Annotated in this window: 53 protein-coding genes (1 of these 53 cut by a window edge); 23 read left to right on the top strand and 30 right to left on the bottom strand. The window is 63.4% G+C overall.

Going from position 1 to position 55,561, the window contains the following annotated elements:
* On the bottom strand, positions 1-603 hold the 5' portion of the coding sequence (locus ABS45_RS10425; RefSeq protein ID WP_291555471.1) for a PDR/VanB family oxidoreductase. 357 nt of this gene lie to the left of the window's left edge; only the first 603 of its 960 coding nucleotides appear in the window; its start codon is at positions 601-603; the stop codon falls past the left edge of the window.
* Positions 604-1,159: 556 nt separating this feature from the next.
* Between ABS45_RS10425 and ABS45_RS10420 the strand changes: the two genes are divergently transcribed.
* From ABS45_RS10420 to ABS45_RS10390, 7 genes are all read left to right on the top strand, one after another.
* A complete protein-coding gene (locus ABS45_RS10420; protein WP_291555470.1) occupies positions 1,160-1,903 on the top strand; it encodes an SDR family oxidoreductase in 744 nt (247 codons plus the stop codon).
* A gap of 28 nt (positions 1,904-1,931) precedes the next feature.
* Positions 1,932-3,008, top strand: coding sequence for an aromatic ring-hydroxylating dioxygenase subunit alpha (locus tag ABS45_RS10415; RefSeq protein ID WP_291555469.1), 1,077 nt, complete (start codon positions 1,932-1,934; stop codon positions 3,006-3,008).
* A complete protein-coding gene (locus tag ABS45_RS10410; RefSeq protein ID WP_291555468.1) occupies positions 2,998-3,834 on the top strand; it encodes an alpha/beta hydrolase in 837 nt (278 codons plus the stop codon). Before ABS45_RS10415 ends, ABS45_RS10410 begins: the two co-directional genes overlap by 11 nt.
* A gap of 337 nt (positions 3,835-4,171) precedes the next feature.
* Complete coding sequence (locus ABS45_RS10405) at positions 4,172-5,554, top strand: amidohydrolase family protein (RefSeq protein WP_291555467.1); 1,383 nt, start codon at positions 4,172-4,174, stop codon at positions 5,552-5,554.
* Positions 5,555-5,689: 135 nt separating this feature from the next.
* Positions 5,690-6,757 carry a xylose isomerase gene (locus ABS45_RS10400; RefSeq protein ID WP_291555466.1) on the top strand — a complete coding sequence of 356 codons (1,068 nt, stop codon included), beginning with the start codon at positions 5,690-5,692 and terminating at the stop codon, positions 6,755-6,757.
* 48 nt (positions 6,758-6,805) lie between these two features.
* Positions 6,806-8,182 carry a nucleobase:cation symporter-2 family protein gene (locus ABS45_RS10395; protein WP_291555465.1) on the top strand — a complete coding sequence of 459 codons (1,377 nt, stop codon included), beginning with the start codon at positions 6,806-6,808 and terminating at the stop codon, positions 8,180-8,182.
* A gap of 153 nt (positions 8,183-8,335) precedes the next feature.
* On the top strand, positions 8,336-9,679 hold the full coding sequence (locus tag ABS45_RS10390; protein ID WP_291555464.1) for a nucleobase:cation symporter-2 family protein: 1,344 nt from the start codon (positions 8,336-8,338) through the stop codon (positions 9,677-9,679).
* A gap of 30 nt (positions 9,680-9,709) precedes the next feature.
* Here the strand turns inward: ABS45_RS10390 and ABS45_RS10385 are convergent, their stop codons facing one another.
* On the bottom strand, positions 9,710-10,441 hold the full coding sequence (locus ABS45_RS10385; RefSeq protein WP_291555463.1) for a GntR family transcriptional regulator: 732 nt from the start codon (positions 10,439-10,441) through the stop codon (positions 9,710-9,712).
* Positions 10,442-10,446: 5 nt separating this feature from the next.
* Positions 10,447-10,614 carry a hypothetical protein gene (locus ABS45_RS10380; RefSeq protein ID WP_291555462.1) on the bottom strand — a complete coding sequence of 56 codons (168 nt, stop codon included), beginning with the start codon at positions 10,612-10,614 and terminating at the stop codon, positions 10,447-10,449.
* An 18-nt stretch (positions 10,615-10,632) separates the two neighbouring features.
* Between ABS45_RS10380 and ABS45_RS10375 the strand changes: the two genes are divergently transcribed.
* From ABS45_RS10375 to ABS45_RS10345, 7 genes are all read left to right on the top strand, one after another.
* Positions 10,633-11,955 (top strand): aromatic ring-hydroxylating dioxygenase subunit alpha, encoded by a 1,323-nt coding sequence (locus ABS45_RS10375; RefSeq protein ID WP_291555461.1) that lies wholly within the window; start codon positions 10,633-10,635, stop codon positions 11,953-11,955.
* A gap of 14 nt (positions 11,956-11,969) precedes the next feature.
* Positions 11,970-13,412: a glutamine synthetase family protein gene (locus ABS45_RS10370; protein WP_291555460.1), complete on the top strand. Its 1,443-nt coding sequence runs from the start codon at positions 11,970-11,972 to the stop codon at positions 13,410-13,412.
* 212 nt (positions 13,413-13,624) lie between these two features.
* On the top strand, positions 13,625-13,897 hold the full coding sequence (locus ABS45_RS10365) for a hypothetical protein (protein ID WP_291555459.1): 273 nt from the start codon (positions 13,625-13,627) through the stop codon (positions 13,895-13,897).
* Positions 13,898-13,935: 38 nt separating this feature from the next.
* The gene (locus tag ABS45_RS10360) at positions 13,936-14,340 is read left to right on the top strand and encodes a Rid family hydrolase (RefSeq protein ID WP_291555457.1); all 405 of its coding nucleotides are present in this window, start codon (positions 13,936-13,938) and stop codon (positions 14,338-14,340) included.
* Positions 14,341-14,352: 12 nt separating this feature from the next.
* Positions 14,353-14,877, top strand: a complete 525-nt coding sequence (locus ABS45_RS10355) for a 3-hydroxybutyryl-CoA dehydratase (RefSeq protein WP_291555455.1) — start codon at positions 14,353-14,355, stop codon at positions 14,875-14,877.
* 60 nt (positions 14,878-14,937) lie between these two features.
* A complete protein-coding gene (locus ABS45_RS10350; RefSeq protein ID WP_291555454.1) occupies positions 14,938-16,116 on the top strand; it encodes an ABC transporter substrate-binding protein in 1,179 nt (392 codons plus the stop codon).
* 20 nt (positions 16,117-16,136) lie between these two features.
* On the top strand, positions 16,137-16,859 hold the full coding sequence (locus ABS45_RS10345) for a type 1 glutamine amidotransferase (protein WP_291555452.1): 723 nt from the start codon (positions 16,137-16,139) through the stop codon (positions 16,857-16,859).
* Between the two features lies 1 nt (position 16,860).
* Here ABS45_RS10345 and ABS45_RS10340 read toward each other — a convergent pair whose 3' ends face one another.
* Positions 16,861-18,519 carry an isovaleryl-CoA dehydrogenase gene (locus ABS45_RS10340; protein WP_291555450.1) on the bottom strand — a complete coding sequence of 553 codons (1,659 nt, stop codon included), beginning with the start codon at positions 18,517-18,519 and terminating at the stop codon, positions 16,861-16,863.
* On the bottom strand, positions 18,516-19,493 hold the full coding sequence (locus ABS45_RS10335; RefSeq protein WP_291555449.1) for a bile acid:sodium symporter family protein: 978 nt from the start codon (positions 19,491-19,493) through the stop codon (positions 18,516-18,518). The genes ABS45_RS10340 and ABS45_RS10335 overlap by 4 nt, the downstream gene beginning before the upstream one ends.
* A gap of 88 nt (positions 19,494-19,581) precedes the next feature.
* Between ABS45_RS10335 and ABS45_RS10330 the strand changes: the two genes are divergently transcribed.
* Entirely contained in the window at positions 19,582-20,751 is a 1,170-nt protein-coding gene (locus tag ABS45_RS10330) for a GGDEF domain-containing protein (protein WP_291555447.1), read from the top strand.
* Here ABS45_RS10330 and nadE read toward each other — a convergent pair.
* Positions 20,726-21,565: an ammonia-dependent NAD(+) synthetase gene (nadE, locus tag ABS45_RS10325; RefSeq protein WP_291555445.1), complete on the bottom strand. Its 840-nt coding sequence runs from the start codon at positions 21,563-21,565 to the stop codon at positions 20,726-20,728. The genes ABS45_RS10330 and nadE overlap by 26 nt on opposite strands.
* 16 nt (positions 21,566-21,581) lie before the next feature.
* Positions 21,582-22,850, bottom strand: a complete 1,269-nt coding sequence (locus tag ABS45_RS10320) for a diaminopimelate decarboxylase (RefSeq protein ID WP_291555444.1) — start codon at positions 22,848-22,850, stop codon at positions 21,582-21,584.
* A 132-nt stretch (positions 22,851-22,982) separates the two neighbouring features.
* Between ABS45_RS10320 and ABS45_RS10315 the strand changes: the two genes are divergently transcribed.
* Complete coding sequence (locus ABS45_RS10315) at positions 22,983-24,191, top strand: GGDEF domain-containing protein (RefSeq protein WP_291555443.1); 1,209 nt, start codon at positions 22,983-22,985, stop codon at positions 24,189-24,191.
* Between the two features lie 34 nt (positions 24,192-24,225).
* Entirely contained in the window at positions 24,226-25,668 is a 1,443-nt protein-coding gene (locus ABS45_RS10310; protein ID WP_291555442.1) for a M20 family metallopeptidase, read from the top strand.
* Positions 25,669-25,797: 129 nt separating this feature from the next.
* Here ABS45_RS10310 and ABS45_RS10305 read toward each other — a convergent pair whose 3' ends face one another.
* The 7 genes from ABS45_RS10305 to ABS45_RS10275 all read right to left on the bottom strand — a co-directional run bounded on the left by ABS45_RS10305 (position 25,798) and on the right by ABS45_RS10275 (position 30,508).
* Positions 25,798-26,622, bottom strand: a complete 825-nt coding sequence (locus ABS45_RS10305; protein WP_291555441.1) for a restriction endonuclease — start codon at positions 26,620-26,622, stop codon at positions 25,798-25,800.
* A complete protein-coding gene (locus tag ABS45_RS10300) occupies positions 26,573-27,397 on the bottom strand; it encodes an SDR family oxidoreductase (RefSeq protein ID WP_291555440.1) in 825 nt (274 codons plus the stop codon). Before ABS45_RS10300 ends, ABS45_RS10305 begins: the two co-directional genes overlap by 50 nt.
* A 45-nt stretch (positions 27,398-27,442) precedes the next feature.
* The gene (locus ABS45_RS10295; protein WP_291555439.1) at positions 27,443-27,787 is read right to left on the bottom strand and encodes a HepT-like ribonuclease domain-containing protein; all 345 of its coding nucleotides are present in this window, start codon (positions 27,785-27,787) and stop codon (positions 27,443-27,445) included.
* Complete coding sequence (locus tag ABS45_RS10290; RefSeq protein ID WP_291555438.1) at positions 27,777-28,085, bottom strand: nucleotidyltransferase domain-containing protein; 309 nt, start codon at positions 28,083-28,085, stop codon at positions 27,777-27,779. The genes ABS45_RS10295 and ABS45_RS10290 overlap by 11 nt, the downstream gene beginning before the upstream one ends.
* Positions 28,086-28,146: 61 nt before the next feature.
* Complete coding sequence (locus ABS45_RS10285) at positions 28,147-29,514, bottom strand: sensor histidine kinase (RefSeq protein ID WP_291555437.1); 1,368 nt, start codon at positions 29,512-29,514, stop codon at positions 28,147-28,149.
* Positions 29,511-30,182 carry a response regulator transcription factor gene (locus tag ABS45_RS10280; protein WP_291555436.1) on the bottom strand — a complete coding sequence of 224 codons (672 nt, stop codon included), beginning with the start codon at positions 30,180-30,182 and terminating at the stop codon, positions 29,511-29,513. The genes ABS45_RS10285 and ABS45_RS10280 overlap by 4 nt, the downstream gene beginning before the upstream one ends.
* A complete protein-coding gene (locus ABS45_RS10275; protein WP_291555435.1) occupies positions 30,182-30,508 on the bottom strand; it encodes a PepSY domain-containing protein in 327 nt (108 codons plus the stop codon). Before ABS45_RS10275 ends, ABS45_RS10280 begins: the two co-directional genes overlap by 1 nt.
* 138 nt (positions 30,509-30,646) lie before the next feature.
* Here ABS45_RS10275 and ABS45_RS10270 point away from each other — a divergent pair, with 138 nt between their 5' ends.
* Positions 30,647-30,979, top strand: a complete 333-nt coding sequence (locus tag ABS45_RS10270; RefSeq protein WP_291555434.1) for a PepSY domain-containing protein — start codon at positions 30,647-30,649, stop codon at positions 30,977-30,979.
* 20 nt (positions 30,980-30,999) lie between these two features.
* Positions 31,000-31,599 (top strand): cytochrome b, encoded by a 600-nt coding sequence (locus tag ABS45_RS10265; protein ID WP_291555433.1) that lies wholly within the window; start codon positions 31,000-31,002, stop codon positions 31,597-31,599.
* On the opposite strand, the gene ABS45_RS10260 is transcribed toward ABS45_RS10265, so the two are convergent.
* The 13 genes from ABS45_RS10260 to ABS45_RS10200 form a co-directional block, all read right to left on the bottom strand.
* A complete protein-coding gene (locus tag ABS45_RS10260) occupies positions 31,559-33,238 on the bottom strand; it encodes an NAD(P)-binding protein (RefSeq protein ID WP_291555432.1) in 1,680 nt (559 codons plus the stop codon). The genes ABS45_RS10265 and ABS45_RS10260 overlap by 41 nt on opposite strands.
* Positions 33,239-33,251: 13 nt before the next feature.
* Positions 33,252-34,244, bottom strand: a complete 993-nt coding sequence (locus tag ABS45_RS10255; RefSeq protein ID WP_291555431.1) for an HD domain-containing phosphohydrolase — start codon at positions 34,242-34,244, stop codon at positions 33,252-33,254.
* Positions 34,241-37,873 (bottom strand): PAS domain S-box protein, encoded by a 3,633-nt coding sequence (locus tag ABS45_RS10250; RefSeq protein WP_291555430.1) that lies wholly within the window; start codon positions 37,871-37,873, stop codon positions 34,241-34,243. Before ABS45_RS10250 ends, ABS45_RS10255 begins: the two co-directional genes overlap by 4 nt.
* A gap of 210 nt (positions 37,874-38,083) precedes the next feature.
* The gene (locus ABS45_RS10245; protein WP_291555429.1) at positions 38,084-39,286 is read right to left on the bottom strand and encodes a threonine ammonia-lyase; all 1,203 of its coding nucleotides are present in this window, start codon (positions 39,284-39,286) and stop codon (positions 38,084-38,086) included.
* A gap of 35 nt (positions 39,287-39,321) precedes the next feature.
* Positions 39,322-40,872 carry a polyamine aminopropyltransferase gene (locus tag ABS45_RS10240; protein ID WP_291555428.1) on the bottom strand — a complete coding sequence of 517 codons (1,551 nt, stop codon included), beginning with the start codon at positions 40,870-40,872 and terminating at the stop codon, positions 39,322-39,324.
* Positions 40,869-43,571 carry a DEAD/DEAH box helicase family protein gene (locus ABS45_RS10235; RefSeq protein ID WP_291555427.1) on the bottom strand — a complete coding sequence of 901 codons (2,703 nt, stop codon included), beginning with the start codon at positions 43,569-43,571 and terminating at the stop codon, positions 40,869-40,871. Before ABS45_RS10235 ends, ABS45_RS10240 begins: the two co-directional genes overlap by 4 nt.
* Positions 43,572-43,698: 127 nt before the next feature.
* Positions 43,699-45,390 (bottom strand): ATP-binding protein, encoded by a 1,692-nt coding sequence (locus ABS45_RS10230; RefSeq protein WP_291555426.1) that lies wholly within the window; start codon positions 45,388-45,390, stop codon positions 43,699-43,701.
* 5 nt (positions 45,391-45,395) lie between these two features.
* Positions 45,396-47,141 (bottom strand): site-specific DNA-methyltransferase, encoded by a 1,746-nt coding sequence (locus tag ABS45_RS10225; protein ID WP_291555425.1) that lies wholly within the window; start codon positions 47,139-47,141, stop codon positions 45,396-45,398.
* Between the two features lie 33 nt (positions 47,142-47,174).
* Positions 47,175-47,423 carry a hypothetical protein gene (locus ABS45_RS10220; protein ID WP_291555424.1) on the bottom strand — a complete coding sequence of 83 codons (249 nt, stop codon included), beginning with the start codon at positions 47,421-47,423 and terminating at the stop codon, positions 47,175-47,177.
* A gap of 53 nt (positions 47,424-47,476) precedes the next feature.
* Positions 47,477-48,289, bottom strand: a complete 813-nt coding sequence (locus ABS45_RS10215) for a UPF0149 family protein (RefSeq protein WP_291555423.1) — start codon at positions 48,287-48,289, stop codon at positions 47,477-47,479.
* 103 nt (positions 48,290-48,392) lie between these two features.
* Positions 48,393-48,605, bottom strand: a complete 213-nt coding sequence (locus tag ABS45_RS10210) for a DUF350 domain-containing protein (RefSeq protein ID WP_291555422.1) — start codon at positions 48,603-48,605, stop codon at positions 48,393-48,395.
* A gap of 20 nt (positions 48,606-48,625) precedes the next feature.
* Positions 48,626-50,131 (bottom strand): DUF4178 domain-containing protein, encoded by a 1,506-nt coding sequence (locus ABS45_RS10205; protein ID WP_291555420.1) that lies wholly within the window; start codon positions 50,129-50,131, stop codon positions 48,626-48,628.
* A 68-nt stretch (positions 50,132-50,199) separates the two neighbouring features.
* A complete protein-coding gene (locus ABS45_RS10200; RefSeq protein ID WP_291555418.1) occupies positions 50,200-51,255 on the bottom strand; it encodes an SPFH domain-containing protein in 1,056 nt (351 codons plus the stop codon).
* 136 nt (positions 51,256-51,391) lie between these two features.
* On the opposite strand from ABS45_RS10200, the gene ABS45_RS10195 reads away from it, so the two are divergent.
* Positions 51,392-51,652: a DUF2061 domain-containing protein gene (locus ABS45_RS10195; protein ID WP_291555416.1), complete on the top strand. Its 261-nt coding sequence runs from the start codon at positions 51,392-51,394 to the stop codon at positions 51,650-51,652.
* On the opposite strand, the gene ABS45_RS10190 is transcribed toward ABS45_RS10195, so the two are convergent.
* Positions 51,613-51,915 carry a flagellar basal body protein gene (locus tag ABS45_RS10190; RefSeq protein ID WP_291555415.1) on the bottom strand — a complete coding sequence of 101 codons (303 nt, stop codon included), beginning with the start codon at positions 51,913-51,915 and terminating at the stop codon, positions 51,613-51,615. The two genes, ABS45_RS10195 and ABS45_RS10190, sit on opposite strands and share 40 nt — an antisense overlap.
* Positions 51,916-52,007: 92 nt before the next feature.
* Here ABS45_RS10190 and ABS45_RS10185 point away from each other — a divergent pair, with 92 nt between their 5' ends.
* The 3 genes from ABS45_RS10185 (at position 52,008) to ABS45_RS10175 (ending at position 54,234) form a co-directional block, all read left to right on the top strand.
* The gene (locus ABS45_RS10185; RefSeq protein ID WP_291555413.1) at positions 52,008-53,360 is read left to right on the top strand and encodes a hypothetical protein; all 1,353 of its coding nucleotides are present in this window, start codon (positions 52,008-52,010) and stop codon (positions 53,358-53,360) included.
* Position 53,361: 1 nt separating this feature from the next.
* Positions 53,362-53,955, top strand: coding sequence for a YigZ family protein (locus ABS45_RS10180; RefSeq protein ID WP_291555411.1), 594 nt, complete (start codon positions 53,362-53,364; stop codon positions 53,953-53,955).
* Between the two features lie 63 nt (positions 53,956-54,018).
* Positions 54,019-54,234: a YjfB family protein gene (locus tag ABS45_RS10175; RefSeq protein ID WP_291555409.1), complete on the top strand. Its 216-nt coding sequence runs from the start codon at positions 54,019-54,021 to the stop codon at positions 54,232-54,234.
* A gap of 140 nt (positions 54,235-54,374) precedes the next feature.
* Here ABS45_RS10175 and ABS45_RS10170 read toward each other — a convergent pair whose 3' ends face one another.
* Positions 54,375-54,680, bottom strand: a complete 306-nt coding sequence (locus ABS45_RS10170; RefSeq protein ID WP_291555406.1) for a hypothetical protein — start codon at positions 54,678-54,680, stop codon at positions 54,375-54,377.
* A 291-nt stretch (positions 54,681-54,971) separates the two neighbouring features.
* The coding region (locus ABS45_RS10165) for an IS30 family transposase (protein ID WP_291555405.1) at positions 54,972-55,561 on the bottom strand (590 nt) is incomplete at its 5' end.

Raw genomic sequence — 55,561 nt, 5'->3', positions numbered from 1 at the left:
CACGTCGAGCATGGGTGCGGGTCCACAGGCGTAGTAGTGCGTGTTGGCGTCGGGGCTGCGCCGCGCCAGCAGGGCTCGCAGATCGGGCGGACCACCGGCTTCCTTGTCAAAGTGCAGATGCAGTGGCATGCCCAGGGCCTGCAGCTCGGCCAGAAAGGCGGCGCTTTTGCGCTCGCGCGCGAAGTACAGCATCTCGAACGATCGCCCCAGGCTTTTCAGGCGTCGCGCCATGCACAGCAGCGGCGTGATGCCAATGCCGCCCGCTACCAGCACGCTGTGCGCGGCGTCTTCCACCAGCGCGAAGTTGTTGCGCGGCGCGGCAATCGTGATGGGCATGCCGACCTTGAGGCTCTCGTGCACGCAGCGCGAACCGCCGCGACTGGCGCGGTCCAGCAGCACGGCGACCACATAGCGCTGGCGCTCCTCGCTGCTGTTGCACAGCGAGTAGTTGCGCACCAGGCCGTTGGGCAGGTTGAGGTCGATGTGCGAGCCCGGCGTGAACGCAGGGAAGTCACCGCCGCGCTGGGGGCGCAGCTCGACGCTGATGGTTTCCAGCGCCTCGTAGGTCAGGGCGTGGACATAGGCTTGCAAGGTGGTGGTCATGGTGGCATCAGTCTCCGGAAGTCAGTGTTGTGGTAGAGCTGCTTTTGCGAAAACGACAGGCTTGGGCCCGTGCTCCCATATCAGCTAAATTGCGAAAATCCAGCGAGTCGTTGCGGCCCATCGAGGCGTCCGCAACTCACTCGATCATCGCCAAGCCGTTGTTGCAATGACTTTACCTCCAAACGAGGGGCTCCAGTACGCACCGACCACGCGGCGCACCTTGCGCCGGATCGCAATCCACCGTTGCCCACAGGTGAGGCGGGGGCGCAAGACCGACGCTAACCACTTGGTAGAGAGCAAATCAACCCGAGGCGTTCTCATCGATTCCCTCTGGCAAACATCACCTCCAAACCATAACCCGAAATCACTCGGCAGATCGCTTATCACCAAGCACCATAAATGTCAATGGTGTTTCACCCAAGACCCCGCCACCCATAACCTGTATACAGTTTCTGTATGGACGTTGCGTGCACATCTTGGCAAGTCGACGCCGCGCGTCCGAGAGTCGGGGCCTTGGTCGCCACGACAGCAATATCAGCTTGAAGCAGGAGTAAAGATGTTGAAAGACAGAGTTGTGATCATCACAGGATCCGGTGGAAATATTGGCAGAGCATATTGCGACGGGTTTCTGGATCTTGGCGCAAAAATTATTGCTGCCGACATAGGCGACCAAGCAGAATTGCGCTCTCGCCACAAAGGTAATCCGAACATTGCATTCGCAATGGTCGATATCTCGAACCAAAAAGCAACGGATAGCATGGCCGAGCTTGCATTGGAAAAATATGGAAAAATCGACGGCTTGATCAACAACGCAGGATTTTTCAAAGGCGCCACCTTCGGCAGCTTCATGGACATTCCACCAGAGGAGTGGGATCTCTGTTATCGAATCAACGTACGAGGATTATGGCAATGTTGCAAATCCGTCTTTCCTGCAATGAAAAAACAAGGAAACGGTAGCATAGTAAATATTTCCTCAAACACTCCGTACAAAGGCATTCCAAATTTCTTGCACTATACATCCTCGAAAATGGCGATTGTTGGCTTATCCAGATCTCTCGCCCGTGAAGTGGGAAAATACGGAATTACCGTGAATACCTTATGCCCGGATCTGATTCCAGATCAAGATATTATCAACCAACAGGGCGAAGGCCCGAACCAAAGAACCGTATCCGAACGATGCATTGCGCGCACGCAATTGCCGGAAGACATGGTCGGAGCCGCTGCTTTCTTGCTTAGCAAGCATTCTTCTTTCATTACTGGACAAAGCCTACTTGTAAACGGTGGCGCACTGTTCAACTGACATTGAGATATCATTCAGGAGGTCAATCATGTCCGCATCCGAATCCACACATTCGAGTTACTCTCTGCAATCTGAAGATCCAGAGAAAAATCCTACGTATCTAGCGTTGAAAAATTTTTGGCACCCGGTTTGCTATGCTAATGAGCTTCGCGATGAGCCAAAGCAGATTACATTGTTCAACCAGAATATATGCGTTTCGAGAATTGGGGCGGAAGTCGTCGCATTTGAAGACAGATGTTGTCACAAAGGTGCCGCGCTATCACTCGGCACGATAACCGACGCACAGACGATTCAATGTCATTATCACGGCTGGGAATATGATGTTAGTGGCAAAATTGTTAAGATTCCAGCCCGTGAAGAATTTGTGGCATCGATCAAGCGCACGCTTAAAAAGTATCATGCAAAAGAATCGACTGGGTTGATCTGGGTTTGCATAGCAGAGAATCCGAAATATCCGGTGCCAGATTTTCCAGAATTTTCTGATCCAGATTACAAAGTGCTTCAAGGCGAGGCATATGACTGGGCCACAAGTACGCCGCGCAGACTGGAAAATTTCGTTGATTTCGCTCATTTCGCCTTTGTACACCCGGACTCTATTGGCACGCCAGATCATGCACGAGTGGAGGCCGTGAAAATTTGGAGAGAAGGTGGCGTTCTTCGTTTTGATCGAAGCGGGATTCCTGAGCCCAGTACCCCAGCAAAAAAGAAGTTGATGGGGATCGAAGATATGGAATTGATTGAGGCTGTGAACACATACCATGTGACCATGCCGCATACTGTTCATCTGAAGCGGGATTTCCCGCGCGGTGCTAGGTATGTTTTGCTTATGTCGGTTTCCCCCATATCTGCAACTCAAGCACGATCCTTCTGGTTTCAAGCAAGAGATTTTGGTATGGATGAAATTCATGACAAATTTTTCATGGATTATGAAAAACATGTCTTGGCGCAGGACAAGCCAATCATCGAATCACAGCGACCAATTCAAATTTATTTCTCAGGTGAACTCGCAAGACAGGAGCTCCCATTGGCTCACGCTGACGCCGTAACCATCGAATACCGTCGTTGGCTGCATGAATTGACGCGAGAATTTGAAAATGATCACTGACAGCCGCAACGGAACGTCGATATTCATTCCAGGAACAGCTGGAGAGCTACATGTACGTCGCTGGGGCACGCAAGGACCAGCACTCCTTGCATTGCATGGAGTAACTGGATGCACTGCACTTTGGTATGGTGTGGCCAGGAACCTACATATCGATCACCGTGTGATCGCGTTTGACTACCGAGGACACGGCAGAAGTGCGTGGAGTACTGCACACGAATATGACACCGAGTTCTATGTGGCTGATCTGCTTTCTGTGTGCAACTCCTTGAGCGTTGACGAACGGCGCAACCTCACCCTTGTGGGATCATCCTGGGGTGCACTTGCAGCCGTTCGGGCTTTGGCTGCTGGCCTTGAAATGATCAAAGGCCTTGTTATCGTGGACGTTGAACCATCATTCGAAATCGGTGAATTCGACGTCCACCCACGGCCTTATACATTCCAATCGATTGATGACGTTGAGACTTGGGAGCGAAAGGCAAATCCTGATGCACCGCATGAAGATTTGACACTTTTTTCGCAAGAGACGGTCGCCCAAGCCATGGATGGCACATATCACCGCAGGCATGATCCGTTTTTTCTTAAATGTTGGCCCTTCAGGAAGGACGACGTCTGGGCACAGCTTGGTAAGATCAATCAACCAACCATCATACTCAATGGTGATCGGAGTTTTGTACGCGAAAACGTATGCCGCCGAATGTCGGAAAGACTACAGCATTCCAAGTACGTAAAAATAAAAAACAGTGGTCATCTTGTACCTCTCGAGCAACCGGAATCCACATCAGATGAAATAAGACGATTCATCCACGAATCTCAGACTCGCCTGTGAGTTTCGAGATGCTCTATAGATTAAATCCATTCGCCATGCGCAATCCACAAACAACGCGGCGATAGGGCTTATTATATAAATATTCGCAATCGACAACTAATCCGATGGCACTACCCTGACTCACGTTGTTTGAGTGATAATTAGAACGAGATTTATAAGAAAAAACAGACATTGCATATATTAATGCATATTAAATTGATTATCAATAGCGTGCAAATATGAGAGGCATCATCTTATATGCAGATACTCCTTCGTGTTAATAATATTTGAAGCTGATTGGGCCGATCTACCAAAACAATTTTCAAACATTTGTTTTCATAATTACGCCAAGGCAATCATGAATTCGGAATATAAATTATTCACCGGTTTTTCGACGATTCTCGACCCTTTCCGAACTACCCCCGAGGGTAAGGGGGCATTGTTAGTTAAAAACAATATTATTCACGATCTTGGCTCTGTCAAAGAGATGGAAGAGCGTTATCCCAATGTGAATGTAGCACTTGATTGCTCTGGTTGCGCAGTAGCGCCGGGACTGGTCGATGCGCATACGCATTTGTTCCAAACCATAGGGCGAACCCTCGGAGATGGCCTTACCCTTCTTCCGTGGCTGGAGCGTTTCATGTTGCCTCTGGCAGCACAGATGACACGCGCAGACGCCGTCGCAATTGCGAAGTATGCCGCACTTCATAGCATGAAGTGCGGCACCACAGCACTGATCGACAACCATTACGCCCCGACAGATTTCGAAACAATCCAAGCGGTCTGTGATGCTGTCGAAAGTGTCGGGATGCGCGGCGTGATCGCCCGGGGAGTGTTTGGCCAAATGGTGGAAGGCGGACGGGCAATGGGGTGCGACCCACGCTTGTTCTTCAGATCGAAGAGAGACGAAATCGACGAAACAGCAGCCTGCATCAATGCTCGGGCTAAGCATTCTAGAGTTCAGGTTTGGCCGATGCCGGAAAATATCGTCTACGTCGATCCCGAGCTTATCGCCGCATGTCATGACCTGTCGGTCCGTTACGACGTTGGGTGGCAGGCACATTGCAGCGAATCAAAATTTGAAGTTGATATTTTTCAACGTCTCCATGGACTGAGGCCAGTGAATTGGTTGTATAAAAATGGCATGCTTTCTGATCGGACTTCATTAGCACACGGCATATGGCTCGATGATGAAGAAATTGGAAATATTGGGGAGAGCGGTGCATCGATAGTGCACTGCCCTGTGAGCAATCAATATCTCGGCTCCGGAATCGTAAAACTCCAGCCACTTCGTGGCGCTGGAGTTAATATTGCACTCGGCACCGACGGCACAGCCGTCGGCGGAAAAAGCATTTTCGAAGCGATGAAAAATGCACTCTTGATGCAGCGACTTAGAGAGCTAGATCCATCGTGCACAAATTCGCTTCTGGTATTCGAGATGGGAACCATATCGGGCTCGAAAACCTTACGCCAAAATATTGGTAAATTGGAAATTGGCTCACAGGCTGATTTTTTGGTAATTGATTTAAATAAATACCACCATCATCCCACACAAAATATAATTACGGATGTCGTAATGTTTACAGAATCAAATGATATCAGAGATGTAATCATCGATGGCGAGGTAGTCATAAAAAATGGCCGCTCGACCAAGGTTGATGAAACACAAATCATGCAGGATGCAATCAATGCTTCCAAGGCTATGGTTAGGAGGGCAGACCTGCAAGGTCTGTTAATGTAACGGATTTGTTGATTCAAAAAGCGCGAAAGTATTAAACATATTTTAACGAAAAAATAAGATATTATACTCCTAAGAACTCTCTTGTTGCGCACTTGAGATAATTATGAATTAGCACACATAATTTTGTGAAAATATATGAAACATAAACCAATCCTTCTTGGGTGTGCTGGCCGCGGGGTGCAAAATTCAAGCATCCAATCACCAGTTTCTTTGAACGAACTGTCAGTTGATCTTCAGTTTCATATGGTTGTTGAGTCTGGGGTATTTGATTTTTTCGACCGACTACCGCTCACAGAGAGACTAGAAGAATATATTGAAGCAGTCCAAAAATATTCTTTTCCGGTTTTGGGGTCCGCCTGGACATACAAAATTGGTGCCGATCCATTGGGTGTACTACAAGGTCACCTGAAAAATTGTGCCTCCGCCGGTGTGCGATACCACAATATGATGATTCTTGCCCATCACTTAGATGGACATGTAGTCACCGACCAAGAGTTGGTGGATTTATATCTCCGCTCTTATGAGCTTGGACAAAAGTACGGCGTGGGGATCGGGTTCGAAGTTCATATTTTGATGTGGTCGGAAGATTTCCGTCGAGTCTCCCCTGTGGCGCGTCGAATACGTGATCAGGGAGTTCCATTCAACTTCGTAATGGACTACAGCCACTGCATATTTAAGATCGGCAATCCTAAAGAGCAAAAAATTTTTGATATCGATGAGGATGTACGTAACGGTGCATTGGTTCTGGATCCATTCGAAAAAGGGAACTTGGCTGATGAGTGGTTAGGCATGAATATGGTTTGGTGGCAGCAGAACCGCCCGGCGGTACCCAATGGTCCTTGCAACCAGTGGGCATTCAACGACGATGGTACACCGGGGCGCGGTGTTCAATATCCATTTTTGCGGCCGCGGCCGGGTGAGTGGTACGACGAATGGCACGAATACCTCCTCGAGCCGACTAAGGAAGTTGTACGCAAGACCTTGCGCCACCACCTTTCCACCGAAGACAGTCCACTCGAATTGATGACTGTTGATTACATAAATTTGCCTGATTATGGCCTTGGTGTTCAGTACAACACATTTGAGTCAAGTGTGGCAGTCGCGAAATTTATTCGGACAACATACGCACAGATCTGCAATCAACTTGATGCAAAGGAGTACAGAGATATTGAACATCTTGACCGACAATCGCGAATGAAATAGTCATTTTTTCATATTTATTAGTTGAAATTTAATTATTCGGGAGACACGATGAGTACAATAGTTGGCACTCCAAATTCGCGTTCGACCGCTCGCGAACCGGTTGACGAGATTTTGCCACCAGTGCGCCTCTTCGCTTTTGGATTGCAGCATGTGTTAGTGATGTATGCTGGGGCGATTGCCGTTCCCATTTTGATCGGCGGGGCGGCAAAGCTGACTACCGAACAAATTGCACTGTTGATCAGTGCTGACTTGTTTGTATGTGGCCTGGCATCACTGATTCAATCCGCAGGATTGTGGAAATTCGGGATCAGGTTGCCCATGATGATGGGCGTCACCTTTGCCGCCGTTCCGCCGATGATGGTCATGGTGACATCCCCGCATGTCGGCCTTACAGGAATGTTTGGTGCGATCATTGCAGCTGGGCTAGTTGCAATTGCTGCCGCGCCATTGGTCGGAAAGATGGTGCACTTCTTCCCTCCGGTGGTGACAGGCACCGTAATCGCGGTGACTGGAATTAATTTGATCCCAGTGGGTGTGGGCTGGGTTGCGGGGCGCGGCGATACAGCTGGAGATCCGATAAATCTTTTGATCAGCCTTGTGGTGTTGCTCAGCATCATGGTAATAACGAAGCATGCCCGTGGAATGATTCGAAATATTGCTGTATTGCTCGGCATAATAATTGGATTCGTCTTAGCGGTTATTCTCGGAAAAGTAAATTTTGGCGCAGTGAGAAATATGCCATGGTTCGAACTGGTTGAGCCGTTCCATTTTGGGATGCCAACCTTCGATTTAGGCTCGATCATCGCGTTATCGATCATCATGATGGTTGTTATGGTCGAAACAACTGGAATGATGTTGGCCGTCGCCGAAATGGTCGGGAAGAAGATTGGCGAAAAGGATATTACGCGAGGAGTCCGAGTCGATGGGCTCGCTACGGTGATCGGCGGAATATTCAATACATTCCCATATGTGAGTTACTCACAGAATGTAGGCCTCGTTGGCGTCACTGGGATTAAGAGCCGATGGGTTTGTGCGGTTGCTGGCTGCATTATGATGGTGCTTGCGCTTTTCCCCAAACTATCAACGATTTTCGCTCTGATTCCTCAATCCGTACTGGGTGGCGCAGGAATCGTCATGTTCGGCATGGTTGTGGCGGCCGGCATCAAAGTACTTTCGAACGTGAGTTATCAGGATTCAGATGATGCCTCGCGCAACAATTTAATCATTGTTGCTGTGAGCGTGGTTGTCGGCATGATGCCACTGGTGAATAAACAATTGTTCAGTCAGATGCCGGAGTGGATGTCGCCATTCACGCACAGTGGCATCGTTTTAGCGGCAGTCACTTCGTTGCTATTGAATTTGTACCTCAATGGCTTGCCCAAGGCGCAAAGCAAAGAATTGCACGAGACTGCCGCGCGCGCGTGAAATTAATCGTGCTGAATATATATTGGCACGAGTGCGAACAGCTATTTTGACAAGCGCCATATGATAGATTTGGCCTGACCTTTGGGATAAGTAGACCACCGAACGCAACACACTGGTATGGAGCCGCCTTACCTAGTACAAAAGGAGACGAATATGAAATCAGAAACCATGCATAGTCAAGACCCGGTCGATGAAAAATTTGGACTGGGAAAAATGAGTATTCTCGGCTTCCAACATGTGATGGTCATGTATGCGGGAGCCATTACTATTCCGCTGATCGTTGGAGGGGCACTTGGACTTTCGAGAGAAGATATGGCGCTGCTGATCAATGCAGATTTGCTGTGTTGTGGCATCGTTTCTATTATTCAGTGCCTGGGCATTGGGAATTTTATCGGTATAAAATTGCCGATCATGATGGGTGTGGCGTTTGCTGGGGTCGCTCCGATGATCGCCATTGGCCATGACTATGGATTGCAGGGTTTGTATGGTGCTGTAATTGGTGGGGGATTAATTTGTTTTATTGCGATGCCGTGGATTGTTAAATTGTTGGTCCTGTTTCCTCCGATTGTAACCGGGACAACACTATTGAGCCTCGGAGCAGGCTTGCTCGGCATACCAACGATATGGATGGGGGGCGGATTCGGCGCACAGGAGTTCGGTTCGCTGACTTACTTGGGCATCAGCGCTGCGGTAATTTTGAGTATTATTATATTTATGAGATATGGGAGAGGATTTTTCTCTCATATTTCTGTTCTTCTAGGTCTGATTGTGGGTTACGCCATTGCCTTCGGACTGGGGCTAGTCGACTTTTCCGGTGTGGCTGAAGCGCCCTACTTTGGTGTCGTCAAGCCTTTCCATTTTGGCGCACCCACATTTCAGCTTGTTCCTGTTTTAACGATGACAATGATTGTCATCGTTACATTGACCGAATCCATAGGTTTATTTTTTTCCATGGCTGAGATCTTGAATCGCAATCTCACTCGAGATGAATTTTTGCGAGGACTGCGCGCAGATGCGGCCGGAGCGGTAATTGGTGGCGTATTCAATACATTCGCGTATACTTCGTTCGCACAAAATATCGGCTTGGTTGGATTGACCGGCGTGCGAAGCCGCTTTGTCACAGCTATTGCGGGGGTAATTCTTATCGTTCTTGCGTTCATTCCCAAGATCGCAGCAGTGGTAGCGACGATTCCTCAATTCGTACTGGGCGGGGCGACACTAGTAATGTTTGGACTGATCGCTCTCTCTGGGGTGAGCATTCTTAGTCGCGTGCCATGGCTCGAAAAACCTCATAATGCATTTATTGCTGCAGTCGCACTTGGTGTGGGGATGATGCCAGCAATGTCCGATAAAATTTGGTCTCATATGCCGCCAGCAATTGGTCCAATTTTGAATAGTGGTGTTCTTTTGAGTGCTACAGTTGCCATTGTTTTGAACCTTATTTTCAACGGGCTTGAGGTTAAGGACTGGCGGGCTGCGGCAGTCAAAGGAGACTAGCATTGGTTCTTTAGAGACTTGGTGGCCACGCTAGCCTGCCGAGCCAGTCACCAGCCGCATGCTTGGCAGCAGCCGGGCCGCCAGTTCCGGCCTCTCCATCGCGTATTCCAGGTTCATGCGGGCGATTTCAACATGCTCCTCGCCCAGCGCCTGCGCACGCGCCCCCTGCCCGCGCTCAATCGCCTGCAGGGTTGTATGGTGCTGGCGCTGCGCCAATTGCATCCACTGCTGACCCTCCTGCATCGACGATTGCATGGGCAGCATGGCGCTGGGTGAGGCAAACGGTTGGCTGTTGAGAAAATCCAGCGTGCGCCGGATCGCGGTGTTGCCGCCACCCTGAACGATGAGCACGTGAAAACGGTTGTTCATCTCGACATAGGCCGCGTAATCGTCCAGCCCCATGCTGGGGCGGTTGACGATCTGGTCGCCTTCTTCCAGGCAGTCGCGCAGTTTGCGCAGCAGCGGCCGTGGCGCACCTTCCTCGGCCAGCAGGCGGGCGGCGCACCCCTCGATCACGCCGCGCAGGCGGATGGCATCATCGATCTCGCGCGAGGTAAAGCGCCGCATCTGGTAGCCGCCCGCGGGCGAAGGCTCTATCAACCCCTCGTGCTCCAGCGTCATCAGTGCCAGTCGCACCGGCGTACGTGACGCACCCAGCCGTTCCGCCAGCGGGATTTCGGCCAGGCGCTCGCCGGGCTCGAAGTCGCCCTTGAGGATCATGTCGCGCAATTGCACGACAACGCGGGATTGCTGGGAAGTCATGGGCTCTATTGCATGCAATAACCATCGATCACGCCGATGCGGCATCCGATTCTCGCATAACCCAGCCACAGCCGCACGCCCAATTTCTTAGGGAAAATACCCACATCGCAAGAATTGACAAAAAACCGCCAAGCCTGAAAATAGCCGTCATTGCATGCAATGGTATGCAGCATTTTTTGGAACGGAAACCCATGGCCAGCGCTGAACACAACGAATTGATGACCCGCACCAACCCCGGCACCGCTGCCGGCAGCCTGCTGCGCCAGTACTGGCAACCGGTGGCACTGGCCGAGGAACTCGACGGGCCGCGTCCGCTGAAGCCGGTCGAGATCATGGGGCAGCACCTGGTGCTGTTTCGGGATGAACAGGGGCGGCTGGGCCTGCTGGACCGCGACTGCCCGCATCGCGGCGCCGACCTGGCCTATGGCCGCATCGAGGATGGCGGCCTGCGCTGCCTGCTGCATGGCTGGCTGTTTGACGTGAACGGCTGCTGCATGCAAACCCCGGCCGAGCCCGAAGGCAGCAAGCTGTGCTCGCGCATCCACCAGGGCGCCTACCCGGTGGTGGAGAAGAGCGGCATCATCTTTGCCTATCTGGGCCAGGGCGAACCGCCGGCGTTCGCCGATTTCGATTGCTTCGTCGCGCCAGGCAGCCACACCTTCGCGTTCAAGGGCCTGTGGGAATGCAACTGGCTGCAGGCGCTGGAGGTCGGCATGGACCCGGCGCATGCCTCGTTCTTGCATCGATTCTTCGAAGATGAAGACGTGTCGGAGAGCTTTGGCAAACAGTTTCGCGGCGCCTCCCTGGGCACCGACCTGCCGATCGCCAAGGTGCTGCGCGAATACGAGCGCCCGGAGATCAACGTCGATGCCACCGACTACGGCCTGCGCCTGACGACGCTGCGCCAGCTCTCGCCCGAGCAGACCCATGTGCGCATCACCAACGTCGCCTTTCCCAATGCCTTCGTGATCCCGATGGGGCCGGAGATGACCATCACCCAGTGGCATGTGCCGGTGGACGACCACCACAGCTACTGGTACTCGATCTTCACCAGCTTCTCACAGCCCGTGGACAAGGAGCAGATGCGCGAGCAGCGCCTCAAGACCATAGAGTTGCCGCTGTACAACTCGCGCAAGAACAAGCGCAACCACTACGGCTACGACATCGACGAGCAGCGCGATCAAACGTACACCGGCATGGGCATGGACATCAACGTGCACGACCAATGGGCCTGCGAGTCCATGGGCAGCATCCAGGACCGCACACGCGAGCACCTGGGCACCACCGACAAGGCGATCGCCGCCTACCGGCGCATGCTGATTGATGCCATCGACACCGTGCAGACCGGCCAGCCGCTGCCGGCACGGCCCGCCGCCGGCCAGGGCGGCCGCTTGAGCGGTCCGCCGGCGGTCGATGGCGTGACCACGGCCGATGCCGCGATGCAGTTCTGCCACAGCGCCGACCGCGCACGCCGCCAGCAGTGCGACTGGGCAGCGGCCCGGCTGGGCGATTGAGGCGCGCAGCGGTGATGGACGATTTCGTCACGCGCCACGGCTTGTGGAACGACACGCAGCAGGCACAGGCGCAGGATTTCATCGCCCGCCTGGAAGCCGGCGAATGGGATGTGGTGCGCTTTTCCTGGGCCGACCAGCATGGCGTGCTGCGCGGCAAGACCCTGGTGGCCGACGCCGGGCGTTCGGCGCTGCGCCGCGGGGTGAACCTCACCACCACCCTGCTGGCCAAGGACACCTCGCACCGGTCGGTGTTTCCGGTGTTTGCCACCGGCGGCGGGTTCTCGGTGCCGGGGCTGCAAGGCGGGGCGGATTTCGTCATCGTCGCCGACCCCGGCACCTTGCGTACCCTGCCCTGGGCGCAGCGCACTGCCTGGGTGCTGTGCGACGCGTACATGAAAGATGGCCAGCCCTGTCCGTTCGACACCCGGCGCATTCTGCGGCGCGCAGTGGCCGAGCTGGCCACGCAGCAGCTGTCCTTCGTTGCCGGGCTGGAAGTGGAGTTCCATGCCTTCAAGCTGGATGAGGCCGCCATGCAGCTGGGCGATTCCGGCCAGCCCGGCGTGCCGCCCAGGGTATCGCTGCTCACGCATGGCCATCAGTACCTGACGGAGTTGCGCTACGACAGCGTCGAAGCGCTGATGGAATTGCTGCGCCGCGAGTTGCTGGCGCTGGGGCTGCCGCTGCAATCGCTGGAAATCGAGTTCGGCCCGAGCCAGTTCGAGCTGGTGTTCGGCCCGACCGCGGGGCTTGCGCCGGCCGACACCATGGTGCTGCTGCGCAGCGCGATCAAGCAGATCTGCCGCCGCCACGGCTACCACGCCACCTTCATGTGCCGACCGCGCATCCCCAACGTCATGTCCAGTGGCTGGCATTTGCACCAGTCACTGTGCCGGATGGCGGACGGTGCCAATGCCTTCATACCGACACAGGAAGGGGGAGCTCCCCTGAGCCCGATGGGCATGCACTACCTTGCCGGCCTGCAGGCGCATGCCTGCGGCTCGGCCGCGCTGGCCAGCCCGACGCTCAACGGCTACCGCCGCTACCGCCCGCTGTCGCTGGCACCGGACCGCGCCATCTGGGCCGAGGACAACCGCGGCGCCATGCTGCGCGTGCTCGGTGCGCCGGGCGACGCAGCCTCACGCATTGAAAACCGCATCGGCGAACCGACGGCCAACCCCTATCTGTACCTGGCATCCCAGCTGTTTGCCGGCCTGCACGGCATAGCCGGGCAGATGGACCCGGGTCCTTCGGCGGATGCGCCCTACGAAACCCCGGCGCCGCGCCTGCCGCGCACGCTGGAGCAGGCCTTGGCTGCGCTGCGTCAGGATACCTGGCTGTGCGAAAAGCTCGGCCAGGGCTTTGTCGACTACTACTGCCACATCAAGGAAGCCGAGATTGCGCGCTTCAACCTCGAAGTGTCGGAGTGGGAGCAACGCGAATATTTCGACATGTTCTGATGCCCTGCCTCCACCCGGGCCCAGCGACCCGACTCCGCATGAAAGCGTTCCGCCCATGATTCCCGCCCGAATCCACACCGAATCCGTACGCCAGCGCATCGGCGAATACGCCGACCCGCTGCACAGCGCCGAAGAACGCGGGCGCATCTACGAAGAATTGCTGGGCTTCGTGCCGCCGCGCATCGAGGCGCGCCTGGCCGTCACCGGCGGGCATGTACCCCAAGAGCTTCGACGTGAAAACGGCGCAGCTCATGCTGTTCGGCATGCTGCTGATGGATGGCAGCGACGCCGCCATCCTGCACGCCATCGCAGCGCGGCGCGCCGGAGCGAGCTGGCACGAATTGCAGGACACGATCAATTTGTGTTTTCTGTTTCGCGGCCTGTCGGCGGCCAACCGCGGCGCGGAAATCCTGGCCCATATCGCGCACCGCGAACAAACGGCGGCAGACAAGTCTGCGGGCAGCGGCCCGGACAGCGCTGCGTGATGCGCAAGCCCGGCGCATCATTTTTTGAAAGACCTCCCATGCCCAAAATTCTTGTGCACAGCAGCCAGGCACCGGTCACCGGTTTTACCGACCACAGCAAGCCCTCCCCGCTGGCGCAGGCGATCCGCGCCGGCGACATGCTCTACGTGTCGGGGCAAGGGCCGCTCGATCCGGCGACGCGCGAGGTGATTGAGGGCGGCATCGCCGAGCAGACGCGCCAGACCTTGAGCAACCTCCGGGCCATCCTCGAAGCCGGTGGCGCCAGCCTGGCACAGGTGGTCAACATGCGGGTCTGTTTGCGCGATACCGCCGATTTCCCGGCTTTCAACGAAGCGTTCCGGGACTTCATGGACGGCGAAAAAGTCACCCGCACCTGCACCGGCGGCACGCCGCACCGCAAGGGCGTGCGGGTGGAAATCGATTGCGTGGCCTATCTGGGCTGAAGGAGCCGCACCATGTACCAAATGCCGATCGTGCGCATGCAAGAACGCATGCAGATGCTGGAAAAAACCGGCGCCTACGTCAGCGTGCTGTGGCAACAGCCCGAATCACTGGTGTTCGTGGCACGCGGCAGACCCTACCGCAGCGAGTTCCACATCAACCCGAGCGACGAGATGATGATCATGCTCAAGGGCGAGATGCGGTTGCATTACCGCACGCCCGAGGGCAAGGAAGAGGTAGCGGTGATTCCCGAAGGGGCGGCCATCCACACCCCGGCGGGCATCCCGCATTCACCGCGTTTTGCGCCTGATGCTTATGCGCTGATTCAAGAGCGTGCCCGCCGCCCCGGCGAGGACGACCAGTTTCAGTGGTACTGCCCGCGGTGCGACCATCTGCTGCACACCGAGGTCTTCAATGTGTCGGACTACGGCAAAGACCCGGTCAGCCAGGCCTATCGCAACTTTTTTGATAGTGAAGAGCACCGTACCTGCAAGGGTTGCGGCCATGTCATGCCCAATGCATTGGCGCAGGGGCAATGAGCGCAGCCAGGCACCCGGACATCCCCTTTCCCAACCTGCACATTCCAACAAGGAGACACCATGCAGCATTTCACGAGACGCGCCGCCACTGCCCTGCTGATTGCCGGGGCAGCGAGCCTGGCCAGCGCGCAGACCAAGGACCTGACGATAGGCGTGATCCTGCCGATGTCGGGCTCGTTCGCCGCACACGGCAAGCAGATCAAGCATGGCATCGATCTGTACATGGCGTCGCACGGCGACACGGTCGCCGGACGCAAGATCAAGCTGATCGTCAAGGACGATACCGGCATCGCGCCGCCGGTGGCCAAGCGCCACGCGCAGGAACTGCTGGTCAATGACAAGGTCGACATCCTCGCCGGCTTTTCGCTGACGCCCAATGCCTTTGCCGCCGCGCCGGTGGCGACGCAGGGCAACGTGCCCATGGTGGTGCTGAACGCGGCCACCTCATCGATCACCGAAAAATCGCCCAACATCGTCCGCGTGTCGATGACGCTGCCGCAAAACGCCATGCCGATGGCGCGCTGGGCCTGGGACAACGGCATCAAGTCGGCCTACACCATGGTGACGGACTACGGCCCGGGGCACGACGCCGAGAAGCAGTTCCAGAAGACCTTCCAGGAACTGGGCGGCAAGATCGTCGGCAGCGTGCGCACCCCCGTCAACACGCCCGACTACTCGCCGTTCCTGCAGCGCGTGCTCGACGCCAAGCCGGATGCGGCCTTCTTCTTCGTTCCCAACGGCGAGGACAACGTGGCACTGGCCAAGGGCATCAAGGAGCGCGGACTGGAGCAGGCCGGCGTCAAGGCGATTGCCACCGGCGACGTGACCGACGAAGAGGAACTGGCCGCGATGGGCGATGCCGCCCTGGGCATGATCACCTCCTACCACTATTCACAGGCCCACGACTCGCCCGAGAACAAGGCCTTCGTCGCCGCCTACACCAAGGCCTATCCCAAGGACAGGCCCAACTTCATGGCGGTGGCGGGTTACGACGGCGTGCAGATGATTTACCAGGCGCTGGAGAAGACCAAGGGCGATGCCTCGGCCCCCGCCTTCATGGCAGCGGTCAAGGGCATGAAGTGGATGAGCCCGCGCGGCCCGGTGCAGATCGATCCCGAGACGCGCGACATCGTCCAGAACGTCTACATCCGCAAGGTCGAGAAGGTTGGCGGTGTGCTGCAGAACGTCGAATTCGCGCGCTATGAGGCGGTGAAGGACCCGGGCAAATCCGCCAAATGAGTGGGGAGGGCCTTGCCACGATGAAGCCGATCGCGGTTTTCCAGCACACCGTCGTCGGCGCGCCCGGCGCCGTGGTGCCCATACTGCAGGCGCTGGGCCGCCCGGTGCAGCTGGTGCGCATCGTGGCGGGCGAGGCCGTGCCCACCGATCCCGGCGCCTTCGGCGCGCTGGTGTTCATGGGCGGTTACATGAGCGTGCACGACGACTACCCGTGGATCCCCCAGGAGCTGGCGCTCATTCGCGCGGCCGATGCGCAGGGCATTCCCGTCGCCGGTCATTGCCTGGGCAGCCAGCTGGTGGCGCTGGCGCTGGGCGGCAGCGTGGCAAGCCATGTTCGGCCGGAGATCGGCTGGCAAGCACTGCAGACCGCGGATAGCGCGGTGGCGCGCGACTGGTGGGGCGCCTGGGCCGGGCAGACGCTGGAGACCTTCCAGTGGCATGGCGATACCTTCACGCCGCCCCCCGGGGCGTTGCAGATTGCCCGCAGCAGCCACTGCGAGCACCAGGCTTTCGTCCTGCACGAACGCCACCTGCTGCTGCAATCGCACCTGGAAATGACACCCGAGCTGGTGGAACTCTCGCTGCAACACAACGGCCAGCAGCTGGAGCGTCAGTTCGCACTGGGCAACCCGGCGGTCTGCGACCCGGCCGACGCCCGGCGCGATCTGCCCGAGCGGACGGCGCGCATGCACACCCTGCTGACGCAGCTGTATTCCCGATGGCTGCGGGGCATTCCCACGTGATTCAGCGCGGCAGCGCACGCTCGAGAATGGCCGGCACGTCCAGGCCGCGCACGTCGATCGCGCCGGCGACCCGCCCGCCCTGGCCCGCAGCTCCCAGCCGAGTCGCAATGAAGGCATCGGCCACGCACGCCGGCGCATGCTGGCGCAGCAGGCAGCCTTGAGCCAGCAGCACCATCTGCTGCACGAAGATGCGGCCCAGCGCTTCCAGTGCTTCGGGCGCCGTGGTCACCATCGCGGTGAGCGATTGCAGCAATGCCTTGAGCAGCGGCTCGCGCAGCGCGACGGGCGCGAGCTCGGCCAGCAGCGCCTGCGCCGCCTCGGGTTCGCGCGCCAGCGCGCGCAGCACGTCCAGACACATCACGTTGCCCGAGCCTTCCCAGATCGAGTTGACCGGCGCCTCCAGGAACAAGCGCCCGACGATGCCGTCCAGGATGTAGCCGTTGCCGCCCAGCACCTCCATGGTCTCGCCGGTCAGCTCCACGGCGCGCTTGCAGACCCAGAACTTGGCAGCGGGCGTCATCATGCGTTTCCAGGCGCGCTCGGCGGGGGTGTCGTCGCGCTCGTAGGCGCGGGCCAGGCGCATCAGCAGCACCAGCGCGGCTTCGCTCTCCAGCGCCATGTCGGCCAGCACCGCGCGCATCAGCGGCTGCTCGGCCAATGCCTTGCCGAAGGCGTGGCGTTCTCGCGCATAGGCGATGGCCTGCACCAGCGCCTGGCGCAGGATGGCACTGCTGCCCACCACGCAGTTCAGCCGCGTGAAGGTCGCCATCTCGATGATGGTGCGTATGCCGTGGCCTTCCTCACCCATGAGCACGCCCCAGGCATCATGGAATTCCACCTCGCTGCTGGAATTGCTGCGGTTGCCGACCTTGTCTTTCAGGCGCTGGATGTTGACCGCGTTCTTGCTGCCGTCGGGGCGCCAGCGCGGCACGTAAAAGCAGGCAAACGGCCCGCCCTCGCCGACGCGCGCGACCACCAGGTGCGCGTCGCACATCGGCGCCGAGAAGAACCACTTGTGGCCGCGCAGCAGGTATTCCTGGCCGCGCCCGCCACCGGCGACGGGCGTGGCCACGGTGGTGTTGGCGCGCACGTCCGAGCCGCCCTGCTTCTCGGTCATGCCCATGCCGATCCAGATGCTGTCTTTCTGCGCCACTGGCAGGTCGCGCGGATCGTAGGCGTCGCTGTAGAGCTTGCTGCCCAGCAGGGCCCACAGCGGGGGTTCACGCTGCAGCAGCGGGATGCAGGCCTGCGTCATCGTCGCCGGGCACAAGGTGCCCTGCTCGATCTGGCCATGCAGATAGAAACCAGTCGCCCACGCAGTCCAGCGGCCCGCCTTGCGCTCCTTGAATGGGAGCGAAATCAACCCCTCGCCGCGGTACATCGCCATCAGCTGGTGCCATGCGGGGTGGAACTCCACCTGGTCGATGCGCCGCCCGCGCATGTCAAAACCGTGCAGCTCGGGCGTATGGCGGTTGGCCATCGCGGCGAGTTCATAGGTCTCTGACTGGCCCATGAGCCGTGCGTAGTGCGAGAGTTGCGGCACGGCCCATTCGGCGCCATCGCGGCGGATCGCCTCCGACAGCGCCGGGTCGGTCGCCAGCAAGTCATAGTCACGCAGTTCGCTGACCTGATTGAATACGTCGTGGGTAGTCCAGTTCATGGGGAAGCTCCAATGGAACGCGCCTGAAAACGCCGCGCTAGCGCCGCGCAAGTCATCAGCTGCAACTGGTGGTAAATCATCAGCGGGAGCAGCAAGGCCCCCATGCTGCCACCAGTGAACAGCACCTGTGCAATAGGCACACCGGTGGCCAGGCTTTTCTGCGAGCCGCCAAACAGGGCGGTGATGCGGTCTTCCATGGCAAAACCCAGCCGCCCCGTGGCCCAGTGGCAGCCCGCCAGCGCCAGCGCCAGCACGGCAAGACAGCACAGCACCAGCAGCAGCAGACGGCTCACGGGCAACTGCTGCCAGATGCCGTCGACCACTGCCTTGCTGAACGCGGTGTAGATGACGAGGTAGATGGAGGACTGGTCCACCTGCCTGAGCACCGCCTTGTGGCGCGCCACCCAGGCGCCTATCCAGCGGCGCGCCACCTGACCGAGCGCAAACGGCAGCAACAACTGCACCACAACGCGTACCAGCGCCTGGCCAAAATCAATGCCCTCGACCGCCGAGCCCAGCAACAGCAGCACCAGCGCGGGCGTGAGAAAGACCCCCAGCAGGCTGGAAACGGCCGCCGCGCAGACCGCGGCCGACACATTGCCCTGCGCCATCGAAGTGAGCGCAATCGCCGACTGCACCGTCGACGGCAGCACGCAAAAATAGAGCACGCCGCGCGCCAGCTCCGGCCCCAGCAGCGGCACCAGCATCGGTTGCGCGGCCCAGCCCAGCAGCGGAAACGCGATGAAGGTGACGCCCAGCACGAAGCCATGCAGCCGCCAGTGCGACAGCCCCTGCACCACGGCCGCAAACGAGAGCTTGGCGCCATGCAGAAAGAACAGCAGCGCGATCGCCGCATTGGTCAGCCAGGCCGCCCCATGGGCCGCCGCCCCGTGTACCGGCGCCACGCTGGCGAGCACGATCAGCGCCACCAGCGTCAGCACGAAGTTGTCGGGGAGCCAGGAAGGGCGTTGCATGCAAGTCAAAGATGAACGAAGCAAGGCGTGCCAGCGGCGGCCGGTTGCTACACTTGTGCAAGCATATACCCGCGGATCAAGGACGCCCATGGCACCGACACCGTTGCTGCATGTGCCAACGATGCTGCTCATGGACATCGTGGCCAGCACCCTCATGGCCGCTGCCATCGTCGCCGTGCAGCCACGCCGGCGCGAAGGCATGGGCCTGTGGGCATCGGCCATGGCGCTGCACGCGCTGGTGTTCACGCTGTTCGTGCTGCGCGGGCAGATATCGGACTGGATCAGCATCGTGCTGGCCAATGTCTTGCTCTCCGCGGTGCTGGCACTGCTGCTGGGCGCCGTGGCGCAGTTTCATCATCGCCCGCTGCCGCGCTGGCAGATGGCGCTGCCGGTCGCGGCCGTGGCGCTGCTGTTGTCACTGTTGCTTGGCAACTACCACGCCCGCGTGCTGGTGGTCAGCTACGTCCTGAGCCTGCAGCTGGTGCTGATCGTCTGGGCGCTGTGGCGGCCCACGGCGCCCGAACACCGGCGCAGCGCCGTATTGCTCAGCGTGCCGCTGGTGCTGCAGGGCGTGCTGCTGCTCGGGCGCGGGCTGTGGTTCACGTGGCAGGGCGCGGGGCAGCGCGGCCTGTTGGCCGATGGGCCCGAACAGATTCTGACCTTTCTGTCGGCCTTCATCTTCGTCGTGCTGGCTTCGCTCGCGTTCATCTTGCTGGTCAAGGAGCGCGCCGACGCCATCAATCAGCGCCTCGCCCGCTTTGACCCGCTCACCGGTCTGGCCAACCGCCGTCTGCTGGAAAAAGGGCTGGTGCGCGACACCGCGCGCGCGATTCGCACGCACGAGGCCTATGCGGTGCTGATGATCGACATCGACCACTTCAAGGCGGTGAATGACCAGCATGGACATCTGGCGGGCGATGCGGTGCTGCGCCACGTCGCGCATCTGCTGACCCAGCGCCTGCGCGCGCCCGACATCGCGGGCCGCTGGGGTGGCGAGGAATTCATGGTGTTGCTGCCGGTCACGCCGGAAGCCGGGGCGCTGCGCGTGGCGCAAGCGCTGCGCCAGAGCGTGGAGCAAACGCCCTGCCTCTACCGAGGCCGTTCGATTGCCGTCACCATCAGCATCGGCGCCTGCGCGGAATTCTTGCTGGCGGGCGATACCCCCGAGCAATTGGTGGACGGCGCGGACCAGGCCTTGTATGCAGCCAAGGAAAGCGGGCGCAACCGGGTCGTCAGCCGGCGCCTCCACCGGGCGTGAGCGGCAGGCGGCGCTTGTGGCCGCTGCCGTCGTACAACGCGATGATGCGCGCCGCTGCCGCGTCGCTCACGGCCTGGCCGTGCAAAAAGGCGTCGATTTCGGCGTAGGTCACGCCATAGGCAACTTCGTCGGGCTTGCCCGGCGTCAGGTTCTCCAGATCGGCGGTCGGTGTCTTGTCCACCAGATGCGCCGGTGCGCCCAAATGCCTGGCGATGGCGCGAATCTGCCCTTTCACCAGGCCGGTCAGGGGCGCCAGATCGCAGGCCCCGTCGCCAAACTTGGTAAAGAAACCCATCACCGCCTCGGCCGCATGGTCGGTGCCGATCACCAGCCCCTGGTGCGCATTGGCAATCGCGTACTGCACCACCATGCGGCAGCGCGCCTTGATGTTGCCGAGCACGAAGTCGCGCCGCGCGGCGGGCAAGGCGTGCAGCGCCGCGATCGGCCGCGCCAGCGCATCCACGCCCGCGGCGATCGGCACCGTGAGCGTTTCATCGGCGCGAATGAACGCCAGCGCCGCCTGCGCGTCCGACTCATCGAACTGCTGCGCATACGGCAGGCGCACGGCAATGAAGCGCCAGGCGGCCTCGCCGGTGGCGGCGCGCAGCTGCTGCACCGCGAGCTGCGCCAGGCGCCCGGCCAAGGTGGAATCGATGCCGCCGCTGATGCCCAGCACCAGCGCGCGCAGGCCGCTGGCGCGCAGTGTTTCGGCAATGAAGGCGATGCGCCGCTCGCACTCGGCCACCAGCGCAGCCTGGTCGGCAAACGGCGGCACCACCTGCAGGGCGGCGGCGATCTCACTCTGACGGCTCATGCGTGCTTCTCCTGGATCAGTGAGCGCCACTGTGCCAGACCTTGGGCTCGAACTGCAGCGTGGCAAAGTGATCCTGCAGCGTCTCGGCACGGCGGATCAACTCCACCTGGCCATCGGCGCGCAGCAGCAGCTCCTGCGGGCGCAGACGCCCGTTGTAGTTGAAACCCATCGCATGGCCGTGCGCGCCGGTGTCTTCGATCACCAGCAGATCGCCATCGGCGATCGGCGGCAGCGGCCGCTCGATGGCAAATTTGTCGTTGTTCTCGCACAGCGAGCCCACCACATCCACCGCCACATCGTCGGCGCCCGGCGCCTTGCCTACCACCTCGATGTGGTGGTAGGCACCGTACATGCCGGGGCGCATCAGCGCCGACATGCAGGCATCCACGCCGATGAAGCGCCGGTAGGTGTCCTTGTGGTTGATCGCGCGCGTCACCAGCACGCCATGCGGGCCGGTCATGTAGCGGCCGCTTTCCATGAACACCGCGGGCGCATAGCCCTGCGCCTGCTCGAAGTCCTGCACCAGCGCCTGCGTTTCGCGCCCCAGCCGGGCCACATCGAATGCGCTGTCTTCGGGCTGGTAGGGAATGCCCAGACCGCCGCCCATGTTGATGAACTCGAAGCGGATGGAAAGCTCCCGGCTCACCCAGGCGATCACATCCAGCAGCATGCGCACCGTCTCGACCACGTAGCGGCAATCGCGCTCGTTGGAGGCCAACATGGTGTGCAGGCCAAAGCGCCTGGCGCCGCGCTCGCGCGCCTGACGGAAGGCATCCAGCAGCTGCTCGTGCGCCACGCCGTACTTGGCCTCCACCGGGTTGCCGATGATGCTGTTGCCGCTGCGCGCCGGGCCGGGGTTGTAGCGAAAGCAGATGAGTTCGGGCATCTGCGGCACCTTGGCGATGAGGCTGATGTCGTCCAGGTTCAGCAGGCAGCCGCCATCCTGCGCCGCGGCGACGAACTCCTCGGGCGAGGTGTTGTTGGAGGTGAACATGATGTCATCGCCCCGCGCACCGGCCGCGCGCGCGAGCTGCAGCTCGGCCACCGAGCTGCAGTCAAAGCCGAAACCCATCTCGTGCATCAGCGCCAGAATGCGCGGATTGGGCAAGGCCTTGACCGCGTAGTACTCGCGAAACCGCCCCACCCCGGCAAAGGCCTGCTTGAGCTGCGCACCGGTCGTGCGGATGCCGGCTTCGTCGTAGATGTGAAACGGCGTGCCAAAGCAGGTGGCAAGCTCGGGCAGCAGCGGAAACAGCCGCTGGCGATAGGCGCTGGAGAGAGGCATGGTCAGGTATTCCAACAAGGGTTGAGCGCCGCAAATGGCGGGCGGCGATTGTGCACCTGTCCGGCCGCCCTGTCTGCCTGCGCCCGCACCCGCGGCGATAGACTTGCGCCAACGCTCGCACTTTGGCATCCCATGGCCCTCCTGCCCCCGCTTGACACCCCCACCATGATGGTCATGGTGGCCGCCGGAACGCTCAGCATGGCGATTGCCATGAGCGTGGTACGGCCACGGCGCCGCGAAGGCCTGGGCCTGTGGGCCCTGGCGCTGGTGGCGCATGCGGTTACCTACCTGCTGTTTCTGCTGCGCGGGCAGGTCACGGACTGGATCAGCGTGGTACTGGCCAATACGCTGCTGGCGCTGGTGTTCGCGCTGCTGCTGGGCGCCGTGGCCGAATTCCACGGCCGGACGATGCCACGCCTGCAGATGGCGCTGCCGGTGGTCGCCACCGCGGCGCTGATGACGCTGTTTCTGCAGAGCTACCAAGGGCGCCTGCTGTCCAGCAGCTTTCTGCTGGCACTGCAGATCGCGCTGATTCTCCGGGCCCTTTGGCGCCCCGATGCGCCGGCGCAACTGCGCGGCGCCCTGCTGGTCAGCGTGGCGCTGGGCGCGCAGGGGCTGCTCCTGCTCGGGCGCGGGCTGTGGTACGCCATCAAGGGCGCGCCGCAAGCCAGCTTCGTTGGCAATGGCACGGGGCAAAGCATCACCTTGCTCTCTGCCTTCGTCGTCGTGCTGCTGGCCTCGCTGGGCTTCATCCTCATGGCCAAGGACCGGGCGGATGCCGCCAACCGCCACCTGGCACGCCACGACGAGCTGACCGGCCTGGCCAACCGCCGCATGCTGCTGCAGACCCTGGCCCGCGACGTGGCGCGCGCCATCCGTGCGCGTCAGCCCTACGCGCTGCTGCTGCTGGATGTCGACCACTTCAAGGCCATCAACGACACCCACGGCCACGCCGCAGGCGATGCCGTGCTGCAGCATCTGGCCGGGCTGCTCAGGCAGCGGCTGCGCGCGCAGGATCTGGCAGGCCGCTGGGGCGGGGAGGAATTCCTGCTGCTGCTGCCCGGCACAGACCCTGGCGGAGGGCAGATTGCGGCAGAGAAATTGCGCCACATGGTGGCGCAGAGCCCCTGCACCTTCCAGGGCAAAAGCATTGCGTTCACCATCAGCATCGGCCGCTGCACCGAATCGCTGGAGCCGGGCGACCAACCAGAGCACCTGATTGCCGCCGCCGACGAGGCGCTGTATGCCGCCAAGCGCGAAGGACGCAACCGCGTGGAAAGCGCGCCCTTGTCGCGCATGCACGCGCTGATCGGTGCCAGGCCGGCGCCCGCGCGGGCGTGATGCACGGCCGCCCCAACTCCACCCCTTTCGCACCATGACCACTTTTGACAGCCAACTGGCCGCCCGGCGCCTGACCCAGGCCTGGGACGAAGACATCACGCGTCAGATCCAGGACTACATCGCCGTCCCGGCCAAGTCCCCGGCCTTTGCCGCCGACTGGCGCGAGCTGGGCCACATCGAAACCGTGGTGCGCCGCGCCGCGATGTGGGTCGAGCAACAGCAGGTGGCCGGGCTGGCACTGGAGGTGGTGCGCCTGCCCGGTCGCACGCCGCTGATCTTCTTCGAGGTACCGGCCGCGCACAGCAGCAGCGCACAGACCGCGCTGATGTACGGCCACCTGGACAAGCAACCCGAATTCGAAGGATGGCGCGGCGACCTGGGGCCGTGGACGCCCGTCATTCAGGACGACAAGCTCTACGGGCGCGGCGGCGCGGACGATGGCTACGCCATCTACGCCAGCGTGGCCGCAATCAAGGAATTGCAGCGCCAGGGCGTGGCGCACCCGCGCATCGTCGGCCTGTTCGAAACCTGCGAGGAAAGCGGCTCGACCGACCTGCTGCCCTACGTCGATGCATTGCGGACGCGGCTGGGCAACGTGGCGCTGGTGGTCTGCCTGGATTCGGGCGCGGGCAACTACGACCAGCTCTGGCTCACCACCAGCCTGCGCGGCATGGCCAGCGGCACGCTCAAGGTCGAGATCCTGACCGAAGGCGTGCACTCGGGCGATTCCTCGGGCGTCGTGCCCTCGTCGTTTCGCATCATGCGCGAGGTGCTGGACCGGCTCGAAGACTCGCGCACCGGCCGCCTGCTTCCCGAGGGCTTTCACTGCGAGGTACCCGCCGAGCGCCTGGCGCAGGCGCGCGCGACGGCGGCCATCCTCGGTCAGTCAGTGATCGGCAATTTCCCTTGGGCGCACTACGACTGCGGCGGCGCGCAGCAGGTGGCGCTGGCGACGACGAGCGACCCGGTGCAGGCCCTCATCAAGCGTACCTGGGAGCCGACGCTCTCCGTCACCGGCGCGGAGGGCCTGCCCGCGCTCAAGGACGCGGGCAACGTGCTGCGCCCCTACACGGCCTTCAAGCTCAGCCTGCGCACGCCGCCGACGGTGGACGCGGGCGCCTGCGTGGCCGAGATGAAGCGCATCCTGGAAGACAACGCGCCATACCACGCGCGCGTGACCTTTCACGTCGACGGCGCGGCCAGCGGCTGGAACGCACCGGCCGTCGCGCCCTGGCTGGCGAAGGCGCTCGACGACGCCAGCCAAGCGCAGTTTGGCGCGCCCTGCGGCTACATCGGCCAGGGCGGCACGATTCCCTTGATGAACATCCTGAGCCAGGGCTTTCCGAGCGCGCAGATGGTGGTCTGCGGCGTGCTCGGCCCCAGAAGCAACGCGCACGGGCCCAACGAATTCCTGCACCTGCCGTACGCCAAGCGGCTCACGGCGGCAGTGGCGCAGGTGCTGGCGAGCATGCCCTGATAGTTGAACGATTTATGCCTTTTTCCATTACCCAGCAAGCGCAAATAGCTCTTGTTTTAGGAAATGAACCGATCAGCCGCATTCACTAAACCGGCAGAGCGAGGCGGCCGCATGGTCGTCGTCGCTGGATCATTTACTTGACACTGCCGTCGATGCCGCAGCCGGTTGACTTTCCGCCCGTTCACGAACCGTCGGCAGCACCGCATCGACCATGGCCTTGAGTTTGGGCCCATCGATCAGTTCGATGTTGCAGCCCCTGACGAAAGCGCGGGCTTCCGAGGTGAACGCACCAGAAGTGACGACGAAGCCTCCTGCAGCGCCCTCGGCGGCCATCACGCCATACAACTCACGCACGACTTGAACCGGCACCTTGAATGCCTTCCAGTGCTTGCACTGCACCAGAAAGGTTTCACGCCCTTTGGCCAGCCGCAAATCGACGCCGCCATCGGCACCACCGCTTCCCGTCTCGATGACGGTGTAGCCACGCATGCGAAACGCCTCGCCGACAAGCAGCTCGAAATCTCTCCACGCCATGGCGCGCAAGGTCGCGCCGTCAGAATCGCCGGCCACGCGGGTGATCAGGCCTTGGCGCTTGTGCCTTTTGATGACCGACGCCAGGGCAGCGGCCAAGAAAATCAAGGGCAGAAGATATTGTCCCCAAAAGACCAACGCCTTGAGCAAATAGGCGGCTGCCATGCTTCCCATTTGATTCGTCGAAGTTGCCACAGCGACCTCCTCTGCGGCAAAGCGATGCAAAAGCACATAAGCCAGTACCGCCAAGCCCACACCCACCCACCACGGCAATACCGCGATCACATCGAACAGGTCGCCGGCCGTGCTGCCCTTCTTCTTCCTTGCCACTTGCCCACTCCCCTGCAATTCAACTTGGAACACTTCATCAGATTCAAAACGTCCCCGGATACAGCCCGCCATCGAGCAGAAGGTTCTGCCCATTGATGTAATCCGCCTGCGGGCTGCACAAAAAAGCGCACAACGCGCCGAATTCGCCTGGCGTGCCAAAGCGGCGCGCCGGGATTTGCGCCGCCTGGGCGTGGCGCACGTGCTCCAGCGTCTGGCCGGTTTTCTCGGCGGCGGCGACCAGCGTGGCGTTCAGTCGGTCGGTGTCGAACTTGCCCGGCAGCAGGTTGTTCACCGTCACGCCATTCGCCGCAATCGCGGAACGCGCCAGCCCGGCAACGAAGCCGGTAAGGCCGCTCCTCGCGCCGTTGGACAGCGCCAGCACGTCGATCGGCGCCTTGACCGCACTGGACGTGATGTTCAGGATGCGCCCGTAGCCGCGCGCCGCCATGCCATCGACCACTGCGCGGATGAGCTCGATCGGCGTGAGCATGTTGGCATTCACCGCACGCTGCCAATCGTCGGCCGTAAAGCCGCGAAAGTCCCCCGTCGGCGGGCCGCCCGCGTTGGTGAGCATGATGTCGAAATCCCGACCCGGCCCGCCGGCTGCCGCCCACACGGCTTCGCGGCCCTGCGCCGTGGTGATGTCGCAGGCGACCGCCGCGATTTTTGGCTGATTTTGGCCTGTAGCGCTTGCCCACTGGGCGCCAACAGCTCTCAATTCAGAAGCTGTCTGCAACAACGGCGCCTCGCTGCGCGCGTTGATCACGAGGTTCACGCCCTCGGCGACGAGCGCCTGCGCGCACCCCCGGCCCAGCCCCTTGCTGGCGCCGCACACCAGCGCCCAGCGACCGGCGATTTCCAGATCCATCACGAGCCTCCTTTCAACCCGCAGATTCAACTGCCATTTTCAGGTTCAACCCTGCTCTTGCAACAAGGCCTGCACCGCAGCGAGCAAACCGGGCAGCGCCGTACGTGCGATCTGCCAGACGGTTTCCGGCCGTATCGCGGCGTACCCATGGATGAGTTGATTGCGAAACGCGACGATGTGCGCCACGTCGGGGACACGTGCAGCAAGCACCTGATCCGCCTTGGACAACTGGTTCAGGGCTTCGCCAATGACTTCGAATTTGCGCTCGACGGCCGCCTGCACCAAGGCGTTGTCGGCAAACGTCGCCGCATCCATGCCTTGCACGAAAGACTGAATGTCCTGCCCGGCCTCCCGGACATCCCAAAGATACGCGCGTGGGTCACGTGCCATACACGTTTTGGCGCTGGTGTTCGATTTGCGACAGCACGTAGGGATTGCGCACCGCGCCTTGCTCGACCAGATCAACCTCCCGACCCAGCACTTGCTCCAGTGCCTGCTTGGCTCCGAAAAAGCCGCTCAGGTCCGCAGGAGTATCGGGCGCGAATTCAACGAGAAAATCCGCATCACTGCGACTGGCGTCGAAATCCTGCCCACGCGCCGCCGAACCAAACACATCCAGCCGCCGAATGCCGAAACGTCGGCAGATCGCGGCGATCTCGGATTGGTGTTTGGCGATCGCGGGGTGCATGCGTCCGAGTGTAGCGAGTCAGGCTCGAACGGCAACAGCCGATGACAAGCATCCCGGGACTTCAGGACGCCGCAGGCAACTCCAGCCGCATGCGCAAGCCCCCCAGCGGTGAATCATCGGCATGCACGCTGCCGCCATAGGTTTCGGCCAGCGAGCGCACGATATCCAGCCCCAGCCCGGCACCCGCGCGCGCGCCCTCGGTGTCGGCCAGCTGCACGCCGCGCTCGAAAATGCGTGCGCGCTCGGCTTCGGGCAGGCCGGGCCCGTCGTCGTCGATCGTGAAATGCAGCATTCCTCCGTCCTGAGCCAGATCGACGAGCACACGCGCGCGCGCCCATTTGCCGGCGTTGTCGATCAGGTTGCCGAGCATTTCATACAGGTCTTGCGCTTCGCCGCGAAAGCGCGCGTCGCGCACGCCCGGCGCCAGCGCGAAGGTGACACCGCGCTCTTCGTGCAGCCGCGCCATGGTGCGCAGCAGCGCTTGAAGCGGTTCGAGCACCGGCGTGGCCAGGCCGGTGGCGCGCACGGCGGCGCTGGCGCGTGCGCGCGCCAGGTGCCAATCGACCTGTCGGCGCGCGGCCTCGGCCTGCTCGCGCACGAGAAGCGCCAGCGGCGTCTGCTGCCCCTGCGCGGCGTTGGCCAGGATGGTCAGTGGCGTGTTGACCGCATGCGCCAGGTTGCCCGCCTGCGCGCGGGCGCGGCGCACCATCTCGGCGTTCTCGCCGAGCACGTGGTTGAACTCATTCACCAAGGGTTCCAGCTCTTGCGCAAAGCCGCCTTCAAGCCGTTCGGCCTGCCCGGCGCGCACGGCGGCCAGGCGCTGGCGCAGCGTTGTGAGCGGGCGCAGCGCCAGCTGCAGCTGCAGCGCCACGGCCAGCGCCAGGCCCAGAGCCAGCGCACCCAGGGCCAGCAGCAGGATGTGCGTGAAACGCCCCAGGGGCTCGGCGATCAGCGCCTTGTCGCCAGCTACCACCAGGCGCAGCGGTGGCGCGCCCTCGTCGGCCAGCTGCACGCTGCGCGCCACGGCCAGCAGCGCATGGCCCTGCGCGTCGTGCAGCTGCAAAACGCTGTGGCCCTGCGCCAGGTAGGCGGCGGGCGCCGCGGGCAGCTGCAAGGTCTGGTCCCACAGCGAACGCGAGCGCGCCAGGCCGGCTTGCGGCTGCGCGCCCAGCCGGTCGATCTGCCAGTACAGGCCCGACAGCGGCTGCGCCAGGCGCGCGTCGGGCTGCTTGTCCACGTCCAGGCGGCCGTCCGGCGCCCAGTCGATGCTGCCGCTCAAATGGTCCAGGTCCATCACCAGCTGCACCACCAGCTGCTGCGCTATATGCCCTTGCAGCAGCGCACGCAGCCCCCAGCCGGCGGCGGCGATGCTCAAGAGCAGCCAGGCCAGGGTGCCGACCAGAAGGCGCAGGCGCAGCGAATTTTTCATGCAGCAGCGGCGCTGTCGACCAGCCGGTAGCCCAGGCCGCGCACGGTCTCTATGCTGCCCTCGGGCAGCTTCTTGCGCAGCCGGCCGACGAAGACCTCGATGGTGTTGGAGTCGCGCTCGCTGTCCTGCGGGTACAGGTGCTCCGCCACTTCGGTGCGCGAGAGCACTTCGCCCTTGCGCTGCATCAGCTGCGCCAGCAGCTTGAATTCGTGGCTGGTCAGCGGCAGCTCCAGGCCATCGACCAGCACGCGTGCGGCGCGCGTGTCCAGGCTGATGGCACCGCAGTGCCATTCGGCGCTGGCGTGCTCGCCCAGGCGGCGGAGCAGGGCGCGCAGCCGCGCCAGCAGCTCTTCCATGTGAAACGGCTTGGCCAGGTAGTCGTCGGCGCCGGCGTCCATGCCGGCCACCTTTTCCTGCCAGCTGGCGCGCGCCGTGAGGATGAGCACCGGCATCCTGCGCCCGGCCGCGCGCCAGCGGCGCAGCACCGACAGGCCGTCGATCAGCGGCAGGCCCAGGTCCAGCACCACGGCGTCAAAATCTTCGACCTCGCCCAGGTACTGCGCCTCGCGCCCGTCGGCCGCCGCCTCCACCGTGTGGCCGGCGCCGGCAATGGCGGCCACCAACTGCGCCTGCAGCGTGGGTTCGTCCTCAACCACCAGAATGCGCATCAACGCTCCTTGCGTTTGATTTTCAGAATCCGGCCATCAACCGCGTCCACCTTGAGCTTGGCCATGCGGCCGTCGCGTTGCAGCAGGCGGATTTCGTAGAGGTAGCGGCCATCGTCTTCGTCAAACTCTATTTTGACGACCTGGCCTTGCAGCTCCTGCTCCACCTTGGCGATGACGCTGGCCAGCGGCAGCACTCGGCCCTGTTGCAGCGCCTGGCGCGCGCGCTCATGTTCGTCGTGCTCATGTGCTGCCGCAGGCAGCGTCAGGGCGCAGACGCCAGACAACAGAACCGACGACAGGATGGTCAAAAAAGTGCGGGTAGTCATGCGCCATTTGTAGCCCAGCGACGATGAACGGCCGATGAACGCCGCCTTCAGCTTGTGTTCAGCGCCGGTTTTGAACAATGCATTCCACGCCCGAAGCACGCCGCTGGGGGCGCTTGTTCAACCACCGAAGGAGTTCACATGCATACCACCACCCGCCGCAGCCTGGTTGCCGGCCTGATTGCCGCCTCGGCGCTGAGCCTGGGTCTGGCGCAGGCGCAGAGCAGCGCACCCGCCGCAACCAGCCCCACCGCCAGTCCTGCCGCCATTGGCGCACCGGCGCAAAAACTCTCCATCCGCGAGATCGCCGAGCGCCTGGAGACCGCCGGCTACCGCGACATCCTGGAAATCGACTACGAGCATGGCGGCTACGAGGCCAAGGCGCTCGACGCCCAGGGCCAGCCGGTCAAGCTCTACGTCAACGCGCAAACTGGCGCCGTCGAGCGCACGCGCACGCGCAAACACCACGACTGAAACCCCGCCAGGAGGCCGTCATGTCCACCGCCACCGATCGCTACCACCCCACGCTGATGGCACTGCACTGGCTGACGCTGGCGTTGCTCGCCGCGGTTTATCTGCTGATCGAACTGCACGACGGTCTGCCCAAAGGCAGCGGCGCGCGGGCGCTTGCCAAAACCTGGCACGAAACGCTGGGCGTGGCGGTGTTCGCCGTGGTGCTGCTGCGCCTGCCGCTGCGGCTGGTGCTGGGCGTGCCCGCCGCACTGCCTGGCACCCCCGCGTGGCAAGCGCGGCTGGCGCACGCCATGCACTGGGCGCTGTACGCCCTGCTGATCGCCGCGCCCATCCTCGGGTATCTCAGCCTGAACGCCAAGGGCACGCCGGTGCCGTTCTTCGGCTTGCAGATGCCCGTGTTCATAGTGCCGGACAAGCTGCTGGCGGGCAATCTCAAGGAGATCCACGAAACCCTGGGCACGCTGGGCTACTGGCTGATCGGCCTGCACGCCACAGCCGCTTTGGTGCACCACTGGATACTGCACGACGCCACGTTGGAGCGCATGGCATGGCAGCGCCGCCCGGCACACCCACCGGGTATCAACCCGCCACCTGCAGCCCCGCCGCATGGCCGCGCGTGAAGGCTTCCTCGAACACCGAGTAGCCCGACCAATCCGCATGCGCAAACACCAGGCGCTCGGTTGCAGGCTTGGGAAGCCATGCCACGAGCTCTCCATTCAATAGCTGGTAACGCTTTTCTGGCAAGCGCTGCAAGCCGATTTGGCTCAAAAACGCCTGGTCGCCCGGTCGCGGGATGGCCATTGCGTGGCCGTAGCGTGTGATCTCCATGCGCGTGGCGCGCTCGGCGATGTCCGGGTGCGGGCGCGCCAGCGTCTGCACGATGGCATCGCGCCAGTGCGTCCAGGGCTGGTTCAGCAGCTGCTCGCGTCCATCGACCCAGTCGCCCAGCGCCTGGTAGTAGCTGAGCACCGTAGCGCCGGCGATCTGCGCGCCCACATCCAGGCGCTGGTGCCCGGCATCGACATAGCCCAGCCCGCCGCGCGCCTCGTGGTCGTAGAGCACGTTGTCCCAGGCCGGGGCGGCGCCGGGGCGATCCTGCAATGGCCGGTCAATATGGATGTTGGCCACCAGCCAGGGCGCCCAGGCCAGGCGCGCCGCTGCCGCACGCAGAAAATCCGGCGGGTTCTGCACCACCCGTGCGGCAATGAACACCGGCAAGGCCACCACGCAGCGCTCGGCCTGCCAGCGGACGACGCGGCCACTGGCGTGCTCCAGCGCATCCACTTCCACGCCGTGGCGCCCCTGGGCGATGCGCAGCACGCTGGTGGCAGTATGCAGCTGTCCCTTGGCAACCAGCGGCGCGGCGAGTTGGCGCGTGAGCCAGCCATTGCCTTCGGGCCAGGTCAGCACGGCGTCGCGCTCTTCATCGCCGCGCTCGCCAGGCGCCTCAAAGCCATGGCGGCTGGCAAAGTAGTGGATGCCGGCCCAGGCCGAGACGCGGCCACTGCCCGCGCCATAGTCGTCGCGGCAGCAGTAGTCCAGATACCAGCGCAGGTGCGCATCGCGAAAGCCTTCGCGCTCCAGCCAATCATCAAAAATCAAAGCATCCAGCGCTTGATGGGCGGGTGCCAGACCATGATTTGATTGCCAGGTTTTGATGGTAGGCATGGCAAAGCGCGCCTCGCCCGAGAGCTGCGCCACGCGCTGCGCAAAGCGCTGGTACGCCGCCAGCGTGGCTGCGCCCACGCCCTCGACCGGCAGCAAGCCCTCGTGCCAGGCGCCATTCCAGTACAGCCGCTCCTGCGGGCTGTGGCACAGGCTGCGCTCGTCATACTGCCAGCGCCCGGCCACGCGGCGGCGCAGGCCAAGCTCTTCCAGAAAATCCTGCACCTCGCTCGCATCATCCCCAGGCAGCGGCAGGTAATGGGCGCCGCGCGGGCAGGCGATGCCGGCCACCTGCGTGCCGCGGCTGTTGCCGCCCGCGTCATCTTCCAGTTCCAGCAGGGCAAGGTCTTCAGTGCCCGCCAGACGCAGCGCACGCGCTGCCGCCAGCCCGGCAACGCCGCCGCCGGCGATCAGCACGCGGGTGCGCCGATGTTCGGAAGGTGCGCGAAGCTGCCCTTGCGCGAGCACATCGCGCAATGCGTGGCCGCGCTGCACGGCTATGCCGGTGAAACCGCCCGAAATGTCGCGCACACGCGGGCTGCATGCCGCCAGCGCGCCCAGCGGCGGCAGGCTCAGGAAGGCGCGGCGGCGCATGCTGCGTGCGGGCTCAATCGGCCCAGCGTTCGCGGATGTCCAGCAGCCGGGGCAGCAGCGGTGTGAACAGCTGCACCAGCGCCGGATCGAAATGCCGGCAAGCTTGCTCCTGCATGTGCGCGATCGCCTGCTCGGCCGACCAGGCCTTTTTGTAGGGGCGATCGGAGGTGAGTGCATCAAACACGTCGGCCAGCGCCACGATGCGCGCCTCCAGCGGGATCGCCTCGCCGGCCAGACCGTGGGGGTAGCCGCTGCCGTCCCACTTCTCATGGTGCGACAGCGCCACGGCGTAGGTCAGCTGCAGCACGCCGGAAGGGTGCTGGCCGATGATCTCGGCGCCGATCTGCGGATGGGTGCGCATGATGGCCCATTCGTGCGCATCCAGCGGGCCGGGTTTGCGCAGCACCGCATCGGGGATGCCGATCTTGCCCACGTCGTGCATGGGCGCGGCGCTCAGCAGGTCACTGGCCCAGCGCGGGCTGCAGTCGGCCGCCAGCGCCAGCAGGCGCGCGTAGTGGCTCATGCGGATGACGTGCATGCCGGTTTCGTTGTCTTTGTATTCAGCCGCGCGTCCCAGGCGCTGCACGATCTGCAGGCGGGATTCGCGCAGCTCGTCGATCTGCACCAGCGACAAATGCGTCTTCACGCGCGCGCGCACCACGGCGGCGCGCACCGGCTTGGTGATGTAGTCCACGCCGCCGGCCTCAAAGCCGCGGGTTTCGTCCTGCGTATCGCTCAGGGCGCTGACAAAAATCACCGGCGTGGCGCGCGTCTGCTCATCGGCCTTCAGCGCGACGCAGACGCTGTAGCCGTCCATGCCCGGCATCATCACGTCCAGCAGGATCAGGTCCGGCGCCTGTTGCCGCGCCAGCTCCAGCGCACGCGCCCCGCTGGTGGCAAACAGCAGCTGGTAGTCGGCATCCAGCACCTGGCGCAGGACATGCAGATTGGTTGGCTCATCGTCGACGATGAGCACGCTGGGGCGATGGTCGTGCGGGGTGTTCATGGCGTGGCGGCGGCGCTGCTCGCCAGATCCTCGCGCAGCGCGTCGATCGCGGCTTGCGCGGCGGAAAAATCAAACCGCCCGATGGCATCGTTCAGGCGCTGCACTTCATCAGCGGGCAGGTGGGCGCACCAGTCGGAGGCCAGCGCGGGCGGCAGTCGGCCCTGCGCCAGCAAGGCCGTCGCCTGTGCCAGCGCCTGGTGCAGCTGCTGCAGTTGCGCGGCATCCAGCACGGGCGCGGGCGGCGATGGCGCGGAAGTGGGCGCGCGGGCGTGCTTCGCGGCCTCCTGCACGGCAGCGCTAACGGCCTGCCACGCGGCGGGCAGCGCCTGGAGCTGGCGCTGCGCATCGGCGGCCCGCTCGTCCCTGGCGGCCTGCTCGAGCGCCCGCAGCAAAGCCAGCAGCGGCGCCAGCGCCAGATGCCCGGCAGCGCCGCACAACTGGTGTGCCTGCGCCGCCAGCGCCGGCCACCGGCCTTGTGCCTGCAGTTGCGCCAGCTGCTGCGGCGCCTGCGCCTGTTCATTGACAAAGCGCTGCAGCGCGCGCAGGAAGGCGGTTTCATCGCCCCAGAGCTGCGCGCCCTCGGCCCAGTCCACCGGCGCGCCGGCCCCCGCAGCCGCCGGCAGCACCGGTTGCGGCGGCGCGGCCACGAACTGCAGCTGCAGCCCCAGCACGCGGGCGATCTCGGCATACAAACGCGCCAGGTTCACCGGCTTGGTGGCAAAGCCGTCCATGCCGGCATCCAGCGCATGCTGCTTGTCTTCCTCCAGCACGCTGGCCGACAGCGCGATGATGGGCAGACGTGCGCGCCGGCTGCGCTGCTCCTGCGCGCGGATGCGCCGCGTGGCGGCAAAGCCGTCCACCTCGGGCATCTGCAGGTCCATCAGCACCGCGTCAAAGCGCTCCGCCGCGCACAGCAGCACGGCCAGCTCACCGCCGCTGGCCTGCGTGACGCGGTGGCCGTCGCGCGCCAGCAGGGTCTGCAGCAGCTCCAGGTTATGGGGCACGTCGTCCACCACCAGCAGGTGCAGCTGGGCCGGCAGCCGGCTGCGCTGCGCCGCCGCCGCACGCGGCGCCTGGCCCGGCTGCAGCGGCAGGCAAACGGTGAACACGCTGCCCTGCCCCGGTTCGCTGCGGGCCGTGATGCTGCCGCCCATCAGCTGCACCAGCTGGCGCGCAATCGTGGTGCCCAGCCCGGTGCCGCCAAAGCGCCGCGCGGTGCTGGCGTCGGCCTGGGTGAAGGGCTCGAAGACGCGCTCCAACTGCTCGGCCGTCATGCCGATGCCGGTGTCGTGCACCTCCAGGCTCAGCTGGCCATCGGCAAACCCCACACGCAGCAGGACTTCGCCGCGCTCGGTGAACTTCACTGCATTGCCCAGCAGATTGATCAGCACCTGCTGCAGGCGCAGGCTGTCGCCGCGGAAATGCTCGGGCAGCGCCGTCGGGTAATCCAGCATCAGCGACAGCCCCTTGGGGCGCGCCAGCACGCGCAGCGTATCGAGCGCCTGCTGGCAGATGTCGCGCAGCGAAAAATCCGCGGCCTCCAGCGCCACCGCGCCGCGCTCCAGACGGGCGCTGTCCAGGATGTCGTTGAGCAGCTGCAGCAGCGACTTCGAGGCGCCGTGCACGATGCCCAGCTGGTGGCGCTGCGATTCGCTGAGCGGCGTATCCAGCAGCGCCTCGGTAAATCCGAGGATGGCGTTCATCGGCGTGCGGATCTCGTGGCTCATGCTGGCCAGGAAGTTGCTGCGCGCGCTCGCCACCTGTTCGGCGTGCTCCTTGGCCGAGCGCAGGTTCTGCTGCTGGCGCCGCAGCGTCACGTCAAAGACGAACTGCACCACCTTGAACGGCACTTCATCGGAATCGAGAATCGGGTTGTACAGCGCCTGCACCCACAGCACGCGGCCATCCTTGTGCAGGCGCTGCGCTTCCTCGGCAAAGGGCTCGGCCCACTGCAGGCGCTCCCAGCCGCGCCGATGGGTCGCGTCGTGCATCAGCTCGGGCGGGCACAGCCGGCCGTAGTGCCGCCATTGCAGGTCTTCCAGCGTATAGCCGGTGAGCTCCAGGAACTTGTCGTTGGCCGTGAGCACCTGCCCATCCATGTCCAGCTCCAGCACCGCCAGCGAACGACCGATGGCGGCCAGCATGCCTTCCAACTCGGCGTTGCGCGCCTTGGCGTCCGTGACATCCAGCATCACGCCATCCACCCACAGCGCCTGGCCCTGCACATCCACGCTCGGGCGGCCACTTTCCGAGACCCAGCGCACCTGGCCGTTGCGATGGCGCAGGCGGTATTGAATCTCATAGGAACGCCGCTCAAGCACCGCACTCTGCACGGCCTGCTTCACCCCGTCGCTGTCGTGCGGGTGGATCAGCGACTCCAGGTGCACGCGCCCCGCGACAAAGGCCTCGGCAGGCCAACCGGTCAGCGCCTGCACGTTGGGGCTGATCAGCAGCATGCTCCAGTTGTCATCGTTGCGGCAGCGGAAGGTGACGCCGGGGATGTTCTCCATCAGCGTGCGCAATTGCTCCTCGCTCTGGCGCAGGGAATCTTCCATCGCCTGGCGCGCGCTCATGTCGGTGATGAAGCCGACAAATGTAGGCGGATAGGTCTGGCTGATGCGCCCCACGGCGAGACGAATCGGCAGCCGGCGGCCGTCGCGTGTCAGCGCCTGCACGTCGCGCCCGGTGCCGATGATGCGTTTCTCACCCGTCACCATGTGGTGCGCCAGGTAGCCATCGTGCGCGCTGCGCCAAGGCTCGGGCATGAGCATGTTCACGTTGTGCCCTATCACCTCCTGCGCGCTCCAGCCCAGCATGCGCTCTGCCCCCGGGTTGAACGAGAGCACCGTGCCCTGCGCATCGATGGTGACGATGCCGTCCACCGCCGTCTCCAGCACCGCGCGCAGGCGGGCCTCGCTGGCGCGCACGCCGGTAAACAGATCGCGGTAGCGCAGCCCGGCGACGAGGGCCACCGCCAGCATGCCCAGCACCACCGCCATCGCGGTGTAGTGCATGCCGGTGATCGCCAGTCCCATCACCAGGCCGGCGATGGCGGTGGTCAGGTAGTTGTTGTTCAGCACATGCCGCTGCAGGCCCAGGCGCACCCACAGCGCCAGCATGGCCAGCACCACCGCCACCACGATGGAGATGGCAAAGCCCAGCGGGTCGTAGCCGAAGTAGGGCGTCATGCTGGAGGCGGCCATGCCCAGGTAGTGCATGGTGCCAATGCCCGCGCCCATCAGCAGGCCGCCCAGCGCCAGCAGGCCGGCGCTCAATTGCGGGCGCACCAGCCATTGCAGCGTCACCCAGGAGGCGCCCCAGCCGGGCAGCATGGAGGCCAGTGTCAACCACGGGTTGAACGCGCCGCGCGCGCACAGGGTGAAGGCCAGCATGCCGACAAAGTGCATCGCCCAGATGCCACCGCCCATGGCAAATGCGCCCGAGCCCAGAATCCAGCCCCGGCTGCGCGGGGTATCGGCCTCGCGCGCCAGCGCCGCCATGTGCAGCGCCACCATCGACGCACCCACCGCCAGCGCCGCCGACAGCACGACCATCCACGGATCGTGCTCGCGCCAGAGCATCGGGTCGCTGGCGACGCCGGTGACGAAAAAGCCGTCAAGGATGGACATGGGTTGCACGTCAAGGCCCGGGGGCGGGTAGGTCAGGTGTCATGCAAGCAACTTTTCTTGCTCTGTTTTATAGCAGGCGGGTGGCGCGCACGCGCCCTGGCCCGTTGTTGGATACCAACGCATGCACGAACCGTTCCAGCCATTCAGTCGTGCAAACCAGAAAGGTTCGCGAAGGAAGCGCGGTGGCACCAGAGCCCCCATCGCTGCCGGCTACGGTTGCTTGCGCACCTCAAGCCCCGCGGTGCGCAGACGCTCGACGACATCCGCCGCATGCTCGCGGCTGCGCGTCTGCAGCACCATCTCGATCTCGACGTTTTGCGCCGCCAGCAGCGTGAAGGCGCGCTGGTGGTGCACCTCGTCGATGTTGGCGCCGGCCTCGGCCACCAGCGCGGTGATGCGCGCCAGGCTGCCGGGCACGTCACGCGTGCTGACGACGATGCGCATCAGCCGGCCCGACCGCACCAGTCCGCGCCCGATGATCTGCGCCAGCAACTGCGGATCGATGTTGCCGCCCGAGAGCACCATGCCGACCTTCTGGCCGGCAAAGCGCGCCTTGTGACGCATCAGCGCCGCCAGCGCCGCCGCGCCCGCGCCCTCGGCCAGGGTTTTTTCGATTTCCAGCAGCAGCACGATGGCCTGCTCGATATCGCCTTCATCTACCAGCAGCAGATCGTCCACATGCCGGCGAATCGCGTCCACGCAGTGCGCGCCCGGCGCGCCCACGGCAATGCCCTCGGCAATCGTGCTGGCGCCCTGCGCGTGGTGCTCGCCCTTGACGGCGTTGACCATGGCCGGGAAGCGCTGCGCCTGCACGCCGATCACCGCGATCGCGGGCTTGAGCGCCTTGGCGGCGGTGGCGATGCCAGCGATCAGCCCGCCGCCGCCGACCGGCACCACGAGCGTATCGAGATCGGGCCGCGCGGCCAGCATCTCCAGCGCCAGCGTGCCCTGGCCGGCCATGATGGCTTCGTCGTCGTAGGGGTGCACGAACACCAGCTGCTGCTGCGCCGCCAGCGCGCGCGCATGCGCCGCCGCTTCTTCCAGCGTATTGCCGTGCAACAGCACACGCGCACCAAAACCTTGGGTGCGCGCCACCTTCACGCCCGGCGTGAAGCCCGGCATGACGATGGTGGCGGGAATGCCGAGCTGCTCGGCGTGGTAGGCCACACCCTGCGCGTGGTTGCCCGCGCTCATCGCGATCACGCCGCGCCGGCGCTCTTCATCCGATAGCTGCCTGAGCTTGTTGCATGCGCCGCGCTCCTTGAATGAGGCGGTGAATTGCAGGTTTTCCATCTTCAGGAACACCTGCGCCCCGGTGAGCTCGGAGAGAGTGCGCGATTCGACGCAGGGGGTTTCGAGCACCTGCCCAGCGATGCGGGCGGCGGCTTGCCGGATGTCGGAGAGTTGCAGCATGGTGGGCTTATTGTGAGGCGAAGCGCCGGGCTCGCCTACTGCCCCACCCGCCCCCATTCCTGCTCGTAGGTGTGCACCAACACCTGGTTGGAAAGGCGGTTGACCTCGGCGGGAACACGCGCCATGTCACGCGGGAAGTCCAGCATCGCCGAGAGCGCAGGCAGGTCGAGAAAACGCAGACCCGCAGGCAGCGCGCCCGGCATGTGCCAGGGGCGGCGGCTGGCGATCATGAAGCCCCATTCGCCAAAGCTGGGTACGTGCACGTGGTAGGGCACGACGCTCAAGCCCGTGGATTCGATGGTCTCGGCCACGGTCCAGAAGCTCTTGCGTGCAATCAAGGGCGAGGTGGTCTGGATCACCGCGTAACCGCTGGCCGCCAAGCGCTGGTCGAGCAGCGCATAAAAGCTGTTGGTGTAGAGCTTGCCGATGGCGAAATTCGTCGGATCGGGGAAATCCACCACGATCACATCGAAGGTGTCACTGCCCTGTTGCAGCCACTGAAACGCATCCTCGTTGACGATGTGAACGCGCGCATCCGTCAGCGCATGGCCGTTGAGTGCGGCCAGCTGCGGCGTATCGGCAAAAAACCGCGTCATCGCCGGATCGAGCTCGACCAGCGTGACCGATTCAACGCCGGGGTACTTCAGGATCTCGCGCACCGCCATGCCGTCGCCGCCGCCCAGCACCGCCACCCTTTTGGGCGCCCCATGCGCCGTCATCGCCGGATGCACCAGCGCCTCGTGGTAGCGGTACTCGTCGCTCTCGGCAAATTGCAGATTGCCGTTCAGATACAGCCGGTAGCCGCGCCGCCCGTGCGTGACGACGATGCGCTGGTACGGCGTGGTCTGCGCAAACGCGATCGGGCTCTGGTAGAAATGGTCTTCGGCCAGCGTGGTCACGGCGCCCGCGCCCCACATGCCCGCGGCCAGCAGCGCCACCACCAGCACGCAGGCGGCCACATGCTCGCCAAAACGGCGCAGCTCATGCCTGAAAAGCCACAAGGCCCAAATCGCCACGCCCGCGTTCATCAGCCCGAACAGCAGCCCCGAGCGAATCAGCCCCAGATACGGCACCAGCAGCAGCGGAAACGCCAGTGACACCGCCAGCGCACCAAGATAGTCAAAGGTGAGCACCTGGCTGACCAGGTCTTTGAGCACCACGTCGCGCTGCAGGATGCGCATCACCAGCGGAATCTCCAGCCCCACCAGCGTGCCCACGACGAAGACCATGCCGTAGAGCAACAGATGAAACGCATGGGGCAGCCAGGCATTGGCGACGAACAACGTGCCCGGCAGCATGCCGCCGATGAGCGCCACCAGCAGCTCGATGCGCAGAAAGTGCGCGGGCAACTGCCGCTCCAGAAAGCGCGAGAGCCACGAACCCACGCCCATCGCGAACAGGTAGGTGCCGATGATGGTGGAGAACTGCAGGATCGAGTCGCCCAGCAGATACGACGCCAGCGCCCCGGCAGCGAGTTCGTACAACAGGCCGCAGGCGGCAATGACGAACACGCTGGCCAGCAGCGCGACGGCGATCGGGCGCGGGGTGGGGGTGGAACGATCGTCCAGCGCGGCTGAAGCGTTCACGCCAGCACCTCGTCAAGCTGTTGCTGCAAATCCTTGCCGCCTTGGTTCATCGTCAGCCAGCCAAAGCGCGCCTTGCCATCGCTGTGGTGCGCCCAGAGTTCGCCCACCTGGCGCTTTTCAATCTCGTAGGGGTCGCTGAGCAGATGCGCGCCCTTGAATTCCAGCAGCGCCAGCGTGCCGTCCAGCAGCTCGGCGACGAAGTCGGCGTAGAAATGCCCGCGTGACGTGGGCAGGGCAAAACCGCAGGGTGCGGTATCGAGGTTGCGCACCCAGTAGCGCACGCGCGGATGGCGATCGATAAGCTGGGCGCAGGCAAACTCCTGCCCGCCGTTCTTGAGGTCAGCAATCACCGGGTAGAAGTGCCTGGCGAAGTGCCAGCGCCCGCCATAGCGCGAGGCCACCGGTGCCGGGTAGCGCCCGGCCTCGAACACATGCGGGTGCGTCCAGTCGGGCGTGATCAGCCACGGCGTGCCATCGCCCTGCGCCAGCACCTTTTGCTGAAAGGCGCGCCGCGCCGCCGTGTCGCGCAAGTCGCCCGCATGCGCCTCGATCGCCCGCACCAGTTGAAAGCGCGCCTGCACCAGCGTGACCAGCGGCACGCCATGGGTATGCAGTTGATGATTGACCACCGCCGCCAGCCAGGCACGGCGCCGCGCCTGCGTGAGATAGTCCAGCGCCTTGAACAGCGACTGATCGAGCCAGCCCACCAGCGTGTCGGCATCGATGCTGCTGCTCGTCAGCTCCATCGCCATCTGCGCACCTTCGCCAGGGCGCAACGTCACGCGCTCACCCTGCAGGTCGATCACGATCACGCTCGGCTCCTGCACCACGTGAAAACCGGGCAGTTGCACCGCCTGCGGGCTGAGCCAGTCGATCTCCAGCGCCTCCAGCACCGCCTCGCGCTCCAGCGGCCACAAGGGCGCTTGCGCATCCAGGCGGTACGCCAGGCGCGGCAGCGGCGCAAAGCGCGCGCCGCGCGTGGCCGGAGCCTGCTGCGCAGCCACCAGCGCGTTGTGCTGCGCCACTTGCTCGCGCAGACCGGCCTGCCTTTTCGCGCCGCGCACCTGCGCCAGCAGCAGCGATTCGAGCGCCTCATCGATCGGCCCCGCCACCACCACCTGCTCCACCCCGGCGACAGTCTGCAGCTGCACGCCCGGCAGCGCCAGCAGTTCGGGCGTAGCCGATACATTCACAAAATTCGTAGCTATTGGCGCTTGCAGGACAAGCGCTGGGGGCTGATTTGACTCAAATTCATCCCATAGTGGCAGGCTGGCTTGCGGCGCTATCATGCTGGCCACGTCCAGCGCCTCGAAGCCCATGTGCCCGATCAAGCGATCAGCCAGCGCATGCGCCGCCTGCGAGAACTCGGCCGCACAGACGTGGGCATAGGCGCGATTGAGCAGCTCACGCCCGCGCCGCCGGGCGTAGGGCATGCGCAGCACGCGGCCCAAAAGCTGTTCTACCGCCGTCGCACTGGTGAGTTTTTGCAGGCTGCACAGCACGTAGGCAAACGGGCAGTCCCAGCCCTCGCGCAGCGCCTGCACGGTGATGATGAAGCGCACCGGGCAGTCGCGCGCGGCCAAGTCGATGTCTTGCAGCCCGCGCTCCTTGCCGGTGGCGACGACGATCTGACGAGCGGGCAGCTTGAGCTCGTCCACAAGATAGTCGCGCAGCTTCTCGGGCGGCATCTCGCCATCGGCACTGTGCGCCTGAAACAGCACGATGGGGCGCAGGTAGCCCGCACCCGCCGCCTCGTCCTTGAGCGCCTCGGCCTCCAGCTTGCGCTGCGTCTGCACCGCGCCAAAGACGGCGGCGGGCCAGCCCTCGGGGTGCTCGGCCAGCACGATGGGCAGCTTGATCATGTCCTCGGCGGCCAGCTCTTGCGCGCTCACGTGGTAGAGCACATTCGTCTGCTCGGGCAGGGGCGTGGCCGTCAGTTCCAGGATGAAGCAAGGATGAAGGCGCTTGAGCGCGACAAAGCTCTTGACCGTCTTGGTGTTGTGCGCCTCGTCCACGATCACCAGCGGCGTGTGCAGCGCCAGCCAGTTGGCCAGGCTCCAGCGCGGTTGACCGACGAAGCCCGCCAGCACGCCACTGGCGTCGCGCGCCACGTCATCAAGAGTCACCAAGGCATCGGGCAGCGCACGCAGGGCTTGCAGGCGGCGCTCATCGACGCCGCGAAAGTGCGGTTCGAAAGCTTCGGCAAAGCTGTAGACGTTGCGCTGGCCCGCGTCCTCCACGCGAAAGCTCTGGATCGTCGCCACCACCACGATCGCGCAGCGCCCCCAGTCGGGCGGGGCGATTTGCGCCACCTCGTCCAGCGTGCACACGCGCAGGCCCTCGCCATACGCATCAACCAGCGGCGCGCGGTAGGGGTGGCCCGGCGTGCGCAGGGCGTTCAGCGTCTGCTCGCGGATCGCCTCGCTCGGCACCAGCCACAGCGCCAGCGGCACATCCGCCGCCGCCCATTCGCGCGCCAGCCGCGTGAGCGCGTGCGCAGCCAGTACCGTCTTGCCACCGCCGGTGGGCAGGCGCAGGCAGACGCAGGGCAGCTCGGCACCAAACGCCTCGCCCTGCCAGGGGCGGCCCGCCTGCGCGGCAAAGGCGCTGGCCGGCCCGCTCACGCGCGCGGCGCGGGCGAAGGCGACCAGGGCGTCGAGCGCGGCTTGCTGGTAGGACTTGAGGGTGAAGGGGATCATGTGGATTGGATTGAATTGGCGCAAATTTTGGTGATCTTTAGCCAATGCGCCAATGCAAGTCATTGATTTATATGAATTGCTATAAAACCGATTGGCTTTGGATTGGCTTAAACGCGGGCTTCATTGGCTAGCTTTTCTGTCTCAAACGCCACAGCGCGGCATTGGTGGCACCGCCCGCGTTCTCGATCAAACCTTCGCGCACCATGTCCTGCAACAGGTTTTTGATATAGACCTTGCGACTGTGATCCGATGCAATCGAAGCCGGGAGCTTTGACAGCAACATGGCGTTGATCTTGGCGCGCCGTTGCGGGCCCAGAGTCAGCAAGTCCCGCACCAGGGCCTTGTAGTGCTTGGCATCCAGCCCCTTGTTGTCCAGGTACTCCACTTCCTGACCGAGCGCCACCGACAACCTGGCAGAAATATGCAGCCGGGGACTGCGCCCCTCGACCAATCCTGCCCGCCGCAACTCGGCGACCTGGGTCGCATCGAGCTTGTGCTTTTTCTGCACCCGGTCGAGCCACAGCACATGCTCGATGGGCAAGTCCGTGCGCTCCATCAGCCAGTGGCTGTAGTTCTCGTCGATCTCCTGCCCATACACGTTGAAAACCGTGCGCAGCGGGGTCGAACCCTCGTAGTCCGGCAAGGGCAGAAAGCGCCGCCGCTGCGCCTGCACCATCTCATGGATTCCGAAGCCCGCTTTGTCGATCATGCCCACCTCAACCATGGCCTTGGCCAGGCGCTCATTGCGGTAGCGTTCGGGCGTACGCGCACCGCTGGCGTATTCGTCGGGCTGGCCGTCAAAAAAGCCGCCCAGATTGATCATGCGCACCATCCCCACGGTTTCCTCGATCACCACGCGCCCGCATTGCGCGTAGTCCTGGTGCGCCAGGCAGTTGTGAAGCCCTTCCAGCAGCACCGTTTTGGTGTCGTAGCGCGGCAAGGTCACGGGCAGCAACTCATTGAGCGGAAACAGCTTGATGTTGGGATTGCGCACGCGCTGCGCCACGTCGGTGGTCGTGAGCAGAAACGGTGGGTGGAAAGGCTCCGCAACCCGTTCGGCCGCTACCTTCCAGATGATTTCGACTGGGTGCGGCGACAGCAGCGCCATGGCGCTTTCAGGTCGCCCCAGCAGCAGCAGGGCAGCGCGGGTCATGCGGCCATGAATGGCGAGGCCGATCTTGTCCAGCAGCTTGTCCACACTCCACATCGGTATTTGCGCGGCCCACGATTCACGCTGGTGCTTCTCGGCGTATTTCTCCCGCGCCTTGGCGATGGCGGCCTCGTCCAGATCGGCCAGCGTGGCGCCATCGACCACGGCAGCGCTCCAGTCCTCCCCCGCCAGATGCTCGGCCAGGATGGCACGGCGCCGGTCCTCGCGCAGCTCCACCAGGCTGTCGCCATCGCGCTGCCAGGCCTTGTCATGCGCCAGCACCAGCTCGCGCGGCGCGTGGCGCGGCACGTGCACCAGCCACACCACGGCGCCGGTGTCGCGCGCATGCAGCTCTTGCACATGCAACCCCATTGACGGCAGGCCGGGCGTTTTGCCCAGCACGCGGTGCACCACGTTTTCCACCGTGTAATCGGCAAAGTCCTGAATGCCCGTGGGCGCCAGGGTTTTGTCCTGCGCGCCAATCACCACGCAGCCGCCCTCCATGTTGGCCAGGGCGCTCACATAAGACACCAGATCGCCGCCTTCTTTGCGGCCTGAGATGTTGGACTTGAGCGATTGCCACTCCTTCCACTCGTGGCGCTCGTTCTCCCGTGGGAAGTGGGCGCGCAGCCAGCGCTGGAGTTCGGCGGCAGTCTCGAAGAAATCCATCCCTCTCACCTCGCCTTCACGTCATACGGAATGTGCTTGAACGTGACCCGCGCGCGCGCCAGCGTCTCGGGCCCCAGGCGGTTGGCCTCGCCGTAGACCACCAGCGGCGCGTCAGGGTAGGGCGTGCTGGCGTGCAACTGCAAGAGCGCTTCGAGCACCGCGCGCGTCAGCACATTGCCGCTGGCCGGGCGCTTGTCGCCCAGGATGCCGTTGAACAGCAGGTAATAGGCCGTGCGGCTTTGCAGCACGGGCTGGCCCCCATCCCCACCTTCCCCCAGAGGGGGAAGGAGCAACTCCCGCGCCGCGCCCCCCTGCCTTTCTCCCTCCCCCTCTGGGGGAGGGCTGGGGTGGGGGCCAGCGCCATCACCACCTTCAAGCGAAATCGCCCCCTCGTGCCCATCAGTCAAGCGCGAACAGCTCTCAAAAACAGAGTATGTCCCCAGCCATGGCGTGCCCGGCTGGCCTTGCGCGGCATCCCAAACGCGACCCGTCTCCTGTTGCCAGATGAAAGCGGCGAGCGTGGCAAAGCGCACCTCGGGATGGATGCCGCCGTGGGCATCGAAGATGGGCGCGCCCAGAGTGCAATAGCGAAAACCGCCGCCGCCCTGCCAGCCCACGGCCGCGCTGATGCCGCCTGGCTCGCCCGCAATGACTTTTTCGAGGCGCGGCAGGCAGTGGGTGGCGGCGTGCTCGCCCATCTCGATGCCGATCCAGCGCCGCCCCATCTTGTGCGCGACGGCGGCCGTGGTGCCGGAGCCGAGGAAGCTGTCGAGGACGAGGTCGCCTGGGTTCGTGGCGATGTGCAGGATGCGTTGGAGCAGGCGTTCGGGTTTGGGTGTGCCAAAACGGCCATCGGCAAACAAGGCCAGCCCTTCCAGCATCGCTTCTTGGTTGTGCCCCGACTCGCTGTGCGCCCAGATAGAGCGTGGAACTACGTCGCCGGAATCGGTCAAGAATTTTTTGATGCGCGGAGCATTGGCGTTGCCATCGACGCCCCAATACAGCATGTTGTTTTGGATGTGCTGTGCGTTCGCTTCTTGCGAATAGGCCCATACGCGCGTGCGCTTGGGCCAGACCTCTTTGCCCGTTCGCGGATGGATAAGCGGGTAATACAGATTGGGGCGTTCATCGGCGGTTTTCGCGCAGGTATAGGCCGCAGAGTTCCAGTCTCCACGCGGGTCGTTGTCCGGGTTGGTGTAGTACTTGGTTTGCTCTTTACTGCGCGGCAGGCGTTTCGGTTGCCAGAGAGGTTTGCTTTTGGCGTACACCAAGACGTGATCGTGGTCGCCACTGAAATAGCGGGCGTCGTTGGCTGGACTGACGCGCTTGTGCCAGGCAACATCCGCCACAAAATTCCCCCGCCCAAGCACCTCATCCATCAACACCTTGAGGTAATGCCCCTCGTTGTCGTCTATGGTCACCCAGATCGAGCCATCGTCGCAGAGCAGCTCGCGCAAGAGTTGCAGGCGCGGCAGCATCATCGACAGCCACTGGCTGTGCTCGAGCTTGTCGTCGTAATGCTCGAAGGCACTTTGCGTGTTGTACGGCGGGTCGATGAAGATGCATTTGACCCGGCCGCGGTAGAACGGCAGCAGGGCCTTGAGCGCTTCGAGGTTGTCGCCCTGGATCAACAGGTTGTCCGCCGCTGCTTGGGCATCGCCGTGGCTGGAGACGGTGTGCAGCAGCCGGTAAGGTACCTGGGCGGCGATGGTGAAGGCGTGGGCGCGGTTGAGCCAGTCGAGCGTGGGCATGAAGCGATGCGGATGCGGCGGCGATGAGCGCGGTCAAAGATCGGTGGCAAGCGGCGGCGCATCCCCCGCCCTGGCCAGCACCGCCAGCGCGTCGGCCGGCGTGGTTTGCGCAGCCAGTGCGCGCAATTGGCCCATGTAGAGCATCTGCTCGCGGATCAGCATGCCGTCGTGGATCAGGTCGGCGTAGAGGCGGTTTTCCGATACGCCCAAGGTCTGCGCCAGGCGCATGGCGCGCTCGCGTTCGTCGTCCTGGATACGCAGAGGGAAGGATGTTTTGTTCATCGTGGTCTCCGGTTGTCATTTGACTCCAAGGAGCATGCCGCTCTGACAGCCCCTCACGCCCCGCAGCATTTCTTGTATTTCTTGCCGCTGCCGCAGGGGCAGGGGTCGTTGCGGCCCACCTTGGGCGCGCCGCGCTCATAGGGCAGCGGGGCCAGTGGCTCGGCGTACCAGGACTGCCCGCGCTCGCTGCGGCGCCAGTCGCGCCACCACTGGCGCATCGCGTACACGTACGCCACGAGGTGCGCGGGCAGGGTGCCGTCATCGTCGATTTGCAGCTCGCGATGATCCGGGTTGTAGCCCATCTGGTAGAGCAGCACGGGGGCGAGCAGGCCGTGGTGTTCGGGGTCGGCGATGAGTTCCTCCCACACCGGGTCATCGGCGATCGCCAGGTGAAAGCCCTCGGCCCATTCGCGGCCCAGCCAGTCGCCCCGCCGCGTGCCATCGTCGCGCAGTTGATAGGGCGTGATGCGATCTTCCTGGGGCACCTCGGCAATCCACGGCGTGTAGATGTTGTCCACGCTGCGCTCTTCGGCGGGCACGGCCAGGCGCAACTGGATGTCGAGGTAGCGCGCGCACAGCAGGTTCAGCAGCCGGTCGCGCCGCGCCGTGTCATGCGCCAGCGGCAGCGTGGGCTGGTCGAAGATGATCTGCAACCATTCATGCGTGGGCGGCGCGTCGGGGCCGAGCACCAGCGCGGTGAGGTAGCCGTCGGCCTGCTCGGCGCTCATCGCGCCTTCGGGCAGGTCGCCCGCGCCCATCAGTTCGAAGTATTCGTCGGCTGCTGCATCGCCGAGCATGCAATCTTCAAGATTGCGGGCGCGCGCGGGGCCCATGTTCCAGGCAAAGAATTCGTTGAGTTCAAGCATGAAAGGCAGGCGATCGCGCGGCGCGCATCGCCCTTGAGATTCAAGGCAAACAGGGCTCCAGCCCTTGCGCATCAAGCGCAAGCAGCTATTAAAACAGGGGCGTTCAATGAATCGCCGCCGCGACGATGATGCTGATGCCCAGGCACATCGACGCCACCACCAGCGCGAGCGCGCGGTTCTGCTTCTCGACGATCTCGCCCCACAGGTCATACGGCGTGATCTTGTCGACGATGACGAAGCTGATCCAGAAAATCGCGACGCCGATGATGGCGTAGACGAGAGAGCCCAAGAGGGCTGCGGGTTTGAGCCATTCCATGATGAAGACCTCCGTTGAATTCATTTGTGACTGCCGCCGCTGGAATAGCCCCCGAAGGAGCCGCCCGAGCTGCGGCTGTAGCTGCCCGAGCTGCCGCCCGAAGAGCTGGAACTGCCGATGTAGGCGGCGAAGATGATGAAGGCGACGAAGATGATGAAGGCAAACACCAGCACGGTGGCGCAGCCCCCGCCGCCGCTGGCGGCGAAGGGGCCGACCTCGTCGCGCTTGAATTTGGCTGCGTCGGCGGCGCGGCCGAACGCGGCCGCGACGTTGGCCGACGCCATGCGGCTGCCCACCGACCAGGTGATTTCGGTGCCGCCCTGCTCGCGCGAGAGCAGCCCGGTGCCGCTGGTGGCGGCGTAATCGACGTTGCTGGTGCGCTGCCCGCGCGTGACGGGCCAGTAGAACTCGCCGGCGACGTAGGTGGTTTCGGCGCCGTAGCTGCTGGTGCGCCGGTAGTTGCTGCCCAGGTAGCGCGCCATCTGACCCGATTGCGCCTGCGTCGGCGCGCCGGTGGTCGGGCGCACCAGGCTCCAGCCGTCGCTCGCGTCCACGAGGAAGGTGAAGCCCTTCTTCTGGTGGTAGAGCAGGTATTCGTCCCAGCCGAACTGCTCATCGTCACCCGGCTCCTGCCCCATGCGGTGCTGAAAGCCCACCACCTGCCAGGGCACGCCTTCGAACTGGCCGATGCTGCCCAGCGCGATCAAGGGGCGCACGGGCTCGTCCTGCGTGCTGCTCACGATCTCGGCGCCTATGCCTTGCGTGAGGTCGATCAGGCTGTGGCAGTTGCCGCAGGTGATGCTCTTGCTGGTATCCAGTTGCACCTGAACGGGCGCGCCGCAATGCGGGCAGTCGAAGTGCCGGCCCTGCTCCTGCTTGACCGATTCGTCCTTCAGGCCCTTGAGGTTCAGATCGGCAAGCTGCACCGAGCGGCCGACTTCCAGCTGCGGCGGTGCACTGCCGTAGTCGATCGACAGCACTTGACCGTCGTCGCTGCGCAACTCCACCGCCGTGAAGGTCTGGCCCAGTGGCGGCAGCTTCGGCAGCTCGCCCTCGGCCGCCGCCAGGTGGGCCCGCATGTGCGCGGTGACGTTCCAGGCTTGGCCCGCGATCGTGACGCTGGCGCCCAGCGGCAGTTTTTCAGGTGGCGGCAGCGCGCCGTCCTTGACCTCGAGCGGGCGGGTGAAGACATAGGCGCCGTTGTCCTCGCCCAGCGTCGCGCGGCTGCCGTCGTCAAGGTAGGCGTTCCATTCGGCCCAGCCACCCTCCTCACCGCGAAACTGCATGCGGCCGATGAGCGTGAAGGTGAGCTTTTCCCACTGGCCCGTCGCCATCAGTTGCAGCGGGCTGTGCTCCTCGAACAGCTCGGCCATCTTGCCGATGCGCTTCAGAACTTCGCCGCTGCGCACCACCGTGCTGTGACAGTAGCCGCAGACGGCGTGGGTCGATTGCGCGCTCAGAAACTCCACCGGCGCGCCGCAGCCGGGGCAAGGCGCCGTGTAGCGGCGTTGCTGGTTGTTAGCCATGCGTTTTCGATCTTTTTTGGGCTTTGGCGCCCGGCTGGCGGGCGCCATCAGCTATCGAAAACGAAGGCTCAGACGAGCTTTTTCAGCAGCTCGGCCTTCTTTGCGGCGAATTCTTCCTCGGTGAGGACGCCCTTGGTCTTGAGCTCACCGAGCTTTTCCAGCAGGGCCATCACGTCCTCGGTCTTGACGCCCGCTGCGGCCGCACCGGCAGCGGCGGGCACCGCAGGTGCCACCCCCGGTTGCAGCGCCGCCTGCATGTTCTGCGCCAGGATCTGCCCCATCGCCACGCCCGCGCCCATGCCCAGCCCCGCTCCGGCCAGGCCCCCGCCGTCGCCCCCGGCGCCCACGCCCTTGGCCATTTCGGGGATCGCCTGCGCGGTCTGGTACTGCATGAACTTGCCCATGTCATTGCCGACCATGCCCATGCCGATCTTCTGGTCGAGCACCTTTTGCAGCTCGTCGGGCAGCGACAGGTTTTGCACCGTCACGCCTTCGACCTTGAGGCCGAGCTTGGCGAATTCGGGCTCCAGCGTCTTTGCCAGCGCCTGCGCGAACATCGTCTGGTTGGCCGCCAGATCGAGGAAGGCAACGCCCGATGAAGCAATGGCGTTGCTGATGTTTTGCAGCACCAGCCCGCGAAGCTGGCCCTCGACCTCGGCCGTGCCATAGCTCTCGCGCGTGCCCGAGACTTCGGTGTAGAACAGCCGCGGATCGACGATGCGCCAGGCGTAGTTGCCGAAGGCGCGCAGGCGCACCGCGCCGAACTCCGCGTCGCGGATGGTGATGGGCTGGGGCGTGCCCCACTTCTGGTCGAGCTGCTGGCGCGTGCTGAAGAAGTAGACGTCGCTCTTGAACGGCGACTCGAACAGCTTGTCCCAGTTCTTGAGGTTGGTCAGCAATGGAATGTTCTGCGTCACGAGCTTGTGCGTGCCTGCGCCAAACACGTCGGCCACGCGACCTTCGTCCACGAACATCGCCATCTGCGACTCGCGCACCACGAGCTGCCCGCCATTCTGGATTTCCATGTCGCGCATCGGGTAGCGCCAAGCCAGCACCCCGTCGCCATCTTCGGTCCACTGCAGGACGTCAATAAACTGTTTCTTGATGAAATCCATCAGGGCCATGGCGGTGCTCCGGTGACTACAGGAAGAGGGGCATCATAGCGGCGGGTCTGGCGCTTGCCTATCCGGGCGATAGGGAGAAACCATTGGCAATTTAAATGAGGATGATTATCATTTAAGTAATGACAAGGAGCTTGCCATGTCCCACATTCGTCGCATCGTCCACCGCAACGCCCACACCCTCGCCAAGACCGCGAGCTACTACCTGATCCATATCTGCGTGGCTGCGGCCGTGGCCTACGCCGTGACCGGCAACGTCTGGGCCTCGCTCACGCTCAGCCTGCTGGAGCCGACGGTGCAGGCCGGCGCCTTCTTCTTCCACGAAAGGGCCTGGGAGCGCGCGGCCCGGCGGCGCAGCATTCAAGCGAAGACGTTGAGCAGCGTGCCCGTGGTTTCCTGATAAGTGCGCAGCACGAAGACGTTGGCCTTGAAGGCCAGTTTCGCGGCCATCTGCTCGATCGCTTCCTGTTCCAGCGACACGCCCCGCTGATCGCTTTGAACCACCTGCGCGGTCACGCCCGAGCGTGGTCCGGCAGACGCCTCGCTCACGCGCTGCGGCGCAAAGCCGGGCGTGTTCATGTTGGCCACGTTGTGCGCACTCACGCGCAGGCGCAGGTCAGCGGCTTGCAGACCCGAACTGGCGATGGCAGCGAGGGAAGACATACCAGTGCTATCGGCGATTGCGTGCCGCACTTGAGGCCCACCTTGACGCTGCCTCGGCTTGTGCACAATCGCCACCATTGCCCTTGCTACCGATGAAACACCTGCTGCTCGCCTTCGCCCTGGCCCTTGGCACCGCGGCCCCCGCCTGGGCCTGGAGCAACCACGCGCTGGCCGCCTACCGCGCCTTCGAAGTGTTGCCTGAAGTGGCGCAGGCGGCGCCGGTGGCGGCCGAGCCGCTGGAGGATTTTCTGGCCGCGCAGGCGACGCCGATTGCCAAGCTGCTGGCACAGCAGGATGCCTGGGCGCAACAGCACATCGCGCATTACCCACCGCTGCCCGCCGACCTGCGCTTCGATCCCGCCATCGCCAGCCAGGGCGCACCGGCGCTGCGCAAAGCCTTTTTGATGGCGTTGCGCGTCTCGCCCGAGAGCCGCTTCGCGCTCTATGTGCAGCCTGATCCCCGGGGGCCGGAGCCGACGGCGGCCGCGCTGCCTCACGATGCCGTGAGCGCCCTGCCGCTGCGCGCCAAGGATGGCGAGGCGCACCACTTTATGCGCCTGCAGGCGGGCGAGGCGGTGGCGCCGCTGGCGGTGCTGGCCAGCGCCAGTGACGAGCCGGACTACGGCATGGACGTGAACCTCTGGGAGGACAGTCCCTCTGCCTGGGGGCCGCGCTACGGCTTCGGTCCATTGCCGTTTGGCAACCCGGCGCTGGACTTTGCCACGCAGGCGCCGTTTCACATGGGCTTCTACCATGAGTCACCCGTCATCTACGCAGCGGCAGGCTTTCTCAAGCGCACCTACCCCGAGCTGCGCGTACACCAGTTCATGGGCCTGTCCAGGCTCGCCTTTGAATCCGGTCATGCCTACTGGGGCTGGCGCTTTGCCGGTCTGGCGGCGCACTATGTGCAAGACCTGACGCAGCCCTACCACGCGCGTCTGGCACCAGGGTTTTCCACCGCGCGGCTCATCGGCATCCAACTCCTGGCCGCGCTGGGCATGCCGGCGCGCAAGAACGCCATGGTGGTGCTGCTCTCCAACCGCCATTTCGTGCTCGAGCGCTACGAGAGCCAGATGATCCAGGCCGGCGGCAAAACCGGCCAGCCGACAGCATTGGAAGTCGCGTTGCACGACAAGCGCCAGGATGGTGCAGGTGGCGCCTGGGGTGATGCCACGCTGCGCGATGCGGTTGCGCTGCAGTCCTTCGATGAGGGTGAAGCGGTGACGCGGCAACTGCTGGCCTGCGTACCCGCGCGCTACGTGAGCGATCCGGACTTCGACTTTGGCGTGGACGGCGGCAGCATCGATCTCATGAGCGCGGTGGCAGGTCAAGGCCCGCAAGCCAAGGCCAGTCTGGAAGCGAGCATCGCAACGCTGATGGGACACTTTGGCGCGCACAGCCGCGAGCTGGTGCGCGCCATCCTCACGCCCGTGCGGCAACCCTGAAATGCCGCAAACCCTCGCCGCAGCAGCGCACAGCGAGCTCATCATCAAGAAAAGCCGCTTCATCGCCTGCGTCGAGCCCATGCCGGACCGCGCCAGCGCGCAGACACGCGTGAACGCTCTTTGGCAGCAGCACCCCGGCGCCAGCCATGTCTGCTGGGCGCTGCTGGCGGGCGGGCAATCGGCGGCCGTCGACGATGGCGAGCCCAGCGGCACAGCCGGGCGCCCGATGCTGGAGGTGCTGCGCCACCAGCAGCTCGAAGGGGTCCTGGCCACCGTGGTGCGCTACTTTGGCGGCGTCAAGCTGGGCGCCGGCGGCCTGGTACGCGCCTACACCGATGCGGTGGCGCAGACGCTGCTCGGTGCGCAAAAAGTGGCGCTGGTACGCAGCATCGCGCTGCGCTGCGCCGTGCCCTACGCGATGGAAGGTCTGCTGCGTCGTGCATTGCAGCAAGCCGGCGCCACGCTGTTGCAAGTGGAGCACGGCCAAACGGTCAGCCTCGCGCTGCAATTGCCTGCCGACCAATCCCAAGCGCTGCAACAGCGCATCAATGCACTCACGCAAGGGCGCGCGATCTGGAGCGAAGAAAATATGTAACAGCCCTTCAGCTCCACGCCGCAGCTGCCGATAATGGACAGAACCGACTCCCGGGAAAGCGCCATGGACCTCGCACTCTCCAACTCCATCGTCAGCACCGCCACCCAGATGGCCAGTGCCAAGAACTCCGACGCGCTCAACGTACTGGTGCTGAAAAAGGCGCTGGATCAGCAAAAAGACAGCGCCAGCGCGCTGCTCGACGCGTTGCCACAACCCGCACCCACGGCCAATCTGGCGACCAGCGGAAACCTGGGCACGCAAGTCAACGCCTGGGCCTGAGACGCCTCACGGCGCGCTGGCTCCGACGAGCCAACAGCAGAAACACAAAAAGGCGCAAGGGCTACCCCTTGCGCCTTTCTCTCGTGCGTATTTGCCGGCCGCTTCAGCCAGCCATCGCCGCTCTTGCGCCAGCGCCGCAATCAGGACAGTTCGCCGCTGACCGGACGAAAGCCCCGGGCAATCGCCTCACGCGTGGCTTCGCGCACCTGGGCGCGGGTCAGGCTGCTGTCCACGGTACCTTGTGCCACAGGCATGTTGCCGACTTCAGGCGCCTGGGCCATGGCCTGGGCCTGCACGTCCGCGCGTTGGGCCTGATTCACCACCACGTTCTGCGGCTGGAACAGCGGGAAGGCGCCGGCGGCGGGCTGGGTATCGGCCGCAAAGGCGGTGCCCGAAACGAGCAGCGCGGCAGCAACGGCGGCAAAACTGAAATTCTTGCGGATCATGGTCTTCTCCTGACAGTGGTAAACAAACAAAACCAGTTGGGTAAACAAGTGGCTTGAGCCACTTCCCTTACCGGAGGTGCATCGTTTGATGTCCTTCGATGGCTTGTATTGTGCGGGTTTACCCTGGTTTAAAAAAGACCAATTTTCGAATTTGATTGTTTCTCAAAAAGAAACAATAGCCGACCGGATCGCATCCTGTACTGTAGGCAGCCGCAAAAGGCAAGAAATTGACTCTTTGAAAATCAATGGTTGGCGATCTCAAGTCTGAAGTGCAACACCAGTGGTTGAGAATCAATGAATCGTAGCCGAATCTTTCTCGCTGATGGCCGTCATGATGCGCTTGAAAGCTTGGTAGGGACTGTCCCATCCCAGCGTCTGCCTGGGTCGGTTGTTCATCAAGTCGGCAATCGAGTCCAGCGCATCTTGGTCATGCACCGACAGATCGGTGCCCTTGGGCAGGAACTGGCGCAGCAATCCGTTGGTGTTCTCGCAACTGCCCTTTTGCCAAGGACTGTGCGGATCGCAAAAGTACACCTTCACGCCCGTGGCCTCACTGAGCGCCTTGTGCCGCGCCATCTCTCGGCCCTGGTCGTAGGTGAGCGTTTTACGCAGGGGCGCAGCCACCGCATTGAGCTTGGCCGAGAACGCCGCCAGCGCACTTTCTGCCGTGCTGCTCTGCATCTTGCACAGCAGCACAAGACGCGTTGTACGCTCCACCAGCACACCGACCGCAGACTGATTGCCCGCACCCTTGATCAGATCGCCCTCCCAGTGCCCGGGCATCAGGCGATCTTCGATCTCGGGCGGACGCACATGGATACTCACCATGTCAGGGATCTGCCCTCGTCGATCCTGGCCCGCAGAGCGGGGCCTGCGCGTGC

It is taken from the genome of Comamonas sp. SCN 65-56 (assembly GCF_001724135.1).
In the GTDB taxonomy this organism is placed as follows: domain Bacteria; phylum Pseudomonadota; class Gammaproteobacteria; order Burkholderiales; family Burkholderiaceae_C; genus Comamonas_C.
This window is presented reverse-complemented; position numbering and strand designations above follow the sequence as displayed.

What these genes read in the sequence shown, in the direction of transcription:
- ABS45_RS10420 (WP_291555470.1), top strand. Translation starts at nt 1,160, where the DNA reads ATGTTGAAAGACAGAGTTGTGATCATCACAGGATCCGGTGGAAATATT.
- ABS45_RS10415 (WP_291555469.1), top strand. Translation starts at nt 1,932, where the DNA reads ATGTCCGCATCCGAATCCACACATTCGAGTTACTCTCTGCAATCTGAA.
- ABS45_RS10410 (WP_291555468.1), top strand. Translation starts at nt 2,998, where the DNA reads ATGATCACTGACAGCCGCAACGGAACGTCGATATTCATTCCAGGAACA.
- ABS45_RS10405 (WP_291555467.1), top strand. Translation starts at nt 4,172, where the DNA reads ATGAATTCGGAATATAAATTATTCACCGGTTTTTCGACGATTCTCGAC.
- ABS45_RS10400 (WP_291555466.1), top strand. Translation starts at nt 5,690, where the DNA reads ATGAAACATAAACCAATCCTTCTTGGGTGTGCTGGCCGCGGGGTGCAA.
- ABS45_RS10395 (WP_291555465.1), top strand. Translation starts at nt 6,806, where the DNA reads ATGAGTACAATAGTTGGCACTCCAAATTCGCGTTCGACCGCTCGCGAA.
- ABS45_RS10390 (WP_291555464.1), top strand. Translation starts at nt 8,336, where the DNA reads ATGAAATCAGAAACCATGCATAGTCAAGACCCGGTCGATGAAAAATTT.
- ABS45_RS10385 (WP_291555463.1), bottom strand. Translation starts at nt 10,441, where the DNA reads ATGACTTCCCAGCAATCCCGCGTTGTCGTGCAATTGCGCGACATGATC.
- ABS45_RS10380 (WP_291555462.1), bottom strand. Translation starts at nt 10,614, where the DNA reads ATGCTGCATACCATTGCATGCAATGACGGCTATTTTCAGGCTTGGCGG.
- ABS45_RS10375 (WP_291555461.1), top strand. Translation starts at nt 10,633, where the DNA reads ATGGCCAGCGCTGAACACAACGAATTGATGACCCGCACCAACCCCGGC.
- ABS45_RS10370 (WP_291555460.1), top strand. Translation starts at nt 11,970, where the DNA reads ATGGACGATTTCGTCACGCGCCACGGCTTGTGGAACGACACGCAGCAG.
- ABS45_RS10365 (WP_291555459.1), top strand. Translation starts at nt 13,625, where the DNA reads ATGTACCCCAAGAGCTTCGACGTGAAAACGGCGCAGCTCATGCTGTTC.
- ABS45_RS10360 (WP_291555457.1), top strand. Translation starts at nt 13,936, where the DNA reads ATGCCCAAAATTCTTGTGCACAGCAGCCAGGCACCGGTCACCGGTTTT.
- ABS45_RS10355 (WP_291555455.1), top strand. Translation starts at nt 14,353, where the DNA reads ATGTACCAAATGCCGATCGTGCGCATGCAAGAACGCATGCAGATGCTG.
- ABS45_RS10350 (WP_291555454.1), top strand. Translation starts at nt 14,938, where the DNA reads ATGCAGCATTTCACGAGACGCGCCGCCACTGCCCTGCTGATTGCCGGG.
- ABS45_RS10345 (WP_291555452.1), top strand. Translation starts at nt 16,137, where the DNA reads ATGAAGCCGATCGCGGTTTTCCAGCACACCGTCGTCGGCGCGCCCGGC.
- ABS45_RS10340 (WP_291555450.1), bottom strand. Translation starts at nt 18,519, where the DNA reads ATGAACTGGACTACCCACGACGTATTCAATCAGGTCAGCGAACTGCGT.
- ABS45_RS10335 (WP_291555449.1), bottom strand. Translation starts at nt 19,493, where the DNA reads ATGCAACGCCCTTCCTGGCTCCCCGACAACTTCGTGCTGACGCTGGTG.
- ABS45_RS10330 (WP_291555447.1), top strand. Translation starts at nt 19,582, where the DNA reads ATGGCACCGACACCGTTGCTGCATGTGCCAACGATGCTGCTCATGGAC.
- nadE (WP_291555445.1), bottom strand. Translation starts at nt 21,565, where the DNA reads ATGAGCCGTCAGAGTGAGATCGCCGCCGCCCTGCAGGTGGTGCCGCCG.
- ABS45_RS10320 (WP_291555444.1), bottom strand. Translation starts at nt 22,850, where the DNA reads ATGCCTCTCTCCAGCGCCTATCGCCAGCGGCTGTTTCCGCTGCTGCCC.
- ABS45_RS10315 (WP_291555443.1), top strand. Translation starts at nt 22,983, where the DNA reads ATGGCCCTCCTGCCCCCGCTTGACACCCCCACCATGATGGTCATGGTG.
- ABS45_RS10310 (WP_291555442.1), top strand. Translation starts at nt 24,226, where the DNA reads ATGACCACTTTTGACAGCCAACTGGCCGCCCGGCGCCTGACCCAGGCC.
- ABS45_RS10305 (WP_291555441.1), bottom strand. Translation starts at nt 26,622, where the DNA reads ATGGGCAGAACCTTCTGCTCGATGGCGGGCTGTATCCGGGGACGTTTT.
- ABS45_RS10300 (WP_291555440.1), bottom strand. Translation starts at nt 27,397, where the DNA reads ATGGATCTGGAAATCGCCGGTCGCTGGGCGCTGGTGTGCGGCGCCAGC.
- ABS45_RS10295 (WP_291555439.1), bottom strand. Translation starts at nt 27,787, where the DNA reads ATGGCACGTGACCCACGCGCGTATCTTTGGGATGTCCGGGAGGCCGGG.
- ABS45_RS10290 (WP_291555438.1), bottom strand. Translation starts at nt 28,085, where the DNA reads ATGCACCCCGCGATCGCCAAACACCAATCCGAGATCGCCGCGATCTGC.
- ABS45_RS10285 (WP_291555437.1), bottom strand. Translation starts at nt 29,514, where the DNA reads ATGAAAAATTCGCTGCGCCTGCGCCTTCTGGTCGGCACCCTGGCCTGG.
- ABS45_RS10280 (WP_291555436.1), bottom strand. Translation starts at nt 30,182, where the DNA reads ATGCGCATTCTGGTGGTTGAGGACGAACCCACGCTGCAGGCGCAGTTG.
- ABS45_RS10275 (WP_291555435.1), bottom strand. Translation starts at nt 30,508, where the DNA reads ATGACTACCCGCACTTTTTTGACCATCCTGTCGTCGGTTCTGTTGTCT.
- ABS45_RS10270 (WP_291555434.1), top strand. Translation starts at nt 30,647, where the DNA reads ATGCATACCACCACCCGCCGCAGCCTGGTTGCCGGCCTGATTGCCGCC.
- ABS45_RS10265 (WP_291555433.1), top strand. Translation starts at nt 31,000, where the DNA reads ATGTCCACCGCCACCGATCGCTACCACCCCACGCTGATGGCACTGCAC.
- ABS45_RS10260 (WP_291555432.1), bottom strand. Translation starts at nt 33,238, where the DNA reads ATGCGCCGCCGCGCCTTCCTGAGCCTGCCGCCGCTGGGCGCGCTGGCG.
- ABS45_RS10255 (WP_291555431.1), bottom strand. Translation starts at nt 34,244, where the DNA reads ATGAACACCCCGCACGACCATCGCCCCAGCGTGCTCATCGTCGACGAT.
- ABS45_RS10250 (WP_291555430.1), bottom strand. Translation starts at nt 37,873, where the DNA reads ATGTCCATCCTTGACGGCTTTTTCGTCACCGGCGTCGCCAGCGACCCG.
- ABS45_RS10245 (WP_291555429.1), bottom strand. Translation starts at nt 39,286, where the DNA reads ATGCTGCAACTCTCCGACATCCGGCAAGCCGCCGCCCGCATCGCTGGG.
- ABS45_RS10235 (WP_291555427.1), bottom strand. Translation starts at nt 43,571, where the DNA reads ATGATCCCCTTCACCCTCAAGTCCTACCAGCAAGCCGCGCTCGACGCC.
- ABS45_RS10230 (WP_291555426.1), bottom strand. Translation starts at nt 45,390, where the DNA reads ATGGATTTCTTCGAGACTGCCGCCGAACTCCAGCGCTGGCTGCGCGCC.
- ABS45_RS10225 (WP_291555425.1), bottom strand. Translation starts at nt 47,141, where the DNA reads ATGCCCACGCTCGACTGGCTCAACCGCGCCCACGCCTTCACCATCGCC.
- ABS45_RS10220 (WP_291555424.1), bottom strand. Translation starts at nt 47,423, where the DNA reads ATGAACAAAACATCCTTCCCTCTGCGTATCCAGGACGACGAACGCGAG.
- ABS45_RS10215 (WP_291555423.1), bottom strand. Translation starts at nt 48,289, where the DNA reads ATGCTTGAACTCAACGAATTCTTTGCCTGGAACATGGGCCCCGCGCGC.
- ABS45_RS10210 (WP_291555422.1), bottom strand. Translation starts at nt 48,605, where the DNA reads ATGGAATGGCTCAAACCCGCAGCCCTCTTGGGCTCTCTCGTCTACGCC.
- ABS45_RS10205 (WP_291555420.1), bottom strand. Translation starts at nt 50,131, where the DNA reads ATGGCTAACAACCAGCAACGCCGCTACACGGCGCCTTGCCCCGGCTGC.
- ABS45_RS10200 (WP_291555418.1), bottom strand. Translation starts at nt 51,255, where the DNA reads ATGGCCCTGATGGATTTCATCAAGAAACAGTTTATTGACGTCCTGCAG.
- ABS45_RS10195 (WP_291555416.1), top strand. Translation starts at nt 51,392, where the DNA reads ATGTCCCACATTCGTCGCATCGTCCACCGCAACGCCCACACCCTCGCC.
- ABS45_RS10190 (WP_291555415.1), bottom strand. Translation starts at nt 51,915, where the DNA reads ATGTCTTCCCTCGCTGCCATCGCCAGTTCGGGTCTGCAAGCCGCTGAC.
- ABS45_RS10185 (WP_291555413.1), top strand. Translation starts at nt 52,008, where the DNA reads ATGAAACACCTGCTGCTCGCCTTCGCCCTGGCCCTTGGCACCGCGGCC.
- ABS45_RS10180 (WP_291555411.1), top strand. Translation starts at nt 53,362, where the DNA reads ATGCCGCAAACCCTCGCCGCAGCAGCGCACAGCGAGCTCATCATCAAG.
- ABS45_RS10175 (WP_291555409.1), top strand. Translation starts at nt 54,019, where the DNA reads ATGGACCTCGCACTCTCCAACTCCATCGTCAGCACCGCCACCCAGATG.
- ABS45_RS10170 (WP_291555406.1), bottom strand. Translation starts at nt 54,680, where the DNA reads ATGATCCGCAAGAATTTCAGTTTTGCCGCCGTTGCTGCCGCGCTGCTC.